Below are 57671 nucleotides of genomic sequence, written 5' to 3' on the forward strand. Positions count from 1 at the left end.
CGGGAAGAACTCGTACCACGAGCCGAACAGCGCCCGCTCCCGCTCCACGAGCAGCGGCATCGCGTCGGACGCGGTCACCAACTCCCGCAACGGATGACGGGACAACACCGCGTCCACCTCGGGCGCCAGGGCCGCCGCGAGCCGCCAGGCGGCCGGGCGGTCCTCGTCCCGCAGCGCGGCAGCGGCCGCCAGGACCACGTTCCGCTGCTCCTCGGGGACGCCGTCGGCCGCCCGCTCGTACAAGCGTGCGCCCTCCTCCAGGACCAGGCCGGTGTCGATGCCCGCCGGGATCTTGACGGAGGCGGTGTGCCGCCAGGTGCCGACCGGGTCCGACCAGGCCTCGACCGTGTAGGTCCAGCGGCCGGGCTCGTCCGGGGTGACGATGGCGCCCAGGCGGTCGGTGCCCGGGGCGAGTTCACGCATCGGGGTCCAGGGGCCCGGGCGGCCCTGGGGATCCCGCAGGACGACGTTCGCGGCGACGGCGTCGTGGCCCTCCCGGAACACGGTGGCCGACACCTCGAACGACTCACCGGCCACCGCCTTGGCGGGCCTGCGCCCGTGCTGCACCACCGGGCGCACGTCGAGGACGGGAATTCGGCCGAGAGTGGTCGGTTCCGGCGGGACGGGACGCTGCTGCCGTGGCGGGGCCGGAGCCTCCTCGAGGAGTTCCTCGGCGGGCTTTCCGGTTTTCTTGCCCGAAGTTTTCCTTCCGGCTGCCTTGCTGGGTGTCGTGGCTGCTGACGAGTGGTGCTTGGCGGGCATGACCGCTCCTGTCCGCTTCAACGTGGGTGTGGGCGGATTGCTGTGGGGAGGTGGGTCCTGCAGGTGAGACGTGGTGCTGCTGTGGGGCGTACCGGAGGAGCCTTCCCACCCTATTCGGGTGGGCAATCCGGCACTTTGTTAACTACTCACGCGTACGTCTACGCACAAGACCGGCCCCTTTTCGGGTTTCCCGCCAGGGTGGCCATTACGCCCCCGCCGCGCCCCGACACCCGCGCCTGCTACGTCCCCACCGACGCCCCGGTAACCACTAACGTCGACCCTGACGACGAGACGCACAGCGCCGTGCGTCTCACCCCGTAACGCGTCCGAGGTGGAATGTGAAGGCGATCCGTCGGTTCACCGTCCGTCCCGTTCTCCCCGAACCCCTCCGGCCGCTGAGCGACCTGGCGCGCAATCTGCGCTGGTCCTGGCATGCGGAAACGCGCGATCTGTTCCAGTCCGTCGACCCCGAACGCTGGGCCGCCGCCGGGGGCGACCCGGTGCGGCTGCTGGGCGGGGTGCGCCCGGACCGGCTCACCGAGCTGGCCGGGGACCGGCGGTTCCTGCGCCGCCTGCGCGCGGCTGTCGACGACCTCAACGACTATGTGACCGGCGACCGCTGGTACCAGCAGCAGGACGACGGGCTGCCCGCCGCCGTCGCCTACTTCTCGCCCGAGTTCGGCATCACGGCCGCGCTGCCCCAGTACTCCGGCGGCCTCGGCATCCTCGCCGGCGACCACCTCAAGGCGGCCAGCGACCTCGGGGTCCCGCTGATCGGTGTCGGCCTGCTCTACCGGCACGGGTACTTCCGCCAGACCCTGTCCCGGGACGGCTGGCAGCAGGAGCACTACCCGGTGCTCGACCCCCACGAGTTGCCCGTCAGCCTGCTGAGGGAGGCCGACGGCAGCCCCGCCCGGGTCTCCCTCGCGCTGCCCGGCGGCCGGGCGCTGCACGCCCGGATCTGGCTGGCCCAGGTCGGCCGGGTGCCGCTGCTGATGCTCGACTCGGACGTGGAGGAGAACGACCTCGGCGAACGCGGGGTGACCGACCGGCTGTACGGCGGTGGCAGCGAGCACCGGCTGCTGCAGGAGATGCTGCTGGGGATAGGGGGTGTCCGGGCCGTGCGGACGTACTGCCGGCTCACCGGGCACCCGGAGCCCGAGGTGTTCCACACCAACGAGGGACACGCCGGCTTCCTGGGGCTGGAGCGGATCGCCGAACTGTGCGACCGGGGACTCGACTTCGACTCGGCGCTGGAGGCCGTGCGCGGCGGGACCGTGTTCACCACGCACACCCCCGTCCCGGCCGGGATCGACCGGTTCGACCGGGAGCTGGTCGCCCGGCACTTCGGGGCGGACGCCGAACTCCCGCGCATCGACATGCAGCGGATCCTGGCGCTCGGCATGGAGACCTACCCGGGCGGCGAGCCGAACCTGTTCAACATGGCCGTGATGGGGCTGCGGCTGGCCCAGCGGGCGAACGGGGTCTCGCTGCTGCACGGGCAGGTCAGCCGGGAGATGTTCGCGGGGCTGTGGCCGGGATTCGACGCCGAGGAGGTGCCGATCACCTCCGTGACCAACGGGGTGCACGCCCCGACCTGGGTCGCCCCCGAGGTGCTCCGGCTCGGCGCCCGGGAGATCGGTGCCCAGCGGGCCGAGGACGCGCTGAGCGTCGGCGGCTCCGAGCGCTGGGACTCGGTCGCGGACATCGCGGACCAGGAGATCTGGGAGCTGCGCCGCACCCTGCGCGAACAGCTGGTGCTGGAGGTACGGGAGCGGCTGCGCGCCTCCTGGCGGCAGCGCGGTGCCGGGGACGCGGAGCTGGGCTGGATCGACGGCGTGCTCGACCCCGGGGTGCTGACGATCGGGTTCGCGCGGCGCGTGCCGTCGTACAAGCGGCTCACGCTGATGCTGCGCGACCGGGACCGGCTGATGGAGCTGCTGCTGCACCCGGAGCGGCCGATCCAGATCGTCGTCGCGGGCAAGGCGCACCCGGCGGACGACGGCGGCAAACGGCTGGTGCAGGAACTGGTGCGGTTCGCCGACGACCCGCGCGTGCGGCACCGGATCGTCTTCCTGCCCGACTACGGCATGGCGATGGCGCAGAAGCTCTACCCCGGCTGCGACGTCTGGCTGAACAACCCGCTGCGCCCGCTGGAGGCCTGCGGCACCTCCGGGATGAAGGCCGCGCTCAACGGCTGCCTCAACCTCTCGGTGCTGGACGGCTGGTGGGACGAGTGGTTCCAGCCGGACTTCGGCTGGGCCGTCCCGACCGCCGACGGCGTGGGCACCGACCCGGACCGCCGTGACGACATCGAGGCCGCGGCCCTGTACGACCTCCTGGAACAGCGGGTCACCCCGCGCTTCTACGAGCGCGGCCGGGGCGGGCTGCCCGACCGCTGGATCGACATGGTCCGCCAGACCCTCACCCTGCTGGGCCCGAAGGTGCTGGCGGGCCGGATGGTCCGCGAGTACGTCGACCGCCTGTACGCGCCCGCCGCCCAGTCCCACCGGGCGCTGACCGAGGACACGGCGCGTGAACTGGCCGTCTGGAAGGCCAGGGTGCGGGCCGCCTGGCCCCGGGTGAGCGTCGACCACGTGGAGACGACGGCCACGACGGCCACCGCGGAACTGGGCTCGACCGTGGGGCTGCGGGTGCGGGTGGGGCTCGGCGACCTCGGGCCGGACGACGTGGAGGTGCAGGCGGTCTCCGGCCGGGTCGACGCGCAGGACCGCATCACGGACGCCACGGTGGTCCCGCTGAAGGCGACCGGCGCCCCGGACCTGGAGGGCCGCCGCGTCTACGAGGGCCCGCTCTCCCTGGACCGCACCGGCCCCTACGGCTACACGATCCGCATCCTCCCGGCCCACCGCCTGCTCGCCTCCGGGGCTGAACTGGGCCTGGTGTCCGTGCCGTCGGAGGAGGCCATGGAGGGGGCGGGGGTGCTGATGCGGTGAGCGTCAGTCCTTGAGGTCCCGGGTGGCCAGCTCCCTCAGCACCTTGCCGCATCTGCGGGCGTAGGCGTGCTGCAGCCCGCGTGTCGCGGCCCCGCCCGCGCGGGCGTACCACTTCTGGGCGCGGCTGAAGGCGGCCACCGTCAGCCAGACGGTGCCGTCGCCGGTGCGGTCGACCACGAAGGCCTCCTCGCCGCACTCGGGGTGGCCTTCCAGGGTGCCGTAGGCCCAGCCGGCGCGGCGGGGCTCCTCGACGGTCCAGACGATGCGGCAGGGGGCCTTGATGAGGCCGGCCAGGGTGACCGTGACGTCGACGTCGGGGGCCGCGCGGTCGGCGCCGGCGTCGATGCCCACGCCCATCGCGCGGTGCATCTCCCAGGTCAGGACCGCGTCGGCGGCTCGGCGGAAGACCTCAGGGCCCTCGCCGATACGGGTGCGTTCGAGTAGCGGGTGGAAGCCGGGCGGGCAGAAGGTCAGGTCGTCGCGGGTCGCGCCGACCGGCTCGTAGGTGAAGGGCGCCGAGGACATGGGTCACAAGGGTAGGGCGGTACCCGGGACGCCTTCCGCCCGGGTACCGCCCTACCTCACGTGGTGTGTGACTAGCTGACGTTGACCGCCGACCAGGCCGCCGCCACCGTCTTGTACTCGGTGCTGCCGGAGCCGTACAGCGCGGCCGCCGCGTTCAGGGTGCCGGTGCGGGCCGCCTTGTAGTTGGTCGTCGACGTGAAGTACGTCGTCAGCGCCTTGTACCAGATCTGCAGCGCCTTGGCGCGGCCGATGCCGGTGACCGTGGAGCCGTTGGACGTCGGCGAGTTGTAGCTCACGCCGTTGATCGTCTTCGAACCGCTGCCCTCGGACAGCAGGTAGAAGAAGTGGTTGGCGACACCGGACGAGTAGTGGACGTCCAGGTCGCCGACCGAGGAGGACCAGGAGTCCGCCGAGCCGCCGTCCTTGCTGGGCTTGTCCATGTAGCGCAGCGGGGTGCCGTCGCCGTTGATGTCGATCGCCTCGCCGATGAGGTAGTCACCGGGGTCAGAGGCGTTGTTCGCGTAGAACTCCACACCCGTGCCGAAGATGTCGGAGGTGGCCTCGTTCAGACCACCGGACTCGCCCGAGTAGTCCAGGCCCGCGGTGTTCGCGGTGACGCCGTGGCTCATCTCGTGGCCGGCCACGTCCAGCGAGGTGAGCGGGTGGGTGTTGCCGTCACCGTCGCCGTAGGTCATGCAGAAGCAGCTGTCGTCCCAGAACGCGTTCACGTACGCGTTGCCGTAGTGCACGCGGGAGTAGGCGGCGACACCGTTGTTCTTGATGCCGCTGCGGCCGAAGGTGTTCTTGTAGAAGTCCCAGGTCTCCTGCGCGCCGTAGGCGGCGTCGACGGCCGCGGTCTGGTCGGCGGTGGAGCTGGAGGCCGCGCCGGTGCCCCACGTGTTGTCCGAGTCGGTGAACAGCGTGCCCGCGGACGAGGTGGTGGTGTGCTTCTTGTTGTACGTCTTGTGGCCGCCACGCGTGGTGTCGTACAGCTGGTACGTCGAACCCGACAGCGTGGTGTTCAGGCTGACCGTGCCGGAGTAGAGGCTCTTGCCGGTGCCGGTCGCGTTCTCGACGCCCTGGTACTCGAAGAGCTTCTTGCCGGTGGCGGCGTCGGTGATGACGTGCAGCTGGTTGGGGGTGCCGTCGTCCTGGAGGCCGCCGACGATCGTCTCGTAGGCGAGGACGGGCTTGCCGGAGCCGGCCCAGATCACCTTGCGCGCGCCGTCCGCGGAGGACTTCGCGGAGCCCAGGGTCTTCGCGGCGCTCACGGCCTGCTTCTCCGCCTTGGCGGCGGTGATCTGCGGCTTGAGCGAGGCCACCTTGATGGCGGACTTGTTCGCCTTGGTGATGCCCTCGGCCTTGCCCGACTTGGCGGTGTGGACGACCAGGTCGCCGCCGAGGACCGGCAGGCCCGCGTAGGTGCGCTCGTAGCGGGTGTGGACGGTGCCGTCGGCGTCCTTGACGACGTCCTTGACGACCAGCTTCTCCTTGGCGCCGAGGCCTATGTGCTGCGCGGTCTCGGTCGCGTCGGCCTGCGCCTGCTGGATCAGGGTGGTACGGGCAGCGGCGGACAGCGCGGTCGGGGCGGCGGCCAGCGGCTTGGCGGCGGCGGCCTCGGCCGGGGTCTGGGCGCTGGCACTGGTGGTCAGACCAGTGGAGAGCAGGGCTCCGGCCGCGACAGCGGTGGCGATGGCCAGAGTGGTGCGCTTGTGACGCGCGTAGAGGGGGCTCACAGAAGCTCCTTCTCGTGGGGGAGTCCGGGCAGCGTGGGGTTACTGGCCGGAGTGTGTGGCGTTGTGACGTTGCTGTGCTGCTGCGGCGGGTGGAGAGAGAGTGACATCAGGGGCGCGTACATGTCAGGACCCCTAAGTGATGTTGGCCGAAAACCGACTGTCCGGTGAACGTTTCAGGAATGTAAAACGGGCGCCGCCCGAGGGGATCGAACCCTCGGACGGCGCCCTGTTCCGGTGCTGGTGGGGTGTGGTTTACGGGAACGTCAGCTTCCAGCTGTTGATCGTGCCGACGTCCTGTGCGGCCTGGTCCTGGACCTTCAACTTCCAGGTTCCATTGGCCGATTCGGAGGAGGCGTTGACCGTGTAGGTCGCGTTGACGTTGTCCGCCGAGTCGGACGAGGAGAAGTTCTTCAGGCGGTACGAGGTGCCCGACGGACCGACCAGGTCGATCACCAGGTCACCGCGCCAGGTGTGCGTGATGTCCACGCTCACCGAGAGGTTGCTCGGCGCGTTTCCGCTCCTGCCGGAGACGGTGATGCTCGAGGTGACCGCGGGCCCGTTGTCCGGGATCGACACCGGCGAGGTGTTCTCGTACGAGGTGCCGCCGCCCCCGCCGCCGCCGGAGCGCGAACCGACCGCGACGCCGGCCCAGGCGTCCTGCACCGCCTTGTACTCGGCGCTGGTGGTGCCGTACAGCTCACCGGCCGCCGCGAGGGTGCCGGTGCGGGCGCCCGCGTAGTTGGTGGTGGAGGTCCACTTGGTGGTCAGCGCCCGGTACCAGATCTGCAGCGCCTTGTCGCGGCCGATGCCGGTGACCGGAAGGCCGTCCGCGGTGGGCGAGTTGTAGGTGACACCGTTGATGACCTTGGTGCCGCTGCCCTCGCTCAGCAGGTAGAAGAAGTGGTTCGCGGGGCCCGACGAGTAGTGCACGTCGATGCCGCCGATCCCCGAGTACCAGCTGTCCTTGGACGCGCCGTCCTTGCTGGGCTTGTCCATGTAGCGCAGCGGGGTGCCGTCGCCGTTGATGTCGATCTTCTCGCCGATGAGGTAGTCGCCGGGGTCGGAGGAGTTGTTGGCGAAGAACTCGACACCGGCGCCGCCGAGGATGTCGGAGGTCGCCTCGTTGAGGCCGCCCGACTCGCCGCTGTAGTTGAGCCCGGCCGTGTTCGAGGTGACGCCGTGGGTCATCTCATGGCCGGCCACGTCGAGGGAGGTCAGCGGGTCGGCGTTGCCGGAGCCGTCGCCGTACGTCATGCAGAAGCAGCTGTCGTCCCAGAACGCGTTCACGTACGCGTTGCCGTAGTGCACACGCGAGTAGGCGCCGACGCCGTTGTTCTTGATGCCGGAGCGGCCGAAGACGTTCTTGTAGAAGTCCCAGGTCTCCGCGGCCCCGTAGTGCGCGTCCGCGCCCGCGGTGGCCGCGTTGGACGTGGTGCCGTTGCCCCAGGTGTCGTTGGTCTGGGAGAACAGGGTGCCGGTGCCCGAGGTGCCGTGGTTGAGGTTGTACGTCTTGTGGTTGCCGCGCGCCCCGTCGTTCAGCGTGTAGTTCGAGCCCGACTGGGTGGTGGTCAGCGTCACCTGGCCGCTGTACTGGGTGTTGCCCACGCCGTTCTTGATGCCCTGGTACTCGAAGAGCTTCTTGCCGGTGGCGGCGTCGGTGACGACGTGCAGCTGGTTCGGGGTGCCGTCGTCCTGGAGCCCGCCGACGACGGTCTCGTACGCGAGAACAGGCTTGCCGCTGCCCGCCCAGATCACCTTGCGCACGCTGTCCGCGGCCGACTTGCTGCCACCGAGGGCCTTGGCGCGCTGGACGGCCTGCTTCTCGACCGAGGCCTTCGACACGGCCGGGGTGAGGTCGGTGACCTTCAGCGAGGCGTTGCTCGCCTTGATGACGGACTTCGTCGCGCCGGACTTGGCGGTGTCCACGACGAGGTCGCCGCCGAGCACCGGCAGGCCCGCGTACGTCCGCTCGTACCGGGTGTGCACAGTCCCGTCGGCGTCCTTGACGACGTCATGGACGACCAGCTTCTCCTTGGCCCCGAGGCCTATGGACCGCGCTGTGGCGGCCTTCTCGGCGTCCGCGTGCCGGATCAGCTCGGCGCGCTGCGAGGGCGTGAGCTTGAGCGCCACATGGGCGGGGTTGACCTTGCCGGCCTGCGGCTTCGCCGGGGCGGCGCTCGCGGCGCCGGACTGGACGGCGGCGGCGATCAGGGCGGCGACACCCGCGAGGGCGACGGCGGCGGTGCGGCGGTGCGCTGTGTGGGAGGTGCGTCTGCGAGAGGTGCTACTCAACACTGACTCCTTCTGCGTGACCGCGGGTCGCGCGGCCAGGGGGAGCCGGACGGTGGGTTGGGACGTCCGGGCAGAACAGGGCGTTACGCGGAACCACGTGCAGGTGCAGAGCCGGCTCACGCGAGCATGGGGAACTGTGGGGTTGCTGTGAGTCGGCCGTGGGAAGAGTGGCAGGGGATCACGGCATCTGTCAGGAGCGCGTCAGAAACTTGGCTGGAAATGGTTCGTTGACCGGATGTTCATGTTCGGTATGCGGACTGTTGGCCCTGGTTGGCCGGTCTGTCGGTCGGCCCGCGCCCGGAATAGTCGACCGGTCGTAAAATTGCCCCATGGGACGTACCAGTGATGCCCGGGAGAAGATTCTCAGCGCCGCGTGGTCTCTGATCGAGATGCGTGGTTACTCCGCCCTGGGCGTGGCCGAGATCTGCAAGGCGGCCGGCGTGCCCAAGGGGAGCTTCTACTACTTCTTCGAGTCCAAGGAAGCGCTCGCGCTGGCCGTCATCGACGAGCACTGGGCCGGCCAGAAACGCACCTGGACCGCCGCTCTCGACGGTGACGCGGAACCGCTGCACCGACTGCGCCGGCTGTTCGAGGAGACCGAGGCCGCCCAGCGTGCCGGCCAGCAGAGCTGCGGCACCGTCTCGGGCTGCCTGTTCGGGAACCTCGCCCTGGAGATGAGCAACCAGACCGAGGCGATCCGCGCCCGGCTGCAGGAGATCTTCGACGCCCAGGTCGGGATGGTCGACTCGGTCATCGCCGAGGCCCTTGAGCGGCAGGAGATCGACGTGACCGACACTCGGGAGGCCGCGCGGGCCGTGGTCGCCCAGCTCGAGGGTCAGGTGCTGTTCGCCAAGCTGTACAACAGCCCGCAAAGGCTGGACGCCCTGTGGGCCAACTGTCTTGCGCTGCTGGGCGCGCGTGCGGCGCGGGGGGCTGCGGCGGGGGTGTGAGACCCGCCCACGCGGGGCAGGGCGAGCTGAGGCTCGGGCAGCACACGGCGGTCCAGCGTGAGACCCGCCCACGCGGGGCGGGCGGTGGGGTGGGCGTCGACGAGGTCCAGCCGGTCGGGTCGGCCTGCCTTGGCTCCGCTCCGTCAGGCGTCGCCGCTGTCGGGATCCGCGGTCGCCTCCGCAGGTGCGGGCCGTCGTACCGGAGCGCTCTGCCGCACCACCACCCCGTGGTGCGGGAACCCGATGCGCAGCACGGCGGCGGCCGTGGCGGCGGTCAGGACCACGGCGGCGGCCAGGAGCAGGGCCTGGTGGTAGCCGTGGCGGAGCAGGGGGGTGACGGCCAGGGGGCCGAGGATCTGGCCGACGGAGTATCCGGCGGTCAGCAGCGCGACCGAGCGCGGGAAGCGCAGGTGGGCTCCCGCGGCGAGGGCGAGCGTGCTGACGCCGATGAAGGTGGCGCCGAACAGGAGCGCGGAGACGAGGGCGGCCGCCACCCCGCCGATCAGGGCCGGCAGAGCGATGCCGGCCGCCTGGATGACGAGCGCGACGAGCAACAGACCGGGGCGGGACCAGCGGCGCCCGAGCCGGGCCCACAGCGCGGAGGACGGTACGGCCGCCAGACCGACAAGCACCCAGGCGCCGCTGCCGATCCAGCCCGGTGAGCTCTGCTCGATCGCGGCGACGAGGAAGGTACCGGCGACGATGTAGCCGATGCCTTCCAGGGTGTAGGAGGCGAACAGGGCGCCGAACCAGCGGCGGGTGCGGAGGGTCGGCGCGCCGGCCGGTGACGCGGTGGCCGCGGGAGCCGGCTCGGGGCGCAGCCGCCACGCGGCGATGGCGAGGATCGCGGTGAGGGCGGCCGAGGCCCACCAGGCGGCCCGCCAGTCGGCGACGGAACGCAGGGTGAGGACCAGCAGGCCGGACAGGGCGATGCCGCCGCCCACCCCGCCGAAGGCCCAGCCGGACAGGTGGGCGGGGTGCTCGCGCAGATGGCTGTGGAGAGAGCTGACGGCGATCACGAAGATCACGGCGCTGGCGATGCCGGCCAGCAGCCGCAGCACGATCCACACCGCCGTGCTGTGGGTGGCGGGCATCGCGACCAGGCTGACGGTCAGCGCGATCAGGGAGGTGCGCAGGAGGGCGGGGGAGCGGACCAGCGCGGGCGCCAGGATCCCGGCGAGCGCGCCGACGAGGTAGCCGACGTAGTTGGCGGTCGCCAGATTGGCGCCCGCACCCGCGGACAGTCCAGCGCGGGCGTGCATCAGGGGGAGGATCGGGGTGTAGACGAACCGGCCGACACCCATGCCCGCGGCCAGCGCGGCGGCGGCTTGGGCGACATGGGACCAGGGGGAGCGGAGCTGAGCGCTTTCCCGGGCTGTTTCGGCCGAGGAGGCGCGCGGCGGTCGTACGGGCATGAGGAAGGCCTGGCGGTGATGCGGGTGAGGGTGGGGGGAGGGGTCGGCGGCTGTGCCGTCAGTGGCTGCCCGGGTCGTTGGGGTGGGATTCGAGCGGGGTGACGGTGACGGTCATCCACGGGCGCAGGGGCAGGGTGCCGAGCACCTTCTCGTGGAGTTCCTGTTCGTCCGCGGCCCGCCAGACGCCGATGCTGCGCAGCTCACCGACCGGGCGCCACAGCCGCGCCAGGTTGCCGGTGGCGGCCAGTTCCCTCGCCCGGACCGCCTCGGCGGCCCGCCGCCTGTCGACCTCGTCCTGGCTGGTGCCGTCGGGGACGGTGGTCGTGATCTCGACCAGGAACTCTCGCATGGTCCTGCTCCGCTTCGGTGGGGCGTACGGCCGGGCCCGCCGCGGTCACTTCACGCCGGGGCCTCCATGCCCTCATCGTCCGCCCGCCGCAGCGGGCACGCCACGACAGGCTTCCTCGCTCCTGGGAGGCGCCGCCTCTCACCGACGTAGCATGACGGGCGTGGAGCTGCGCCAACTTCGCTACTTCGTCGCGGTGGCCGAGGAACTCAACTTCGGCCGGGCCGCCAAACGGCTCCTGATCGCCGGGCCGTCCCTGTCCCAGCAGATCAAGGCGCTCGAACGCGACCTGGGGGTGCGCCTGTTCGACCGCGACCGCCGTTCGGTGGCCCTCACCCCGGCCGGCTCGGCGCTGCTCCCGCACACCCGCGCACTGCTGGAACAGGCCGACGACCTGCAGCGGCGCGCACGTGGCCTGGCGGGTTCGGAACCGGTACGGCTCGGCTACGTCAACTGGCTGCCCGCGGACCTGATCGCCCGCACCTCCGCCGTGGCCCAGGTCCACGTCGACGCATGGGTCGCCCCCTCGCACGCCCAGGCCGCCCGGGTCGCCGACGGCAGCCTGGACCTCGCGGTGTGCTGGGTGCGCACCGAGGACCTGGAGCAGCGCGACCTGTGCGCCCGGCTCATCGGCGCCGACCGGCTCTATGCCGTCGCCACCGGCAAGGACACGAGCGAGGTGACGGCCGGGGAGACCGCCGTGCTCCTGGACGACGACACCACCTCCTGGTCGTCCTGGAACGCCTACGCCGAGCAAATGGCCCGGGACACCGGGGCCCGCGCGCTGCGCATCTGCGACGGCGGCATCACCGGCCCCGCCTTCTTCGACCACGTCCGCCGCAGCGGCCGCCCCGTCATCAACTCGCCCAAGGGTCAGACGACTCCGCTCCCTCCCGACCTCGTCCGACGCCCCGTCGTCGGACCGCGGATCCACTGGACCTGGTCTCTGGTGTGGCGCCGCGACGAAGTACGTACGGCGGTCCGCGCCGTCGCCGAGGCCCTGTGCGAGGGCGTCGGCGACCTGGGCATCCACGGCCCGGACGCCTGGCTGCCCGACGGGGACCCTTACAAGCGTTAGCAACCTCCGGCAGCGATCGGGGGCGGTGCCCCGCCGACGTGCACTGGGAGCCCGAGCCTCTCAGCTGCTAGGAAGCGGGTCCCGGCCCGGGCCTTCTCGACCTTTGACTCCCTTCGGCGATCGGCCTACGGTCACATAGTCGACCGGTCGGCTAGTAACCGCTCAGGTCGCGTAATCCCCAGGTCCCAACCCACTTTGGAGAACATCCTCATGAGCACGCAGAAGGTCGCAGTCATCACCGGCGCCTCCCAGGGCATCGGCGCCGGACTCGTCGACGCCTACCGCAAGCTCGGCTACGCCGTCGTCGCCACCTCGCGCGGCATCGCCCCCTCCGGCGACCCGGAGGTCCTGACCGTCCAGGGCGACATCACCGACCCCGCCACCGCCGAACGCGTCATCGCCACCGGAGTGGAGCGGTTCGGCCGTGTCGACACCCTGGTCAACAACGCGGGAATCTTCGTCGCCAAGCCCTTCACCGACTACACCCAGGACGACTACGCCGCCGTGACCGGGGTGAACCTCGCCGGCTTCTTCCGCGTCACCCAGCTGGCCGTCGAGCAGATGCTCACCCAGGGCGGCGGTCACATCGTCAACGTCACCACCAGCCTGGTCGACCACGCGGACTCCCGCGTCCCCTCGGTACTGGCCTCGCTGACCAAGGGCGGACTGCAGTCCGCCACCAAGTCACTGGCCATCGAGTACGCCACCCGCGGCATCCGCGCCAACGCGGTCTCCCCGGGCACCATCAAGACGCCGATGCACCCGGAGGAGATCCATGAGGTGCTCGCCGGCCTGCAGCCGGTCGGGCGGATGGGCGAGCAGAGCGACATCGTGGACGCGGTGATCTACCTGGAGAACGCCCCGTTCGTCACGGGCGAGATCCTCCACGTCGACGGCGGCGTCAGCGCCGGCCGCTGAAGGAGAACCATGACCCACACCAAAGCGGACAACGAAGCGATCCTGCGCAGCGTCCTCGACCGGTGGAAGGCGGGTGTCGACGGCCACGAGCCGCGTCGGGTCGCCGCCCTCTTCACCGAGGACGCGATCTTCCAGGGGCTGCACCCCTACAGCGTCGGACGGCAGGGCGTCGCCGACTACTACGAGTCCCAGCCGCTGGGCCTGTCGGCCGCGTACCGTGTGCAGGAGAGCCGGCGCCTTGCCGACGACCTCGTGCTCGGCTACCTGGAGGTCGACTTCTCCTTCACCGACCGTCCCACGCTGACCGTCAACCTCTGTGTCCTGCTGAAGCGTTCGGACGACGACTGGCGCATCGACCACTACCAGGTCTCCCGCCTCGACTAGCGCCTGATCCGCCGGACGCGCCCTAGTCCTCGGCGGGCGCCTCCCCGTGCCACGTTCGCCACAGGGCCGCGTACGCCCCGTTCGCGGACACCAGTTCCTCGTGGGTGCCCAGTTCGGTGAGGCGGCCGTCTTCCATGACCGCCACCCGGTCCGCGTCGTGGGCCGTGTGGAGGCGGTGGGCGATGGCGATCACCGTGCGGGACTCCAGGACCGCGGCCAGGGCACGCTCGGTGTGCCGGGCCGTGGTGGGGTCGAGGAGGGCCGTGGCCTCGTCGAGGATGAGGGTGTGGGGGTCGGCCAGCACGACCCGGGCCAGGGCGAGTTGCTGGGCCTGGGAGCCGTCGGTGGGCCGGCCGTTCGGGCCGAGGGGGGTGTCCAGGGAGGAAGGGAGGGCGCGGACCCAGTCGTCTGCGCCCACTGCCTTCAGGGCCGCCCACAAGTCGGTGTCCGTGGCGGTGGGTTCCGCGATCAGGAGGTTGTCGCGGACCGTGCCGAGGAAGACGTGGTGCTCCTGGGTGACCAGCACGACCTGGCGGCGCAGGCGTTCCGGTTCCAGGGACGCGATCGGTACGCCGCCCACCGTCACCGTGCCCGCCCCGGGCGTGTCGATGCCCGCGAGGAGTCTGCTGAGCGTGGTCTTGCCGGCGCCCGACGGGCCCACCACGGCGAGGCGTTCACCGGGGCGTACCGTCAGGTCCACCCCGCGCAGCACCTCACCGCCCCGCTCGTACGCGTACCGCACCCCGCGCACGTCGATCCTGTCGTCCGCCGGCTCCGGACAGCCGCCCTCCGCCTGTGTCCGGGGCGCCTGCGCCAGCCCCTCCACCCGCGCGAACGAGGCGCCGCTGCTCTGCAGTTGCTCCACCCGCATCAGGATCTGGTCCAGCGGCTCCGTGAACTGCCGCAGGTACAGCGCCGCGGCCACCACCGCCCCGACGCCCACCGCACCCCGCTGGTGCAGCCACCCGCCCAGCAGCAGCACACCCACCACCGGGACGCTGTACGTCACCTCGACCGCGGGGAAGAACACCGACCGCAGACGGAGCGTGTAGAAGCGGGTCCGGCGGGACTTCTCCAGCGCGTCCCGGTTCGCCGTGATCCGTCGCCGCCGGAGCCGGAACGCCTCGACCGTCCGCGCCCCGGCCGCGGTCGCCGCCACGATCTCGGCGACCTCCGAGGTGGCCGCGCCCTCGGCGAGGTAACCGTCCCGCGCCCGGCGCAGATACCAGCGCAGCGCCAGCCAGACCGGGGTCAGACCCAGCACACCGAACAGCCCCAGCAGCGGGTCGAGCGCGAACACCGCGCCGAGCACGAACAGCGCCTGCACGGTGCACACCAGCAGCTCCGGTCCGACGTCCCGCAGCGTGGTGCCGACGGTCGCCACGTCGGCCGTACCGCGCGCGGTCAGATCGCCGGTGCCGGCCCGCTCCACCGCAGAGGCGGGCAGCGCCAGCACCCGGTCGACGTACTCCTCGCGCACCCGGGCCAGCGTCCGCTCCCCGAACCGGTGCCCCACGTACCGCGCCCAGCGCGCCAGCAGCAGCTGGGCCAGCGAGCAGAGCAGGATCCACAGCGCCAGCCGGTCCACCGCCCCGACCCCGTGTCCCGCCCGTACCTCGTCGATGATCCGCCCGACCAGCCACGGCCCGGCGAGCCCCGCCCCGGCCGACAGCGCGTTGAGCGCCAGCGCGCCGGTGAACGCCCGCCGGTCCGCCCGCAACAGCCGCCCGGTGGCCCGCCGCACCCCGGCCCGGTCCGCGACCGGCAGCAGCCCCGTGTCCGTCGTCGTCACCGTACGGCCTCCTCGGCAGCGTCAGCAGTGTCAGCGGCGTCATCGGTGTCTCGCGCCACCAGCGCCCGATACCCGGGCTCCACTTCGAGCAGCCGCTGATGCGGGCCGCTCGCCGTCACCTTGCCGTCGACCAGGAACAGCACCGTGTCCACCCGGTCCAGCACCAGCGGCGACGTGCTCACCACCACCGTCGTACGACCCTCCCTCGCCGCCCGCAGCCGCTCGGCGACCGTGGCCTCCGTGTGCGCGTCCAGCGCCGAGGTCGGCTCCACGGCCAGCAGCACCTCGGGGTCCGCGAGCAGCGCCCGCACCAGCCGGATCCGCTGCCGCTGCCCACCGGAGAGGCTGCGCCCCTGCCCGGTCACGGCCGAGTCCAGCCCGTCCGGCAGCCCTCGTACGACATCCTCGGCGGCGGCCGCGTACACCGCCCGGCGCAGCGCGGCCTCCTCGGCCGGGTGTTCGGCGGCCACGACCTCCCTCAGCGGTCCGGCGAACAGGTCCGCCTCGTTGTCCGCGACCAGGATCCGGTCCCGTACGTCGGCCAGCGGCACCGAGTCGAGCCGTACCCCGCCCCAGGTGGCCTCCGTGGGCCCGTACCGGCCCAGGCGGTCGACCACGGCGGCGGCGTCCGCGGGCCGGACGGCGGCCAGCGCCACCAGCCGGCCCGGCGCCACCCGCACCCCGGACGCCGGATCGCACAGCTCGGCCGGCCCGTCCGGTGCGGCCAACGTGCCCGTGTCCGGCTCGGGTTCCAGCCGCAGCAGCCGTACGACCCGGCGGGCGGCCACCACACCCCGGTTCAGCTCGTAGGCCATCTGCACGAAGAACGCCACCGGCCCGATCAGCACCGCCACATAGCCGTACACCGCCACCAACTCGCCCACGCTGATGGACTTCTCGGCCGCCAGCCGGGCCGCGAGCCAGGTCACCACGGCCAGGAACGACGTGGGCAGCCCGACGCCGAGCGCCTGCACCCAACTCGCTGCCGCACCCACCCGATAGCCCTGCGCGCGCAGCCGCTGCGAGTCCTTCCGGAAGGCGTCCGAGAACAGCCCCTTGCCGCCAAGGCCGTTGAGGACACGCAGCCCGCCCGCGAGGTCGCCGATGCGCGCCGTCAACACGCCCTGCCGCTCCCGGTACTCGCTCTCCGCGCCCTGCAGCCGCAGCGTCAGCGGCCCCGTGAGCAGCGCGATCACCGGCACCCCGAGCAGCACCACGGCGGCGAGCGGCGCCGAGATGGCCAACAGCAGCCCCGCCACCACGACATACACCACGATCGAGCCCACCCCGGGCCCGACCACCGTCAGCGCCTGCGCGAGGGTCGCCACGTCACCGACCCCGATGGTGACGACCTCCCCGGCCCCGGCCCGGCGCGACAGCACCGCCCCCAGCCGGGCCGCGTGCTCGACGACCAGCTTGACCGTACGGAAGTTGGCGTCCATCCGCACCCGGGTCATCGTGCGATGCCGCATGATGCTCAGCCAGGCGTTCAGCGCCCCGACCCCGAACATCGCGGCGGTCCACCAGGCGAGCACCCCCAACCGCCCCGGCACCAGCCCGTCGTCCACGGCCCGCGCCATCATGTACGGCTGTGTCGCCATCAGCACCATCCAGACACTGGCCAGGAACGCCCCGGCCAACGACCGCACCGGCTGACGCAACACCAGCCACCCCAGGTAGTGCCACCCGCCCCGCGTGTCGGGCGTGCCCGGATCCGCGTACGCGTCGATCATCCATCCCCCGTTCCGTACGACACCCACCGGAACAGCGGCCCTGACCGGAGACGTCGAACGTACTCAGCGTAAGGATGGTTGCTCCAACGAATAAGACCGTGGGCCGTCGCAGCCCCGACACCTGCGACCCCTGCCGGTCCGGCCAAAACTCGGTGGGCGATGTCAGTGCGGATCCGTACGCTCGCGATGATGCCCACGACACGTGCAACCACCGAGGACCGCTCCGCCGTACGCACCCTTCTGCGCCTGTGGCCGTACGTCCGCCCCGTGCGGGCCCGGCTGTTCACGGCCGCGTTCGTCGCGATCGTCGCCTCCTGCACCGGACTGGTGATCCCGCTCGTCCTGAAGTGGCTGGTCGACGGACCGGTCGCCCACCGGGATCCGGCCGGGGTGTGGCTCGGCGCGCTGTACCTGCTGCTGCTCGGCCTCGCCGAGGCCGTCCTGTTCGGCATACGGCGCTGGCTGGTGGCCCGGCCGCTGTCGCACGTCGAGGCGGAGATGCGGGCGGGCCTGTACGGCCGTCTGCAGCGGCTGCCCGTGTCCTTCCACGACCGCTGGGCGTCCGGCCAGTTGCTCTCCCGGGGCACCACCGACCTGATGCTGCTGCGTATGTTCCTCGCCTTCCCGCTGACCTTCCTGCTGGTCAACGGGGTGACGATCCTGGTCGGCGTGGTGATCATGCTGATGCAGGACTGGAGGCTCGGGCTGGTCATCCTCGGGCCGGCCGTCCCCGTCATGTGGACCTGCGTGGTCTTCGAGCGGCGCTACGCCGAGGTGGCGCGGCGCGCCCAGGACCAGGTCGGGGATCTGACGACGGTGGTCGAGGAGAGCGTGCTCGGCATCCGCATCATCAAGGGCTTCGGCCGGCACCGCAGCCAGGCGCGGGCGTTCCGGGAGCTGTCGGGCACGCTGCGCGGCACGGAGCTGCGCAAGGCACGGCTGCTGGCGACCATCTGGGGCGTCATCGTGACGCTTCCCGAGGTGGCGATCGGTGCGGCGCTGGTGCTCGGAGCGGTACGGGTGGCCGACGGGGACCTGTCCGCGGGCACGCTGGTCGCCTTTCTGAGCACGGCACTCGCGCTGCGGTGGCCGGTGGACTCGATCGGCTTCCTGCTGGCGATGAGCCAGGAGGCGGCGACGGCGACCGAGCGGTACTTCGAGGTGATGGACGAGGTGCCGGAAGACGGATCGGAAGACGGGTCGGCTGCGGGTGGCCCGCGTGACTCGGCGCCGCGAGCTGCCGCTGCGCAGGGACTGCGTTTCGAGAACGTCCGGTTCCGCTACCCTGACGCTCCCCCCGACTCCCCACCCCTCCTCGACCACATCGACCTCCACATCCGCCCCGGCGAGTCGATGGCCCTCGTCGGAGCCACCGGCAGCGGAAAGACGACCCTCACCGCCCTCATCCCCCGCCTGCACGAGCTGACCTCCGGGCACATCACCCTGGACGGTGTCGACATCACCACGATGTCCCGCGAGGAGGTGCGCGCCAAGGTCGCCGTAGCCTTCGAGGAGCCCACCCTGTTCTCGGCCAGCGTCGGCGAGAACGTGCTCATGGGGGCCGGGGACGACGCCTCGGAGGCGGACCTCGACCGCGCCCTCGCCGTGGCGCAGGCCGAGTTCGCGCACGCGCTCCCGCAGGGCACCGGCACCCAGGTCGGCGAACAGGGCCTGAGCCTGTCCGGCGGCCAGCGCCAGCGTCTCGCGCTGGCCCGCGCGGTCGTCGGGCGGCCGGAGTTCCTCGTACTGGACGACCCGCTGTCCGCCCTGGACGTGCACACGGAGGCCGCCGTGGAGGCCGCGCTGCGGCACGTCCTCGCGGACACCACCGCACTGATCGTGGCCCACCGCCCGTCCACGGTGCTGCTCGCCGACCGGGTCGCCCTGCTGTCGGGCGGCCGGATCACCGCCGTCGGCACACACCAGGAACTGCTGCGCACCAACGCCGAGTACGCACACCTGATGTCCGGCGAAGAAGGCGAACAGGGCCAAGCAGGCGAACAAGGCAGAGAAGGGGAACGAGGGGACCTCCGATGACCACCACCACGACCGCCGCCCCCGCCACGGACAACGACGACGAACTCCCCCGCCCCAAGGACACCGGTGGCGCAGGCGATCCCTTCGACCAGGACGTCCTGCCCACGCCGCCCGGGGCGACGGCCTCCCTCCTGCGCTCGCTGCTCGCGCCCATGAGGGCCCGGGTCACCCTCACCACCGTCCTCCTGCTGCTGCAGCAGGCGGCCGTGCAGGCGGGCCCGCTGCTGGTGGCGTACGCCCTCGACACCGCCGTACCGGCGTTCCGGGACCACGACCACGGTCCGCTGATCGCGGTCGCCGTCGGCTATCTGGCCTGCGCGCTGCTCTCCGGCGGGCTGCAGTTCGCGTTCATCGAGGTCTCCGCCCGGGTGAACCAGGACGTGCTGCTGGACCTGCGCGGCCGGATCTTCCGGCACGCGCAGGCGCTGAGCGTCGACTTCCACGAGCGATACACGAGCGGTCGCATGATCTCCCGCTCCACGACGGACGTCGAGTCGCTGCGCGAACTCCTCAACGAGGGGCTCCAGGAGCTGGTGACCGTCGTGCTGTCCTTCGTCTACATCTCGGCGATGCTGCTGTGGCTGGATCTCGGCCTCGGCGCGGTCGCGGTGGCCTCCTTCGTGCCGCTGTACCTGCTCGTACGGGTCTACCAGCAGCGCGCGGGGCGGGTGTACCGCGCGCGCTCCACGGCGATCGCCGCGGTGATCGTGAAGTTCGTGGAGACGATGAACGGCATCCGCCCGGTGCGCGCGTTCCGCCGGGAGGCCGCGAACGACGCCGAGTTCGCCGTCCTCAACAGGCGGCACGAGCGGACGAACGGGGACGCGCTGCTGGAGATGGCCCGGTACGTGATCGGGTCCCGCCTGGTGGCCAACACGGCGGTCGCCGCGATCGTCCTGTGGGGTGCCTACCGCGTGGCGTCCGGCTCGCTGGCGCTGGGTGTGCTGGCGGCCGCGGTGCTGTATCTGCGGCGGCTGTACGACCCGATCGACCGGCTCGGCATGTTCCTGAACTCCTACCATTCGGCGGCCGCCTCCCTGGAGAAGATCGCCGGGCTGCTGGCGCAGACGCCGTCCGTGCCGGAGCCGTCGACGCCCCGTGAACTCCCCCCGTCGAAGGGCGAGTTTCCGGGGCGCGAGGTCGTCTTCGACGGGGTCCGCTTCGCCTACCGCACCGGCGGCGAGGTGCTGCCCCGCTTCGACCTGACCCTCCCCGCCGGGCAGACCGTCGCCGTCGTCGGCTCCACCGGCGCTGGCAAGTCCACCCTGGCCAAGCTGCTCGCCCGCTTCTACGACCCCTCCGACGGCCGGGTGCTGCTGGACGGCGTCGACCTGCGCGAGCTGGCCGTGCCCGAACTGCGGCGCGGGGTGGTCATGGTGACCCAGGAGGCCTTCCTGTTCTCCGGCACGGTCGCGGACAACATCGCGATCGGCCGGCCCGACGCCACCCGCGAGGAGATCGAGCGGGCCGCGAAGGCGATCGGCGCGCACGAGTTCATCAGCGCACTGCCCGACGGGTACGACACCGACGTACGCAAGCGCGGCGGGCGCATCTCGGCCGGGCAGCGCCAACTGGTCTCCTTCGCCCGCGCGTTGCTCGCCGACCCGGCGGTCCTGATCCTGGACGAGGCCACCAGCTCCCTGGACATCCCGGGCGAACGGGCCGTCCAGCGGGCGATGTCGACGGTCCTGCGGGGCCGCACCGCCGTGGTGATCGCCCACCGCCTGTCCACCGTGGAGATCGCCGACCGCGTCCTGGTCATGGAGCACGGCCGGATCGTCGAGGACGGCCGCCCGGACGAACTCATCGCGGGCACGGGCCGCTTCGCGGACCTGCACCGGGCGTGGCGGGACAGTCTGGCGTAGCAGCGACGAAGAGGGCTCCGGGGACTAGACCCAGCGCCATTTCTGGTCCTTGTGACCGTTGCAGCTCCACTGGATTGCAGTAGACCCCTTGCCGAAGCTGCCGGACCCGGCAAGGCACATGTTTGATTTCCTGTTGATGATCTCGGCTCCGCTACCCGACTTCCAGTACCACATCTGGTCGGGGTTTCCGTTGCAGTCCCACACCGAGATGTCTGCGCCCCGCTCCTTCGAGCCGCCATAGGTGCCCAGGCACTGGCCGTTGCGGTTGATTATCTGGTAGAAGTGCCCGCGGACGTCTTCACCGACGTGATTGAAAGTCCAGATCTGATCACGGTTGCCGTTGCAGGACCACATGTATCCAACGGTGCGATCGGATCCGTTAAGGCTTCCCAGGCAATAGCCGTAACCGTTTTTCAGGCTGTGACCGCCCGCCGCCGATGCCGTCGGTGCGAGCCCAACGGCCGTCACCAGTGCGGCAGACAGGGCACTTGCCGCGATCGATGCACGCGCGAACTTGTTCACGGTAGAAATCCCTCCAGAAATTTCCATGAATGCACAGTCCCCGTTCTCGCGGACTGTCCACACCAGGGAAAAGGCCCTGAACCTGGGGGGGCGTTGCACTCGGGATGCGTGATCCGTGTCACGCACAGTTTTCGCACAGCTCTCGCACAGGCTCACGCGACCCTCAGCAGCAGCACCGCCCGGGCCGGGACCGTGATCTCCTCGCCCGCCCCGTGGACCGTTCCCGGTGCCTCGGCCTGTTCCTCCCGCGAGGTGTCGACCACGACCTCGTACCGTTCCGCCCAGGGCGCGCCCGGCAGCACGAAGCCCGTCGGCCGGTCGCCCGCGTGCAGCACCGCGAGGAAGCTGTCGTCCACGACCGGCGCGCCCCGCTCGTCCCGGCCCGGGATGTCCCGTCCGGACAGATACATGCCAAGCGTGGCGGCGGGTGCGTACCAGTCGCCCTCGGTCATCTCCTCGCCCCGGGAGGTGAACCAGGCCAGATCGCGCAGGCCGTCCGCCGAGTGGGCGCGGCCGGAGAAGAAGGCGCGGCGGCGCAGCACCGGGTGCCGGTGGCGCAGGGCGATCAGCCGGGAGGTCAGGTCGAACAGGGGGCGCCAGGCCGGGTCGTCCAGCAGGGACCAGTCCAGCCAGCTGATCTCGTTGTCCTGGCAGTAGGCGTTGTTGTTGCCGCGCTGGGTGCGGCCGAGTTCGTCGCCGGCGACCAGCATGGGCACGCCGGTGGACAGCAGCAGGGTCGTCAGCAGGTTCCTGAGCTGCCTGCGCCGCAGGGCCCGTATCCGCTCGTCGTCCGTCTCCCCCTCCGTCCCGCCGTTCCAGGACCGGTTGTCGTCGGTGCCGTCCCGGTTGTTCTCGCCGTTGGCCTCGTTGTGCTTGGTCTCGTACGACACCAGGTCGCGCAGGGTGAAACCGTCGTGCGCGGTGACGAAGTTGACCGAGGCGTACGGGCGGCGGCCGCCCCAGGCGTACAGGTCGCTGGAGCCGGACAGGCGGTAGCCCATCTCCCGCACGTCGGGCAGGGCGTGGCGCCAGAAGTCCCGTACGGCGTTGCGGTAGCGGTCGTTCCACTCCGCCCACAGCGGCGGGAACGCGCCCACCTGGTAGCCGCCCGAGCCGATGTCCCACGGCTCGGCGATGAGCTTGACCCGGCGCAGCACGGGGTCCTGGGCGATGACGGCCAGAAAGGGCGACAGCATGTCGACGTCGTGCATCGAGCGGGCCAGGGCCGCCGCCAGGTCGAAGCGGAAGCCGTCCACGCCCATCTCCGTCACCCAGTAGCGCAGCGAGTCCGTGATCAGCCGCAGCACCTGGGGCTGGACCACGTGCAGGGTGTTGCCGCAGCCGGTGTAGTCGGCGAACCGGCGGGCGTCGTCCTGGAGCCGGTAGTAGCCGCGGTTGTCGATGCCCTTCAGGGAGAGCGTGGGGCCCAGCTCGCCCGCCTCGGCGGTGTGGTTGTAGACCACGTCGAGGACGACCTCGATACCGGCCGCGTGCAGCGCGCGGACCATCCGCTTGAACTCGCCGACCTGCTGGCCCGTCGTACCGGAGGCCGCGTAGGCCGCGTGCGGGGCGAAGTAGCCGATGGAGTTGTAGCCCCAGTAGTTCGTCAGGCCGCGGCGCAGCAGGTGGTCCTCGTGGGCGAACTGGTGTACGGGGAGCAGCTCCACGGCCGTCACGCCCAGCTTCACCAGGTGCTCGATCGCGGCCGGGTGCGCCAGACCCGCGTACGTGCCGCGCAGTTCCTCGGGTATGCCGGGGTGCAGCCTGGTGAAGCCGCGCACATGCAGCTCGTAGATCACCGAGTCCGCCCAGGGTGTCTTGGGGCGGCGGTCGTCGGCCCAGTCGTCGTCATCGTGGACCACGACGCCCTTGGGGACGTACGGCGCCGAGTCCCGGTCGTCGCGCACGGTGTCGGCGACATGCTGCTCCGGCCAGTCCCGGACGTGCCCGTACACCTCGGGTGGCAACCCGAAAACGGCGTACTCGCCGTCCACCGCCCGCGCGTACGGGTCCAGCAGCAGCTTGGCCGGGTTCCAGCGGGCGCCGGTCCACGGGTCCCAGCGGCCGTCGACGCGATAGCCGTAGCGCTGCCCCGGCATCACGCCCGGGACGAAGCCGTGCCAGATCTCGTGCGTCAGTTCGGTCAGCGGGATCTGCGTCTCCCGGCCCCGCTCGTCGAACAGGCACAGCCGGACCGCCTCCGCCCCGCCCGCCCACAGCGCGAAGTTGGTGCCCGCGACCCCGTCCGGGCCCACCCGGAACCGGGCCCCCAGCGGAGTCGGCGCCCCCGGCCACGCGGGCGGGGCGGCAGGCAGGGCGCGACGGACGCCGTCCACCACGGCCGCCGGGTGCCCGCTCTCGGCGGCCCGCCCCTCGGCCAGTGCCCGCTGCTCGGCTGCGCTCGTCACCAGTCGGCCCCTCTTTCAGTGGCTCGCCCCCGGGGCGCAGTCGGCCGTGCCGAAGGGCCGGGCGTGCCCGGGACCTCTTCCGGTCCCGGGCACGCCCGGCCGCCCGCTACGGCTGCGCCCCGACGGCTCCGACGTGGGCTGGGAGTACCCCGCTGGGGGAGGCTCCCCTGTCGTCCTCCCCACTGTTCTGCCCAGCCCTGGCGTCGCACTCACGTTTCCCGGGAGCGTGCCCGGTCGTTGAGCCCCACGTGAGGCACGTACAAGGGCGCGCACGGCGCGCGGGGGCCGTGATGGCCGCCGTACTGACATGGGCCGGTCTGCTGGCCGGCTGCTCCTCGGGCAGCCACGGCGGACTGGACTTCGACCGGGTCTTCGGCAAACATCCGGCCGCCGAGGACGTCATCAGGGTCACCCCCGACGACGGCGGAACGGCCGTCAAACCCGGGGACCGGCTGCGGGTACGGGTGCCCGACGGGCGCCTGGAGAAGGTGAAGGTCGTCAAGTCCCAGGACGCGCAGGACTCCCCGGTCCCCGGGCACATCAGCGCCGACGGGCTCAGCTGGGAACCGGACGACAAACGGCTGGCGCTCGCCGCCAAGTACACCGTGGACGCGGTCGCGCTGGACGCCGAGGGCCGGCGCTCGGCCCGGCACACCACCTTCACCACCCTCGTCCCCGCGGAGCGGTTCATCAGCTACGTCACCCCCGAGAACCGCTCCACCGTCGGCACCGGAATGATCGTCTCCCTCACCTTCAGCCGGGAGATCACCCACCGCGCCGCCGTCGAACGGGCCGTACGGGTCACCGCGAAGCCGCCCGTGGAGATCCGCCCGCACTGGTTCGGGAACAACCGCCTGGACTTCCGCCCCGAGGCCTACTGGAAGCCCGGCACCGAGGTCACCGTCCACCTCGGCCTCAGGGACGTCGAAGGGTCGCCCGGCGCCTTCGGCCTGCAGGACAAGACGTTCACCTTCACCGTCGGCCGCAGCCAGGTCTCCCTGGTGGACGCGGCCGAGCACATGATGGAGGTCCGGCGCGACGGGCAGCTGCTGGCCAACGTGCCGATCACCGCGGGCGCGCCCAAGACCACCACCTACAACGGGAAGATGGTGGTGATGGAGATGCTCGAGGTCACCCGCATGAACAGCCAAACGGTCGGCTTCGGCGGCGAGTACGACATCCCCGACGTCCCGCACGCCATGAGACTCACCGAGTCCGGCACCTTCCTGCACGGCAACTACTGGTCGCCGGACGCCCCCGGCCGGGTCAACGTCAGCCACGGCTGTGTCGGGTTGAGGGATGTCAAGGGCGGCAGTTCGGACACTCCGGCGGGCTGGTTCTTCGACCGCAGCCTGGTCGGCGACGTCGTCGAGGTCGTCAACAGCAAGGACAAAACAGTCGCTCCCGACAATGGCCTCGGAGGGTGGAACATGGCGTGGAAGGAGTGGAAAGCGGGCAGCGCGGTCAAGTAACCAGATGAGGGACGGGGTTGCGAGCGAGGGCGGCCGGTTGAATTTGCGACTGAACGGTGACATTCACCTGACACCTCGCTCAAAACCCTGCGGTTAACATGCGCACACCAAGTGTGGTGGGGAGCGGGCCTGACCTGGCCCGGCGAGGGGAGAACAAGTGAACGTGCGGCCTGTTTCGGGGGCGTCGGTGGGGGGCCGGGGGAGAGGCCGTAAGGGGCTGGCACTCATAGCCGGCGCCCTGCTCGTGACCCTCACCGCATGCGGCGGCGGTGACTCGGGGTCCGGGTCCGGATCCGGCGACGGGAAGGGCAAGGACCCCGGCACGCAGCAGGGCAAGCAGTCGACGGCCGCCGTCAGCATCTCGCCCAAGTCCGGTGCCACGGGCGTCGACACCAGCGGCGCCCTGAAGGTGAACGTCAGCAAGGGCAAGCTGTCCGAGGTCACCGTCAAGGACGCCAAGGGCACGAAGGTCGACGGCACCATAGCCGCCGGCGGCGCCTCGTGGACGCCGTCGACGCATCTGGCCGCCGGCACCAAGTACACGGTGCACGCGGTCGCCAAGGACTCCGAGGGCCGCGAGGCCGCCGAGGACTCCAGCTTCACGACGCTCACTCCGCAGAGCACCTTCGTCGGCTCCTTCACCCCCGAGGACGGCTCCACCGTCGGCGTGGGCATGCCGTTCTCGGTCCGCTTCACCCGGGGCATCACCAACCCGGACGACGTCGAGAAGGCCATCAGGATCAAGACCGAGCCGGCCGTCGACGTCGAGGGTCACTGGTTCGGCAACGACCGCCTGGACTTCCGCCCCGAGAAGTACTGGAAGGCCGGCACGAAGGTCACCGTCGACCTCAACCTGGACGGCGTCGAGGGCCGCGACGGCGTCTACGGCGAGCAGCACAAGACGGTGAAGTTCACCATCGGCCGCAACCAGGTCTCCATCGTGGACGCCAAGAAGCACACGATGAAGGTCACTCAGGAGGGCAAGGTCATCAAGACCATCCCGGTGACCACCGGCAAGCCCGGCTACGACACCTGGAACGGCCAGATGGTCATGCGGGAGAAGCTCACGGTGACGCGCATGAACGGCGACACCGTGGGCTACGGCGGCGAGTACGACATCAAGGACGTCCCGCACGCCATCCGCCTGACCGACTCCGGCACCTTCATCCACGGCAACTACTGGGGCGGCGACGCCTTCGGCAACTACAACGCCAGCCACGGCTGCGTCGGCCTGCGTGACGTGCGCGGCGGCTACGACAAGAACGTGCCGGCGGCCTGGTTCTTCAACCACTCGATGAGCGGCGACGTGGTCGTCGTGAAGAACTCCCACGACCGCACGGTGGACCCGGCCAACGGCCTCAACGGCTGGAACATGTCCTGGGCCGACTGGAAGAAGTGAGCCCGCTCTGAGCTACGGGCCCGGCGCTGTGACCTACGGCACCGGGCCCGCAGTCGTTAATGCCCGTGCTGTGCCTGCCTGGGGGTAACCCCCAGACCCCCGGCCGGGTGTGATCGACCGCACCGACCCAGTTGCCGTTAGTCCCCGTGCTGTGCCTGCCTGGGGGCAACCCCCAGACCCCCGGCCGGGTGTGATCGACCGCACCGACCCAGTTGCCGTTAGTCCCCGTGCTGTGCCTGCCTGGGGGCAACCCCCAGACCCCCGGCCGGGTGTGATCGACCGCACCGACCCAGTTGCCGTTAGTCCCCGTTAACCTGCTGCGCATGACCGTGAATCTCGAAGTCGCCGAAGGTGTCGGAACGCTGCGGCTGGACCGGCCGCCGATGAACGCGCTGGACGTCGCCACGCAGGACCGGCTGAAGGAACTCGCCGAGGAGGCCACGCGCCGCGAGGACGTGCGTGCCGTGGTCATCTACGGCGGTGAGCGGGTGTTCGCGGCGGGCGCGGACATCAAGGAGATGCAGGCGATGGACCACACCGCGATGGTCCTGCGCTCACGCGCCCTGCAGGACTCCTTCACCGCTGTGGCCCGCATCCCCAAGCCCGTCGTCGCGGCCATCACCGGGTACGCGCTCGGCGGCGGCTGCGAGCTGGCCCTGTGCGCCGATTACCGCATCGCCGCCGACAACGCCAAGCTCGGTCAGCCGGAGATCCTGCTCGGTCTCATCCCGGGCGCGGGCGGCACCCAGCGGCTGCCCCGCCTCGTGGGCCCCTCCAAGGCCAAGGACCTCATCTTCACGGGCCGGATGGTGAAGGCCGACGAGGCCCTCGCGATCGGCCTGGTGGACCGGGTCGTCCCGGCCGCCGAGGTCTACGAGCAGGCGCACGCCTGGGCCGCCAAGCTGGCCCAGGGGCCGGCCATCGCGCTGCGTGCGGCGAAGGAGTCGGTCGACACCGGCCTGGAGACCGACATCGACACCGGGCTCGCCGTCGAGCGGAACTGGTTCGCGGGGCTGTTCGCCACCGAGGACCGCGAGCGGGGCATGCGCAGCTTCGTCGAGGAAGGGCCGGGCAAGGCGAAGTTCCTGTGAAGTCCACCGACGAACTTCCCCGATGAGGCTTGCAGTTGACGCCTTGTCTGATCCGGGTCCCCCGATGGGGCGGTTTATGGGAGCCTTAAGGCAACCTTAAACCTGCCCCGTCGAGGGAGTCTGTCGATTGCCCGGAAGTGAGCCGTCGCCGCAGGCCAGACAGGCTGTTCCAAGATCGGACATGTCATCGGCATATGCCGGTAGGTCGGTGCGCGGCAGGGGCGTACGGGGGGCGTATTCCCCCGGAACGGCCACGGAGACGGCTTCGGACGGCCATCATGGGGGCATGGCGGGGCTGGAGGGCATCGAACAGCCGCGGGGACACAGCCGTGCGGCCGCGGCGCGGTGGTCGCCCGCGGTCGAGGACGAACAGGCGCTCAAGGCGCTCGAACTGTTCGGCAACCCGACGGAGGCGGAGGTACCGCTGCCGTCCCGCCCGGAGTCCGCGGCCACCGCGCGCCGGCTCGCCCAGGTCGTCATACTGCGGCAGTGGGGGCTGACCCCCAAGATGACCGAGGACGCGGTCTTACTCGTCTCCGAACTCGTCGGCAACGCCGTACGGCACACCGGGGCCCGGGTCTTCGGCCTCCGGATGCGCCGCCGCCGCGGCTGGATCCGCGTCGAGGTCCGCGATCCCTCGCGCGGACTGCCCTGTCTGATGCCGGTTCAGGACCTGGACGTCAGCGGCCGTGGCCTGTTCCTGGTGGACAAGCTGTCCGACCGCTGGGGCGTCGACCTCCTGCCGCGCGGCAAGACCACCTGGTTCGAGATGCGGGTCGCCGACCGCTGAAGGCGGGTCGAGGAGACCCGGCAGCTTGCTCCCTGCGAATGAATCCTCCCCCACGTCCGAGTGCGCGGCGCCCGGTGGCGCCTGCGACCCGAAATCGCCCCTCGATCGGCGCAATCGGCCGTTTTCTTACCCAACGCCCCTTAAATGGTGCGGGTGACCACGACCAACCGACGCGGGGTGCTGCGCGCGGGTGCCGGGCTCGTCACCGGCGGCGCTTTCGCCGCCGGTTGCGGCGCGGGCCAGGACGCCCGGCCCGGCGCGACGACCGCCGCGCATCCCGGGTCCGCCCCGCCCGCCGACGCGTCCGGCCGTCCCGCGGCCACCTCCCACGCCGCCCCCGCCCCCCGTGCCTACGCCGGCCTGCCCGCCCAGATCAGCCACGGCCCGCGCACCCGCCCCCAGGTCGCTCTCACCTTCCACGGGCAGGGCGACCCCGACTTCGCCGAGTCCCTGCTCAGCACGGCCGAGCAGCACGGCGCCCGGCTGACCGTGCTCGCCGTCGGCACCTGGCTGGACCAGCACCCGGGCCTGGCCCGCCGCATCCTCGACGGCGGCCACGACCTCGGCAACCACACCCAGCGGCACATCTCCGTCAACGCCATGGCCGAGGCCGAGGCCCGCAAGGAGATCACCGACTGCGCGGACCGGCTGAAGCGGCTCACCGGATCGATCGGCACCTGGTTCCGGCCCTCCCGCTCCCCGACGGCCTCCCCGCTGGTCACCCGGCTCGCCCGCGCCGCGGGCTACCCGCACGTGCTGTCGTACGACGTCGACTCGCTCGACTACACCCGCCCCGGCGCCGACGCCGTCACCCGCAGGGTTCTCGCCGAAGTGCGGGGCGGCTCGGTGGTGAGCCTGCACTTCGGCTATCCGGACACGGTCGCCGCCCTCCCCGCCGTACTCCACGAACTCGACCGCCGCCACCTGCGCGCGGTCACCACCACGGAGCTGCTGAGCTGATGCGAACCACGAAAGCCGCCCGCCTCCTGGCCGCCGGAGCCGCCCTCACCGCCCTGGCACTGCTGTCCGCGTGCAGCGGTGGCGCCCAGCACCAGGGGCACGAGGAGAACGCAGCCCTCGGCAGCAAGGCGCCTGCCCGGCCGCAGGTGAAGAAGCAGCAGGTGGACGGGTTGCCCGGGATGCCCCCGGTGCTGGACCCGACCGACGTCTACGCGGCCGACCGGCCGAACCGGCTCTCCCCGGTCGTCAAGGATTTCCCGTCCCGGGTGTACGTCCCCAACACCAACTCCGACACCGTCACGGTCATCGACCCGGAGAGCTACCGGATCCTCGAGACCATCAAGGTCGGCCGGCAGCCCCAGCACGTGGTGCCGTCCTGGGACCTGAAGACCCTCTGGGTCAACAACGACCTCGGCAACAGCCTCACCCCCATCGACCCGAAGACCGGCAAGGCCGGCAAGCCGGTCGACGTGCACGACCCGTACAACCTGTACTTCACGCCCGACGGCAAGTACGCGATCGTCATGGCCTCCATGGACCGTCAGCTCGTCTTCCGTGACGCGCACACCATGAAGGTCGTGAAGACCGTCCCGGTCGGCTGCTACGGCGTCAACCACGCCGACTTCTCCCTGGACGGCCGCTATTTCATCGTCTCCTGCGAGTTCAGCGGCGAACTCCTCAAGGTCGACACCGCGCGAATGGAGGTCGTCGCCCACCAGAAGCTGCCGTTGCACGGCGCGATGCCGCAGGACGTCAAGGTCTCCCCGGACGGCAAGCTTTTCTACATCGCCGACATGGTGGCCGACGGCATGTGGATCGTGAACGGGGACACCTTCGACAAGCCGGAGTTCCTCGCCACCGGCAAGGGCGCCCACGGGCTGTACGTCAGCCGGGACTCCCGGGAGATGTACGTCTCCAACCGTGGCGAGGGCACCATCTCCGTCTTCGACTTCACCGAGAACCGGCTCACCAAGAAGTGGCACCTGCCCGGCGGCGGCAGCCCCGACATGGGCGGGGTCTCCTCCGACGGCAAGGTGCTGTGGCTCTCCGGGCGCTACAACTCCGAGGTGTACGCCATCGACACCCGCACCGGCACCGAACTCGCCCGCATCGGGGTCGGCAGCGGACCGCACGGCCTCGCCGTCTACCCGCAGCCGGGCCGCTACTCACTCGGTCACACCGGCATCTTCCGCTGAAGCAGCACCTCCGAGCCCACCGGAAGGTACCCGGCCGCCTGGAACGCCCGCATGCTGCGGGCGTTCCCCGCCGACACCTGGGCCCACACCGGCTCGTCGGCCAACTGCCGCGCCGCCGCCACCAGCGCCCGGCCCAGCCCCTGGTGCCGTACCGCGTCGTCCACCTCGACCGCCACCTCCAGCCGGCCCGCCACCCCGCGCCCCAGCACCAGCACCCCGCCGTCCGCTGCCCACACCCGGACCTCGTCGCGCCGCCGGCGCGAGCTGACCACCCGCGGGTGGGACGGGTCGACGATCTCCCGCAGCGCGAGCGCCGGACGGCCCGGCAGCGGGGACCCGACGACCATCACGTCGACCGTGTCCGTACGGCACCCCGTGCGGTCCATCAGCGCGGTCAGGAAGCGCGCGTTCATCGTGGCGGCCAGCGCGTCGCACTCCTCGGTCACCGCGCGCAGCGTCTCGTGCACCCAGTGCGGATCCTCGTCGGTGAACACGACCGAGTGGGCCGTGAAGGCCAGGACACCGGCGTCCCTGGGCGAGGGCTGGGGAACGACCGTCGTGCCGCCGTCCGCCGGCGGGAAGACGCCCTGCGCCGCCGCGTCGAGAATGTCCCGCAAGGTCTCCACAACCGCGCTCCCTGAGTCTCCATGGTGGTCGCCGCACTCCCTGCTCACGGCGGCCGTTAATCTGACCAGCGACAGTACGCCGGCACGGCATGAGAAACACGAACAAAAGGGGCGGATCGGTGGCGGACATCGAGGAAGCACGCAAGCAGTTCCAGCGGATCGACGCGGACGGTGACGGTGTCATCACCGCCGCCGAGTTCAAGCACGCCCTGGCGCAGGAGGGCGACTGGAACGTCACCGAGGCGGTCGCCGAGGCCATCATCAAGACCCGCGATCTGAACGGCGACAAGGTCCTGTCGTTCGACGAGTTCTGGGCCTACCTGAACAAGTGACCCACCCGAAGGGGGTGCCCGTCCCGTGGGGAGGGCGCCCCCTTCGTCATGCCACGCCCCGTCGGTACTGCCCCGGCGCCACCCCGTGCTCCCGCTTGAACGCCTTGGCGAAGGCGAACTCCGAGGTGTAGCCGGTGCGGGCGGCCACCTGGCGCAGGGACAGGTCGTCGTGGCGCAGCAGCCGTCCGGCGACCGTCATGCGCCACCACGTCAGATAGGTCAGCGGCGGCTCGCCCACCAGCGCGGTGAAGCGGCGGGCGAAGGCCGCGCGGGACAGACCGCCGGTCGCGGCGAGCTGCGCCACCGTCCAGGCCTGCGCCGGGTCACCGTGGAGCGCGCGCAGCGCCGCCGCGACCGCCGGGTCGGCCAGCGCGGACGCCCAGCCGCGCGCCCGGCCCGCTTCACGCTCGCTCTCCCACCAGGCGCGCAGGATGTACAGCAGCAGCGTGTCCAGCAGCGAGGTGACGATCGCGTCCGTCCCCGGCCGCAGTTCCTCCAGCTCCATCCCGAGCAGATCCACCGCCGCCCGCAGCGAACGGTGGCTGCCGACATGGGCGGGCAGGTGCACGACCTGAGGCAGTTCGGCCAGCAGCCGGTGGGCGCGGTCGCGGTCGAGCCGGTAGGTGCCGCACAGGGTGACCGTGTCCGCACAGCCCTCCCGCGGCTCGCCCGGCGGCGGCCCGCTCCAGGTGCCGTCCGACAGCAGCCGTACCTCCTGCAGGGGTACGTCCAACCCGCTGGCCAGCGCGTGCCCCTGGCCGTGCGCGAGGAAGACGACGTCCCCGGGCGCCAGCGCCACCGGCTCCCCGCCGTCCGGGATCAGCCAGGCCGAGCCGCGCAGCACCACATGGAAGCCGGCCCCGTCGGTGGCGCCGAAGTGGCGGCCCCAGGGCGCGTACTTGTAGTGGCGCGCGGAGTGCGGCCGGCCGATGCGCATGGCGGCGACGACGTCGCTGAGCACGTCCATGGGGCCACCGTAGCCCGGAAGCCCGACCGGGAAGACGTACGGACATGAAACCGAGACCGGAGGACATGGAGCGTCTCCCGTACGGGACCTAGCGTCGACGGCATGACAACTTCCGCACGCACAGTGCTCTTTCACGAACTCGGCGGCCCCGACGTGCTCACGGTCGAGGAGGTCGAGCTGCCCGCCCCCGGCCCGGGCGAGGTGCTGGTGAAGGTCGAGGCGCTGGGCCTCAACCGGGCCGAGGTGCTCTTCCGCGCGGGCACCTACTACTACCGGCCGACCCTGCCCGCCTCCCGCAACGGCTACGAGGCGGCGGGCGAGGTCGAAGCGGTCGGCGAGAAAGTCACCGCCTTCGCGCCGGGCGACCCGGTCCTCTCGGCCGCCAACTTCGAACTCAGCGCCCACGGCGTCTACGGCGACCGGGTGCTCCTTCCGGAGAGCGCGCTGGTCCCGCGCCCCGCCGGGGTCGACGCCGTGACGGGTGCGGCCGCCTGGCTGACGTACACGACGGCGTACGGCGCGCTGGTGGAGCGGGCCGGCCTGGTCCCGGGGCACCAGGTGCTGATCACCGGCGCGTCCAGCGGGGTCGGCACCGCGGCGATCCAGGTCGTCCGCCGGGCGGGAGCCGTCCCGATCGTCACCACCCGTACTGACGCCAAGCGGCAGGGGCTGCTCGACCTCGGCGCCGAGCACGTGATCGTCAGTGCCGACGAGGACGTGGTCAAGGAGGCCAGGCGGCTGACCGGCGGGCGGGGAGTGGACATCGTCCTCGACGCGATCGGCGGCGCCGGCTTCGCGGAGCTGGGCGGTGCGGTCGTCCAGGACGGGACCCTGGTCTCCTACGGCTGGCTGGACGAGCGGCCCATCCTGCTGCCCCGGCAGTGGCCGCTCACCGTCCACGGCTACGCCAACATCTCCCTCACAGGCACCGCCGAAGGCCGTCACCGCGCCACGCACTACCTCGCCTCGGGCCTCGCCGACGGCACCCTCCGCCCGGTCCTCGGTGAGGTCTTCGACGGCCTCGACCGGATCGGGGACGCCCACCGCCTGATGGAGTCCAACCGGCACACGGGCAAGATCGTCGTACGGGTCTGAGGACGTTCTGCGAGCGGTCATCCGCTTGCCGCAGTCACCGGAATACTCCCGTTCCCCCTGAGGTTGTCGCCGACGACCGACGCATGCACATGCATCGACCCTGGAAGGCTCTGTCATGAAGATCGGCATCATCGGCGCGGGCAACATCGGCGGCAACCTCACCCGGCGGCTCACCGCCCTCGGCCACGACGTGTCCGTGGCCAACTCCCGTGGCCCCGAGACCCTGAAGGAGCTGGCCGAGGAGACCGGCGCCACCCCGGTCCCGGCGACGGAGGCCGCCAAGGGCGCCCAGGTCGTCGTGGTCACCGTCCCCCTGCACCGGGTCCCCGACCTCCCCTCCGGACTGCTGGACGGCGCGGCCGAGGGCGTCGCCGTGATCGACACCAACAACTACTACCCGCAGCAGCGCGACGGCCGGATCGCCGGCATCGAGGACGAGGGCCTGACCGAGAGCCGCTGGACCGAACGGCACCTCGGACACCCCGTGATCAAGGCGTTCAACGGCACCTACGCCCAGGACATCCTGGACCGCCCCCGCCCGGCCGGCGACCCCGAGCGCCTGGCCCTCCCGGTGGCCGGCGACGACCAGGCCGCCAAGCAGGTCGTCCGCGACCTCATCGAAGAACTCGGCTTCGACACGGTCGACTCGGGCGGCCTCGACGACTCCTGGCGCCAGCAGCCGGGCACCCCGGTGTACGGCCTGCAGGCGGGCCTGGAAGCTGTACGGAAGGCCCTGGCGGAGGCGTCCCCGGAGCGCCCGGCGGACTTCCGCGGCTGACCCTCAGTGCCCGGCGGCCCACTCCCGCAGAGCGGCCCGGTCGGCGAACGCGGCCACGTTCTTGTCGTGCGGCTCGCTGCTGTACTGATGGAAGCGCCACTTGGCCTTGATGCGGGGGTGGCCCGCGCTCACGTAGTCGGCGATCCAAAGGCCGTCGCCGGCGTACGAGGTGACGTCCACGTTGAGCCAGTACTCCCGGTTGGCGTAGAGCAACACCTTGTTGTGCGGCCGGAGTTCCTTCACCGTCCGGATGAACAGGTCCTTCTGCGCGTTGCTGGCGTGCGTGCCGTCGCTGGTCGTCTCCCAGTCGACGGCGAGCAGGTCGCCCGCGCGCTCGGGGGCGTGCCTGACGAAGTACTCGGCCTGGGCGGCGGTGTTGCCCGGCCACAGGAAGTGGTAGAAGCCGACGACGAGTCCGGCGTCGCGGCCGTGCTTGGTCTGGGCGGCGAGTCTCGGGTTCACGTACGAACGCCCCTCCGTCGCCTTGATGAAGACGAAGGAGAGGCCGTCCGTGTCGTACGACGACGACTGGTACGCACTGACGTCAATGCCGTGCAGCATGGGGGACTCCCTTGAGTGCCAGTGGGGGGACAGGAGTTGACGTGTGTATGCCCCACCTTGGCACGGGAGATCCGCCGTTGAGTCAGAAATGTCAGCTCCGGGTCGCCAACGACCCAAGGACCGACGCCGACTTGGCCGACCAGTCCGAGGTGATGACGCTCGCGTGGTCCTTGGCCAGCAGGGCGAGCCGGGCGGCGACTTCGGCGTCCGTCGGGTCGGTGGAGGAGATCGCCGGGAAGACGCCGTACGCGTCCGTCATGATCAGGATGTAGTGGTTCGTCGAGTAGAAGGAGGAGTCGTAGGCGTTGTTCACGTACGTCGCCGCGGAACATCGGCCTCCGCCGGCCGGGGAGTCTCAGGGGGAAACGGGTGAGGGCGCGGTCAGCACTCGATGATGTTGACGGCCAGCCCGCCCCGGGCCGTCTCCTTGTACTTCACGCTCATGTCCGCCCCGGTGTCCTTCATGGTCTTGATGACCTTGTCCAGGGACACCTTGTGGGAGCCGTCGCCGCGCATCGCCATCTTCGCGGCCGTGACCGCCTTCACCGCGGCCATGCCGTTGCGCTCGATGCAGGGGATCTGGACCAGGCCGCCGACCGGGTCGCAGGTCAGGCCGAGGTTGTGCTCCATGCCGATCTCGGCGGCGTTCTCGACCTGCTCCGGGCTGCCGCCGAGGACCTCGGCGAGGGCGCCGGCCGCCATCGAGCAGGCGGAGCCGACCTCGCCCTGGCAGCCGACCTCGGCGCCGGAGATGGAGGCGTTCTCCTTGAAGAGCATGCCGATCGCACCGGCGGCCAGGAGGAAGCGGACCACGCCGTCCTCGTCGGCGCCGGGCACGAAGTTGATGTAGTAGTGCAGGACCGCCGGGATGATGCCGGCCGCGCCGTTGGTGGGGGCGGTGACCACGCGGCCGCCCGCCGCGTTCTCCTCGTTCACCGCCATCGCGTACAGCGTCAGCCACTCCATGGCGTGCGCCAGCGGGTCGCCCTCGGCACGCAGCTGGCGGGCCGTGACGGACGCGCGGCGGCGGACCTTCAGACCGCCGGGCAGGATGCCCTCGCGGGACATGCCGCGCTGCACGCACTCGCGCATCACGCGCCAGATCTCCAGCAGACCGGCCCGGATCTCCTCCTCCGTGCGCCAGGCCCGCTCGTTCTCCAGCATCAGCGAGGAGATCGACAGGCCCGTCTCCTTCGTGAGGCGGAGCAGCTCGTCGCCGGTACGGAAGGGGTACTTCAGGACGGTGTCGTCCAGCACGATGCGGTCCGCGCCGACCGCGTCCTCGTCCACGACGAAGCCGCCGCCGACCGAGTAGTACGTCTTGGAGAGCAGTTCCGTACCCGCGGCGTCGTACGCCCACAGCGTCATGCCGTTGGCGTGGTACGGGAGCGCCTTGCGGCGGTGCAGCTTCAGGTCGGCGTCGAAGTCGAACGCGATCTCGTGCTCGCCGAGCAGGCTCAGCCGCTTGGTCGCCTTGATGTCCGCCACCCGCTGGTCCGCCGTCTCCACGTCCACCGTGCGCGGCGAGGCGCCCTCCAGGCCGAGCAGCACCGCCTTGGGCGTGCCGTGGCCGTGGCCGGTCGCGCCGAGTGAGCCGTACAGCTCGGAGCGTATCGACGTGACGGACTCCAGCAGCTCCTCGTTGCGCAGCCGCAGCGCGAACATGCGCGCCGCGCGCATCGGGCCGACCGTGTGGGAGCTGGACGGGCCGATGCCGATCGAGAACAGGTCGAAGACCGAGATGGCCACGGGGAACTCCTCAATACGGGGGTGGTGCTCAGGGGGTGCGGTGCGGGGGTGGGCACCTCCCAGCACCGCGCGCGCCTTCTAGTGTCCAGTGTGCGCGGTGCCGGGGTACTTCGGACTTACTTGTTCAGAGCGGGGTACAGCGGGTGCTTGTCGGCCAGGGCCTTCACCCGGGCCTTGAGGGCCTCCGCGTCGTACGCCGGCTTCAGCGCCTCGGCGATCACGTCCGCGACCTCGGCGAAGTCCTCGGCCGTGAAGCCGCGGGTCGCCAGGGCGGGCGTGCCGATCCGCAGGCCCGACGTGACCATCGGGGGACGCGGGTCGTTCGGGACGGCGTTGCGGTTGACCGTGATCCCGACCTCGTGGAGGCGGTCCTCGGCCTGCTGGCCGTCCAGCTCGGACTCGCGCAGGTCGACCAGGATCAGGTGCACGTCCGTACCGCCGGAGAGCACGTTCACGCCGGCCTCACGGGCGTCGGCCGCGGTCAGCCGCTCGGCGAGGATCCGCGCGCCCTCCACCGTACGGCGCTGGCGCTCCTTGAAGTCCTCCGATGCGGCGACCTTGAAGGAGACCGCCTTGGCCGCGATCACGTGTTCCAGGGGGCCGCCCTGGAAGCCCGGGAAGACGGACGAGTTCAGCTTCTTCGCGAAGTCCTTCTTCGCGAGGATGATGCCGCCGCGCGGACCGCCGAGCGTCTTGTGGGTCGTGGAGGTGACCACGTCCGCGTACTCGACCGGGTTCGGGTGCAGACCCGCGGCGACCAGGCCCGCGAAGTGCGCCATGTCGACCCACAGGTAGGCCTCGACCTCGTCGGCGATCCGGCGGAACTCGGCGAAGTCCAGCTGCCGCGGGTACGCCGACCAGCCCGCGATGATCACCTTCGGGCGGTGCTCCTTGGCCAGGCGCTCGACCTCGGCCATGTCGACCAGACCGGTCTCGACGTCCACGTGGTAGGCGACCACGTTGAACTGCTTGCCGGAGAAGTTCAGCCGCATCCCGTGGGTCAGGTGGCCGCCGTGCGCCAGGTCCAGGCCGAGGATGGTGTCCCCGGGCTGGGCCAGCGCGAACAGGGCCGCCTGGTTCGCGGAGGCGCCGGAGTGGGGCTGCACGTTGGCGTACTCGGCGCCGAACAGCTCCTTGATCCGGTCGATGGCGATCTGCTCGGCGACGTCGACGTGCTCGCAGCCGCCGTAGTAGCGGCGGCCCGGGTAGCCCTCGGCGTACTTGTTGGTGAGGACCGAGCCCTGGGCCTCCATCACCGCGAGCGGCGCGAAGTTCTCGGAGGCGATCATCTCCAGGGTCGACTGCTGGCGGTTCAGCTCGGCGTCGACCGCGGCGGCGATCTCCGGGTCCAGCTCGTGCAGGGACGTGTTCAGGACAGTCATACGGCTACGACTCCTCAGCCGGCGGTGAAGGCGGTGTACTCGTCGGCGGAGAGCAGCTCGGCCGGCTCCTCCGCGATGCGTACCTTGAACAGCCAGCCGCCCTCGAAGGGGGCCGAGTTCACCAGCGACGGGTCGTCGACGACGTCCTGGTTGATCTCGGTGACCTCGCCGGTCACGGGGGAGTACAGGTCGCTGACCGACTTGGTCGACTCCAGCTCACCGCAGGACTCGCCCGCGGTCACCGTGTCCCCGACCTCGGGGAGCTGCACGAAGACGACATCGCCGAGCGCGTTGGCCGCGTGCTCCGTGATGCCGACCGCCGACACGCCGTCCTCGGCGGCCGACAGCCACTCGTGCTCCTTGCTGTAGCGCAGCTGCTGGGGGTTGCTCATGGCCTGAATTCTCCTGTACGCGCGGGAGTGCTGATGAAGGGGGGACTGCTGAACCTGCTGATGAGCAGGTGATGTGTGCGCAGGGTCACGTACCCGGTACGGACCGCGCCCAGTGTCTACTTCTGGCGCTTGTAGAACGGCAGCGCCACGACCTCGTACGGCTCGTGGCTCCCGCGGATGTCCACACCGACACCCTCGGTGCCCGGCGCCGCGTGCGCCGCGTCGACGTACGCCATGGCGATGGGCTTGCCCAGGGTGGGGGAGGGGGCGCCGGAGGTGACCTCGCCGATGACCTCGCCGCCCGCGACGACGGCGTACCCGGCGCGCGGCACCCGGCGGCCCTCGGCGATCAGACCGACGAGCACTCGCGGCGGGTTCTGCTCGGCCTTGGCGGCGGCCTCGGTGAGCGCCTCGCGGCCCACGAAGTCGCCCTCCTTCTCGAACTTCACCACGCGGCCGAGCCCGGCGTCGAACGGCGTCAGCGACGTGCTCAGCTCGTGCCCGTACAGCGGCATGCCCGCCTCCAGGCGCAGGGTGTCCCGGCAGGACAGGCCGCAGGGCACCAGGCCGACGCCCTCGCCGGCCTTGGTCAGCGCCTGCCACAGCTCCACGGCGTGCTCGGGCTTCACGAACAGCTCGAAGCCGTCCTCGCCGGTGTAGCCGGTGCGGGCGATCAGGGCGGGGACGCCGGCCACCGTGCCGGGCAGGCCCGCGTAGTACTTCAGGCCGTCCAGGTCGGCGTCCGTGAGGGACTTCAGGATGCCGGGGGACTCGGGGCCCTGGACCGCGATCAGCGCGTACGCGTCACGGTCGTCGCGCACCTCGGCGTCGAAGCCCTCGGCGCGCTCGGTCAGCGCGTCCAGCACCACCTGGGCGTTGGAGGCGTTGGCGACGACCATGTACTCGGTCTCGCCGAGGCGGTAGACGATCAGGTCGTCCAGGATGCCGCCGTCGGCCTGGCAGATCATGGTGTAGCGGGCGCGGCCGACGCCGACGGAGGCGATGTTGCCGACCAGGGCGAAGTTCAGCAGGGCCGCCGCCTCGGCGCCGGTCACGGTGATCTCGCCCATGTGGGACAGGTCGAAGAGCCCGGCCTTGGTGCGCACGGCCACGTGCTCGTCGCGCTCGGAGCCGTAGCGCAGGGGCATGTCCCAGCCCGCGAAGTCGGTCATGGTCGCACCGAGCGAGCGATGGAGGGCATCCAGCGCGGTGTGACGGAGTTCGGTACTGCTCATCGGTCGGTCGTCTCCCAAGGCATGACGGGCGAGGTCGTTCCTCCCCATCTGTCATCGGAACCTGAGAGGTTCGCCGAGACCGCCACAGGGACGATCACGGCTTGCACCTTGGGTGGAGCCACTGACACAGCGGCCCGCTTTTCAGATGTGCCTCGCCCGCGCGGTAACGGGGCCTGAGAGATTCAAGGGAGGGACTTGCTCCTTCGGCGCCCCAGCGAAGGCTGCTGGGAACTCTCCCGCGCGGATTCAAACGGCCGGTATGCAGTTGGCGGGCACATCATTGCACGCCTCACCCCCACCCGTCAGGGCCGCATCTGTAACCGACCTGTGGCAGTACGCGCACCGAACCACTGGACGCGGCGCATTACCTTCTCTTTACATGTGATGGGCAGGGGATGACCGAGCCCACAGGGGAGGACGATCACGGTGAACAGGACCACGGCCTACGCCACCACCACCGGCATCGCGGTGCCGAAGCAGCCCTCCGCCCCGGCCCGCGAGCGCTGCGCCGACCGCCCGGCCCCGGTCGTCCGCGACCTGCGCGACCGCGCGGGCCGCAGCCCGCACGCCCTGCTCTTCGGGCCCGCCGACCTGGTCGTGATCACCGGCCTGCCCGGCAGCGGCAAGTCCACGCTGATGCACCGCGCGGTCCCCGGCCACCGCATCGACTCCCAGGACACCCGCGACAGCTGGGACGCCCGCATGCCCCGCCTCCTCCCCTACGCGCTCTACCGCCCCCTGGTCCGCCTCGCGCACTACGCCGGACTGCGCCGCGCCCTGCGCACCGGCGAGGGAGTCGTCGTCCACGACTGCGGCACCCAGCCCTGGGTGCGCTCCTGGCTGTCCCGCGAGGCCCGCCGCCGCGGCGGCACCCTGCACCTGCTCCTTCTCGACGTCACCCCCGGCACGGCCCGCGAGGGCCAGCGCGAGCGCGGCCGCGGCGTGTCCCGGTACGCCTTCAGCCGCCACCGCCGTACGACCGCCCGGCTGCTGCGCGCGGTGGAGCGCGGCGAGCTGCCTGCCGGCTGCGGCTCGGCGGTGCTGCTGGACCGGGACGCGGCGGACGTCCTGCACCGCATAGCCTTCACCGGCTGATCGGACCGGTCACTGTCACAGGCACCCGCTAGCCTTTTGCTCCACAGCATGGTTCCCAGCAGGCGGTAGAGGCAGATGGACTTCCCGGCGGACACTCCCGCGGACTTCCCGGCACAGACGCACCCCCACCCGCACGGCGGTTGGCCCGGCAATGAGCTGGAGGAGGTGCTCTCGGCCTCCCTGGGCATACCCTCCGCGGGCGGCCGGATCATCGAGGTGCTGGGCCGCAGCTTCCTCTGGATCCCCCTGCCGAGCGGCGGCGGCCCGCAGAGCGGCCCCCTGGACCTGCCCACGATGGACATCGAGGGCCAGGTGTACGTCCCGGTCTTCAGCTCCGAGGAACAGCTCCGCCAGGCGACCGGCTCCCACATGTCGTACACCATCGCCCCGGCGGTGGAGTTCGCCCGCGGTCTGCCCCCGCAGGTCGGCATCGCGCTCAACCCCGACGGCGTGGTCGGCATCCCGCTGCCGCCCGAGGCGGTGGCCGAGCTGTGCCGCGTGGACCGCACCCCGCTGGACGGCCCCGGCTCGGGCGGCCGGGTCCGCCTCTTCGAGCCCGACTGGCAGGACGACCCGGTCGACTTCCTGGCCGCCGCCTCCGCCGAGTTCGCCGCGACCGGCGTGGTCCTCACCGCCCGCCGCTGCCTCGCCGCCATCGAGACGGCCGACCCCGTCATGTTCGTGGGCGTGGAACTCTCCCAGTGGGAAGGCGACCTACGAGTCCTCCCCCTGGACGCCCTCGGCAAGGCCCTCGGCAAAGTCCCGGTCAAGTGGCCCGTCAACCTGGTCCTCCTCGACGTGGCCCAGGACCCGGTGGCCGACTGGCTCAGGACAAACGTGCGCCCCTTCTACCAGTCCGGACACTAGAAGCCGACATAGGGGCAGCCAACTCAGGGGCGCGGGGAACTGCGCGAGAACCCACCACGAACCCGCACTCGCCGACGAACATGAGGCCCCGAGCTACTCGGCGCTTAAGCTGTGTCCAAACGCGGGGCAAGAATTGAAGGGGCGGTAAGACAGGTGAGCGCGAGCCCAAGCGGCAGCGTCGAGCACATGCTGCGCCAGGTCACCCCCGGGCGCTACGACGCCTACGAGGCACTGCTGCGCGCCCTCGCCACTCCCTCCTCCGGCCAGATCTGGATGCTCCTGTGGCACGGCCAGGCCGGCTCGCCCGACGCCCAGTACGGAAACATGGAGGTCGACGGCTTCAGCTACGCCCCCTGTGTGACCTCCGCCCAGGAACTCTCGGCGAGCGGCTGGAACCGCTCCTACGAGGTGGTCGACGGACTGGACGTGGCCCGGACCCTCTATCCCGACCACTTCGGCCTCTGGCTCAACCCGCACGCCCAGGGCGGCGGCGTCGGCATCCCCTGGCTGGACCTGCGCCGCATCGCCACCGGCCTGGACCGGCAGCCGGCCGGCCCCCTGCGGCTGTCCGAACCCGGCATCGAGATCCCGCAGTTCTACGCCCTGCTCGCGCAGAACGCCCACCGCACCCCGGCCCTGCGCTCCCTGCGCCGCGCCTGGGTGCAGCCCGCGCTCGGGGCGCCGTACCTGGTCATCGGCCTGGACGTGTACGACACCTCGCCGGCCGCGGTGGACTCGGTGCGCGCGATGATGCAGCAGTCGGTCGGCGCGGTCCCGGACGGGCTGCCGGTGTCCACGGTCGCGATGACCGACGACTACGACCCGGTCGTGATGTGGATGCGGGCCAACGCCCGCCCGTTCTACGACCGTGAGGCCCACGCGGCCGCCCCGCAGCCCCAGCCGCAGGCCCCGGCCGCCGGATACGGATATCCGCCCGTGCACGGCGCCTACTGAGCGGCGCCACCGCGCCCCACCAGGGCATTCCCTGTCCGCCTGGACGCCCGTCGCATGCGACGGGCGTCTTTGCGTGAGCGCCTGCGCGCCAGGTCGAGGGCGACGAGTGACTGGTCATCGGGTGTGCTGGGCGCGTTCGCCGGTCGGTTTCGGAGGTTCGGATAACGGAACCCCCATGGCCGCATCACGGTTATGCATACTTTCGCCTTGGGCTCTGGCGGGTGATCGCAGCCACGTTGAAGACTCCCCACTCAAGGCACACGAGGCGCTCACCTCGTGGTCGAGTGCAAGTCGATAAAGCCGCAAACCATCGCGGCAGACGCGGGCCGGGCAACAACCGGCTAGAGGGGTCGGGTTCACAGTGACCGCACCGATCGAGACCACCGGAGCCGAGGCTGAGACCCCGCCCGAGGCTGTGCTCGCCGGGGTCAAGAAGGCTCAGATCGAAGGGCGTTCACTCACACAGATCGCCTGGACCCGTTTCAAACGGGACAAACTGGCCGTGGCGGGCGGTGTCATCGTCATCCTGCTCGTGCTGATGGCGGTCCTCGCGAAGCCGATCGAGTGGGCTTTCGGGCTGGACCCCAACCAGTTCCACCAGGACCTCATCGACCCGGCTCTGCTGGCCCCCAAGGGCAGCTGGGGCGGTATGAGTTGGGACCACCCGCTGGGCGTGGAGCCGCAGTACGGCCGTGACATGCTCGCCCGCATCATCGAGGGCTCCTGGGTCTCGCTGCTGGTCGCCGGCGGAGCCACCCTGCTGTCCGTGATCATCGGTACCGTGCTCGGCGTCGTCGCCGGCTACTACGGCGGCTGGGTCGACAGCGTCATCAGCCGGCTGATGGACACCTTCCTGGCGTTCCCGCTGCTGCTGTTCGCCATCGCCATCTCGGCCTCTGTGCAGGACGGTTTCTTCGGGTTCAACGGGCTGTCGCTGCGCATCGGCGTGCTGATCTTCGTGATCGGCTTCTTCAGCTGGCCGTACATCGGCCGTATCGTGCGGGCCCAGACGATGAGCCTCGCCCGGCGCGAGTTCGTGGAGGCCGCCACCAGCCTGGGCGCCCGCGGCCCGTACATCCTGTTCCGCGAACTGCTCCCCAACCTCGTCGCGCCGATCCTCGTCTACTCGACGCTGATCATCCCGACGAACATCCTCTTCGAGGCCGCGCTGAGCTTCCTCGGAGTCGGTATCGCACCGCCGCAGGCTTCTTGGGGCGGAATGCTCAGCAACGCCGTGGATCTCTACACAGCGGATCCGCAGTTCATGTTCGTGCCCGGACTGGCGATCTTCATCACTGTCCTGGCATTCAACCTGCTGGGTGACGGGCTGCGTGACGCGCTCGACCCTCGCAGCAAGTGATCCACATCGATCGAGGGGGCATTCCTCACGTGAAGACGAGAAGGGTTACCGCCGCTATTGCGACGGTCCTGGCGGTCTCGCTCGGCGCTGCCGCGTGCGGCGGCGGTAAAGACAGCAACGACAACAGCGGTGGTGGCGCCGGCAAGAAGGACGCGGCGCTCAACTCCATCGTCAACGCGTCGAGCAAGAAGGGGGGGACGCTCAACCTCGAGGACTCCGACGTTCCGGACTCCCTGGACCCGGGCAACACGTACTACGGCTTCGTGCAGAACTTCTCGCGTCTGTACGCCCGTACGCTCGTCACCTTCAAGCCGGCTGCCGGCAAGGACGGCCTCACCGTCGTCCCCGACCTCGCCGACTCCCTCGGCAAGGCCAGCGCCGACGCCAAGACCTGGACGTACCACCTGCGTTCGGGCCTGAAGTTCGACGACGGCACGCCGATCACGTCCAAGGACGTCAAGTACGCGGTCGAGCGCTCCAACTTCGCGCCCGAGGCCCTGTCCAACGGTCCGACGTACTTCAAGGCGTACCTGAAGGGCGGCGACAAGTACAAGGGCCCGTACAAGGACAAGAAGGGTCTCGACTCGATCGAGACCCCGGACGACCAGACGATCGTCTTCCACCTGGCCAAGCCGTTCGCCGACTTCGACTACCTGGCGACCTTCTCCCAGACGGCCCCCGTGCCGCAGGCGAAGGACGACGGCGCGAAGTACGTCCAGCACATCGTGTCCTCCGGCCCCTACAAGTTCGCCTCGTACGAGGAGGGCGCCAGCGCCTCCCTCGTCCGCAACCCGAACTGGGACCCGAAGTCGGACCCGATCCGCAAGGCGCTGCCGGACAAGATCAACGTCAAGTTCAAGGTCAACCCGGTCACGGTCGACAACGACCTGCTCGCCGACAAGATCACGGCCGACATCACCGGCGCCGGTGTGCAGCCGCAGACCCAGCCGAAGATCCTGAACGGCAAGTACGCCAAGCAGACGGACAACTCGTACGCGGGCGCCACGGGCTACATGGCCCTGAACCTGCACGTCGCTCCGTTCGACAACGTCCACTGCCGCAAGGCCGTCCAGTGGGCCCTCGACAAGCAGTCGGTCATCGACGCCATGGGCGGCTCGCCCAAGGGCGACGTGGCCACCACGCTGCTGCCGCCGTCGGTCAACGGCTACACCAAGTTCGACAGCTACGCCACGGCGGGCCACAAGGGTGACGCGGCCAAGGCCAAGGACGAGCTGAAGCAGTGCGGCAAGCCGAGCGGCTTCTCCACCACGCTGACGGCCCGCGCCGACCGCCCCGCCGAGGTCGCGGCCGCCACGGCCATCCAGAACTCGCTCAAGGGCGTCGGCATCAAGGTCGACATCAAGCAGTTCCCCTCCGGCAAGTACTTCTCCAACTTCGCCGGTGTCCCGAGCTACGTCCACCAGCACAAGCTCGGCATGATGATGATGGCGTGGGGCGCCGACTGGCCGACCGGCTACGGCTTCCTGGACCAGATCATCGACGGTTCGGCCATCAAGCCCTCGGGCGGCAACAACCTGATGGAGCTGAACGACCCGAAGATCAACAAGGCTCTGTCCGACGCCATCTCCAACACCGACTCCGCGGCCCGCACCAAGGCCTGGGGCGACATCGACAAGATGGTCATGGACAACGCCTCGGTCGTCCCGCTGATCTACCGCAAGAACCTGCTGATCAGGCCTACGTCCGCGACCAACGTCACGGTCACGCAGGCGTACCTCGGCATGTACGACTACACGCTGCTGGGCTCCTCCAAGTAACAGCAGGCCGGATACCCCTGAAAGGCAGGTGAAGGCCCCGGGCGGCCGGGACGGACACACTCCGTCCCGGCCCCCCGGAGCCGCACAGCTGTGGCTGCGTACATCATCCGACGCGTCTTCGGCGCCTTGGTGCTGCTGCTGGTGGTCAGCGCAGTCACCTTCGCAATCTTCTTCCTGGTCCCCCGCCTGGGCGGCCAGACGGCCACCCAGCTGGCCACCCAGTACGTCGGCAAGGACGCCAACCCCGAGTCCATCGCCGCGATCAAGAAGAACCTGGGCTTCGACCAGCCCATCTACATCCAGTACTGGGACTACATCAAGGGCCTGTTCGTAGGCGCCGACTACAAGTTCGGTCCCGACGCGACGCATTGCAGCGCCCCCTGCTTCGGGTACTCCTTCAAGAATCACATCGAGGTGTGGCCGGAGCTCTCCAAGCGCATCCCGGTCTCCTTCTCGCTGGCCGTCGGCGCGGCCGTGATCTGGCTGATCTTCGGTGTGACCACCGGCGTCATCTCGGCGCTGCGCAAGGGCAAGCCCGTCGACCGCATCTCGATGTTCATCGCGCTCGCCGGCGTCTCGCTCCCGATCTTCTTCACCGGCCAGGTCATCAACGCGCTGTTCATCTACCAGTGGCCCATCTGGGACAGCACCGACTACGTGCCCTTCACCCAGAACCCGGGTGAGTGGGCCTGGCACCTGCTGCTGCCCTGGGTCAGCCTCGCGTTCCTCTTCTCCGCCACCTACGCCCGGCTCACCCGGGCGGGCATGCTGGAGACGATGAGCGAGGACTACATCCGGACGGCCCGGGCCAAGGGCCTCAAGGAGCGCACGGTCGTCACCAAGCACGGCCTGCGCGCGACCCTCACCCCGATCGTCACCATCTTCGGCATCGACTTCGGCACCCTCATCGGTACCGCGGTGCTCACCGAGACGGTCTTCTCCCTCCAGGGCGTCGGTGCGTACTCGATCAAGGCCATCCAGGAGAACGACCTGCCCATCGTGATGGCCGTGACCCTGGTCGCCGCCTTCTTCATCGTCTTCTCCAATCTGGTCGTCGACCTGGTGTACGCAGCCATCGACCCCCGCGTGAGGTACTCGTGAGCAAGCTCGAAAAGGCGGCGCTGGGCGAACCGGCCGAGGACGTCGCCGCCCCTTCCGACGCCCAAGACGCGTTCCTCTCCGTTCGCGATCTGCGCATCCACTTCAACACCGACGACGGTCTGGTCAAGTCGGTGGACGGTGTCAGCTTCGACCTGCGGCGCGGCCAGACCCTGGGCATCGTGGGCGAGTCGGGCTCCGGCAAGTCCGTGACGTCCCTCGGCCTCATGGGTCTGCACCGCGCGGCGAACGCCAAGGTCTCCGGCGAGGTGTGGCTGGACGGCCAGGAACTGATCGGCGCCGACCCGGACGAGGTGCGCCGGCTGCGCGGCCGCAAGATGGCGATGATCTTCCAGGACCCGCTGTCCGCGATGCACCCGTACTACAAGGTCGGCGACCAGATCATCGAGGCCTACCGGGTCCACAACAAGGTCAGCAAGAAGGTGGCCCGCACGCGCGCCATCGAGATGCTCGACCGGGTCGGCATCCCCGAGCCCGCCAAGCGCATCGACGGCTACCCGCACGAGTTCTCCGGCGGTATGCGCCAGCGCGCCATGATCGCGATGGCGCTGGTCAACAACCCCGAACTGCTCATCGCGGACGAGCCGACCACCGCCCTCGACGTGACCGTCCAGGCGCAGATCCTCGACCTGATCCGGGACCTGCAGAAGGAGTTCGGCTCCGCGGTCATCATGATCACGCACGATCTCGGCGTGGTCGCCGAGATCGCCGACGACGTCCTGGTGATGTACGGCGGCCGGTGCGTGGAGCGCGGACCGGTCGGGGAGATCTTCGACCAGCCGCAGCACCCCTACACCTGGGGCCTGCTCGGCTCGATGCCGCGCATCGACCGCGAGACCGCCGACCGGCTCATCCCGGTCAAGGGCCAGCCGCCGAGCCTCATCAACGTCCCCTCGGGTTGTGCCTTCCACCCGCGCTGCCCGTACGCGGACCTCCCCAAGGGGAACGTCACCCGCACGGTGCGCCCCGAGCTGCAGCAGGTGGAGGGCGGCCACTGGTCCGCCTGTCACCTCTCGGCCGAGGACCGCACGCGGATCTGGACCGAAGAGATTGCGCCGAAGCTGTGAGTGAGACGAACAAGAAAGACACCGTCGAGGACGGCGCCGGGAAGGCCACGATCCCGCAGCAGGCGTCGGCTCCCCAGGACGGTTCCGTCGAGCGTGAGGTGCTGCTCCGGGTCACGGGCCTGAAGAAGCACTTCCCGATCAAGAAGGGCCTCCTGCAGCGCCAGGTCGGCGCCGTGAAGGCGGTCGACGGCATCGACTTCGAGGTGCGCAAGGGCGAAACCCTGGGCGTCGTCGGCGAGTCGGGCTGCGGCAAGTCGACCATGGGCCGGGTCATCACCCGGCTCCAGGACCCGACCAGCGGCACGATCGAGTTCGAGGGCCGGGACATCACGCGGCTGAGCACCGGGAAGATGCGCCCGATGCGCCGCGACGTCCAGATGATCTTCCAGGACCCGTACGGCTCCCTGAACCCCCGGCACACCATCGGCTCGATCGTCTCGGCGCCCTTCCGGCTCCAGGGCGTCGAGCCCGAGGGCGGGGTGAAGAAGGAGGTCCAGCGGCTCCTGGAGCTGGTCGGCCTCAACCCCGAGCACTACAACCGCTATCCGCACGAGTTCTCCGGCGGTCAGCGCCAGCGCATCGGCATCGCCCGCGCGCTCGCCCTGAAGCCGAAGCTGGTCGTCGCCGACGAGCCGGTGTCCGCGCTGGACGTGTCGATCCAGGCTCAGGTCGTCAACCTCATGGACGACCTCCAGCAGGAACTGGGCCTGACGTACGTGATCATCGCGCACGACCTGTCCGTCGTCCGGCACGTCTCGGACCGGATCGCGGTGATGTACCTCGGCAAGATCGTCGAACTCGCCGACCGCAACTCGCTGTACGAGGCGCCGATGCACCCGTACACCAAGGCGCTGATGTCGGCCGTGCCGATTCCCGACCCGAAGCGGCGGGGCACCAAGGACGAGCGCATCCTGCTGCGCGGTGACGTCCCGTCGCCGATCGCGCCGCCCTCCGGCTGCCGTTTCCACACCCGGTGCTGGAAGGCGACGCAGATCTGCAAGACGACCGAGCCGCAGCTGCTGGAGCTGAAGCCCGGTCAGCGGGTCGCCTGCCACCACCCGGAGAACTTCGCCGACCAGGCCCCGCAGGACACGGTCCTGCTCACGGCGGCGAAGGAGGCTTCCGAGCTGGTCGGTGAAGCGGTCCTGGAGGAGTCGGCGGAGACGTCGGCGGCGGTGGCCGCCGAGGTCGCGGCGGCTGAGGAGGCCGACGCGGCTGAGGAGGCGTCGGCCGAGGCCGAGGCGTCCGAGGCTGCGCCCGAGGCGGCCGAGGAACCCGACTCGGAGGAGTCGGAGTCCCAGGAGTCAACCGACAAGTAGCGCATGACAACTGGGCAAAGTCATGTACATGCCTGAACGGGAGAGTGCAGAGTCGTCCGTGTCCGTCCACCGACAGGCACACGCTCGAAAGGGACGACCATGGCACTCTCCCGTTCGGCACGCTTAGGGGCCGTCGCCACCGCGGCGGCCTCCTTCCTGGTCATCGCCGCCGCTCCCGCCCCCACCGCGGGCGCACCCGGCATCGGCGACCCGTACTTCCCGCAGCTCGGCAACGGCGGCTTCGACGCCCGCCACTACGACCTGGACATCGCCTACGACCCGGGCACCGGCCGCCTGGACGGCCGTACGACCCTCACCGCCCGCGCCACCCAGAACCTCTCCTCCTTCGACCTCGACCTGCAGCAGCTGGACATCACGAAGGTCGAGGTCGACGGCAGGCGCGCACAGTTCACCCGCGACGGCGACGAGGTCACCGTCACCCCGCGCGGCACCCTCGCCGAGGGCCGCGAGTTCACCGTGTCCGTCACCTACGGCGGCATACCCGAGCCGCTCGGCGGCCCCATCGTCTTCGGCTCGAAGTACGGCTGGATGAAGACCGCCGACGGCGTCTTCGTCGCCTGCGAGCCCAACGCCGCCTCCACCTGGTTCCCGTCCAGCGACCATCCCGCCGACAAGGCCACCTACGACATCCGGATCAAGGCGCCCAAGGGCCTGACCGGCGTCTCCAACGGCCGGCTCGTGTCGACGTACGACTGGGGCGACTCGACGTACACGCACTGGCGCGAGAGCCGGCCCATGGCCACCTACCTCGCCACCGCCACCATCGGGAAGTTCGACGTGCGGACCGGCCGCACCCCGGGCGGCATCCCGATCTACGTCGCCATCGACCCCGTCCTGAAGAACAGCAACAACGTCGACGTGTACGCCGTCACGGCCGCCGCCACCGACTACTGGTCGCAGGTCTTCGGGCCCTACCCCTTCGAGGAGACCGGCGCGATCGTCGACGACATGCCCGAGGCCGGGTTCTCGCTGGAGGTGCAGAGCAAGCCCGCCTACTCGGCCGTGCGCAACGAGACGACCATCGTGCACGAGCTGGCCCACCAGTGGTTCGGCGACTCGGTGAGCGTGGACCGGTGGAAGGACATCTGGCTCAACGAGGGATTCGCCACCTACGCCCAGTGGCTGTGGGCGGAGCACCAGGGCACCCGCTCGGCCCACGACTCCTTCCTCGCCGCGTACAACGCGCGCCCCGCCGACGCGGCCTTCTGGCAGATCGAGGTGGCCGACCCGCAGCGCGACACGATGTTCGCCTCCGCCGTCTACCAGCGCGGCGCGATGACCCTGCAGGCGCTGCGGGAGCGGATCGGCGACGAGGCGTTCTTCCGGCTGCTGCCCCGGTGGACCCGGCTCCACCGGTACGGCAACGCGGACACGGCCGACTTCGTCCGCCTCGCCGAGCGGATCAGTGGGCAGCAGCTGGACGATCTCTTCGACACCTGGCTGTTCACGACAGGCAAGCCGACCCTCTAGGCCTGGCTTTGTAAGGTTCACACGCTCTGACAGGTAAGAATGTCAGGGTGCAGCTGCAACAACTCTTCAGTCCCTCTGTCCAGCACACGCTCGATGTCATCGGCATCTTCGTGTTCGCGATCTCCGGCGCCCTGCTGGCCGTCCGGAAGAACTTCGACGTGTTCGGCATCGCCGTGCTGGCCGAGGTCACCGCGCTGGGCGGAGGGCTGTTCCGCGACGTGATCATCGGGGCCGTGCCCCCGGCCGCCTTCACGGACCTCGGGTACTTCTTCACCCCGCTGCTCGCCGCGCTCGTGGTCTTCTTCCTGCATCCGCACGTGGAGCGCATCCAGTCGGCGGTGCTCGTCTTCGACGCGGCCGGCCTCGGCCTGTTCTCGGTCACCGGCACGACGAAGGCGTACTCCTACGGCCTCAACCTGACCGCGTCCGCGACCCTGGGCCTCGCCACCGCGGTCGGCGGCGGCGTGCTCAGGGACGTGCTCGCCAACGAGGTTCCCTCGCTGCTGCGCTGGGACCGCGACCTGTACGCGGTCCCGGCCATCGTCGGCGCCACCATGGTGGTGCTGTGCATCCACTACGACGTCCTGACCTCGTTCACCAGCGGGCTCGCGGTGGTCACCGCTTTCGCCCTGCGCCTGCTGGCGATGAGGTACCACTGGCGAGCGCCGCGCGCGTGGAACCGTCGCTCGACGGTGTCGGAGGAGTAGACCCGGCGGACCTGCCGGTCCCGGTGAGGGACCGGTCCGCGCCCCTGGCACGGTTCTGACCCATCTCCAGGGTCAGCCAGCGGAACACCGTGGTGACCTGCGGCCGCCACAGCGCCATGGTGTGCCCGCCCGCGCTGCGCGGCAGGAACACCACGTGCACGGTCGTCGGCGCCTTGGCGACGGACTCCAGTGCCACACCCGCCTGGTAGCCGTCGCCGGACTCGCCGGAGAAGTACAGCGCGATCCGGGGCGGTACGGGCGCCTTCTTGAGAAGCAGGTAAGGGTTGTTCTCGGCGCGCAGCGTGGGGTTCTGGGCGGCGAGGGAGTTGCGCTCGCCTATCGGGTCGTTGTAACCCGACATGCTCACTGCGGCCCGGTATCGGTCCGGGTGCGCCACGGCCAGCTTGACCGCGCAGTGCGCGCCCGCCGAGTACCCGGCCACCGCCCAGCCCTGCGGGGCCGGCTGGGCCCGGAAGTTGTCCATGACCATCTTCGGCACGTCGATGCTGAGCCAGCTGTCGGCGTTGACCTGGCCGGGGATGTTGGCGCAGCCGGTGTCCACGCCGGCCAGCAGGTTGGTGCGCGGGGCGACCAGGATGAAGGGCGCCACCCGGCCGCTCCTCATCAGCGACAGCAGCTGCTCGTGCGTCTTCATCGACCCGAACCAGGCCTTCGCCGAGCCGGGGTAGCCCGGCAGCAGCTCCACGACCGGGAACTTCTTGTTGCGGTAGGCCGGCTCGTTGTACTGGGGCGGCAGCCAGACGTAGACCTCGGCGTTCACGCCGGAGACCCGGCCCTTGAGCTGGGTGACGCGCACCCCGCCGGCCGCGTGCATACCGGGACCGTCGGCCTGCTCGAAGTTCTGCCTGACCTTGGGCAACCGTTTCAGCGCTATGCCGCCGGTACCGTCCCGGCCGAGGTCGGCGGCCTGCTGGACGTGGTTGCCGGTGCCGAACAGGTCGGCCCAGTTGTCGTACAGGTTGTTCTGGTTGTTGACCAGCGTGAACACCAGCGTGACGGCCGTGCCCTGGGCGAACAGCAGCATCAGCACCCGGGCGGCGGCACGCAGGGGCCTCGGCCCCCGCATCCTCGACCACAGGACGAGCGGCAATATGACGGCGACCACGGAGAGCACGATGGTCGTGTAGAGGAACGGAGTCCCGGTGAGGCTCATGTCCCGATAGAGGGGAAACGGGGGCCCGGGGTTGTGGACGTGTCGGGACACTTACCTAGAAATTGCCGGAACCTCACCCGGTGGGAGGGCCTCGCCCCATCCTGCCATCCGCCCGGTGGGATCTTGTCATCCGCCCGCAACACGCAAAGCTACCGCTTAGTAATTTCCTGTTGTACGGTTCAGTCATGCCAGAAGCAGCTTCCGCACCCTCCCCCACTCTCGGCTTCGCTCGAGCGGGGGGACCCCCATCGTCGCGGGCCGTGATCGGCGACAGCGAGTTCGACCGCGACACCGCGGTCACCCGGCGCGAGCCCGGGGTCTACGACATCGACCTCTCCGCCGGCTGGACCATCATCAACGCCGTCAACGGCGGCTATCTGCTGGCCGTGCTCGGCCGGGCCCTCGCGGACGCCCTCCCGCACCCGGACCCCTTCACCATCTCGGCGCACTACCTGACCGCGTCCCAGCCGGGCCCGGCGGTCATCCGCACCGAGCCGGTCCGCACCGGCCGCACCCTCTCGACCGGCCAGGCATCGCTCTTCCAGTACGACGAGGAGGGCAACGAGGTCGAGCGCATCCGCGTCCTCGCCTCCTACGGCGACCTCGCCGCCCTGCCCGACGACGTCCGTACGACGGCGACCCCGCCCGCGATCCCGCCGCTGGACCAGTGCTTCGGCCCGGACGACTCGCCCGCCCCGATCCCGGGCAGCTCGGCCATCACCGACCGGCTCATGCTGAAGCTCGACCCCGCCACCCTCGGCTGGGCGCTGGGCGCTCCCTCCGGCAAGGGGGAGATGCGGGCCTGGTTCGGCCTCGCCGACGGCCGCGACGCCGACCCGCTCTCCCTGCTCCTCGCGGTGGACGCCCTCCCGCCCACCGCCTTCGAGATCGGCATCAAGGGCTGGGTGCCCACGGTCGAACTCACCGTCCACGTCCGCCACCGCCCGGCCCCCGGCCCGCTGCGCGTGTCGATCACCACGCGCAACCTGGCCGGCGGCTTCCTGGAGGAGGACGCGGAGGTCTGGGACAGCGAGGACCGCCTGGTCGCCCAGTCCCGTCAGCTCGCCCGAGCCCGACTCACCTGACCGGTGCGGGCCGGTCAGGCCCGGTCCAGGGGCCGGCGGCCCATCCAGGCCGCCAGCTGCTCGTAGACGTCCGCTCCCTCGGGTGCCTGGTGGCGGGCGTCGAAGGGAGTGTCCTCGTCGCGGGGGCGGGAGTCGGGCAGCACCTGGCGGGCGGTGGCCAGTGCGAACTCGGCCAGCTCCGGGTCGAGTTCTCCGGGGTGGCCGAGGGCCTCGGAGAGGTCCCAGGTGTGGGTCACGATCTCCATGACATAACCGGAGAGTGCCGCGTGGCCGGGGACCTCGCCCCAGGGCACGCGCACCGCGCTCGTCATCCGCTCGTCGGTCTCCCAGGCCCTCAGGACGCGGACGCGCACCTCGTCGTAGGCGGCCGCCCAGCCGTCGTCCGCGATGCCCTCGGCGAACGACTGCATCGCGAGCCCGTCGCCGCCCTCGCCGACCACGGCGATCCGCCGGGTGCCGCCGACGATGTGGCTCAGCAGGGTCCGTACGTCGAACTCGATACAGGGCGTGGGGCCGTCGAGCTGTTCGGGGCGCACCGTCTTGATGAGCGCGGCCGCCTGCTCGGTGGCGCGGGTGTAGACGGGGCGCGGGTCGATGGTGTTCATGGGATGCCTCTCCGTAGGTCGGTGCAGTGAGGTTCCCTCGATAACTTGACAGTTTCCGTCAGGTTTTTCCCCGTCAGGGTTTTTCGCGCCAGAACTCTCCCCGGACGACCCGGCACCGCCGCCGTGAAATTGCTCCGGCCACCCGCTCGGCGGGATCCTGTCGGCGTGAAGTCCGACCGGCTGCTGTCGATCCTGCTGCTCCTGCAGACCCGGGGCCGCGTCCCCGCGCACGAACTCGCCGACCGGCTGGAGGTGTCGGTCCGCACCATCTACCGGGACATCGAGGCGCTGTCGGCCTCCGGCGTCCCCGTGTACGCCGAGCGCGGCCGGCACGGCGGCATCGAACTCCTCGCCGGATTCCGCACGGACGTCACCGGCCTCACCGCCGACGAGTCCCGCGCCCTGTTCATCCTCGCCGCCCAGGGCGCCCACGCCGCACTCGGCCTCGACGCGGCGCTCGGCTCGGCCCTGCGCAAGGTGATGGCGGCCCTGCCGGCCCCGCACCGGCCCGCCGCCGATGTCACCAGCCGCCGCATCCTGGTCGACGCCACCCGCTGGCGCAGCGGCCCGCAACAGGCCGTCGACCTGGAGGTGCTCCAGGAGGCGGTGTTCTCCGACCGGCGGCTCAAGCTGCGCTACCGGCACAGCGGGGAGCAGGAGCCGCGGACGTACACCGTGGACCCGTACGGCCTGGTTGCCAAGGCCGGGGTCTGGTACCTGGTCGCCGACCGGCGCGGCGCCCCCCGGCTGTTCCGTGCCGACCGGGTGCGCTCGGCACGCCTGCTGGACGACCCGGTGCGGCGCCGGACCGGTGTCGAACTCGGCGACGTCTGGGAGGTGCTGCGCCGCCAGGTGGAGGAACGCCCGGAGGACGGGATCGACGTCACGATACGGATCCGGCGCGAGCGGCTCGACATGTTCCGGCGCATGGCCACCGGGCAGCTGACCGAACTCCCCGACGACGACGGCGAGGGCGACTGGGTCACCGCCCGGCTGTCGTACCCGGTGCTGCGCGCCGTGCGCCAACTGCTCGCGTTCTCCGACCAGGTGGAGGTGCTCGACCCGCCCGAGGCGCGCGCGGAGCTGCTGCGGGCGGTCCGTTCCGTCACGGCCTTGTACCAGGGGGCGGCCCGGGTCGAGGGATGAAATCCCAGGTGAGCAGCGGTACTTGAGGCGCACTTTACCCGATCGACAGGCGACGGACAGGCCGGTCCCAAGAACGCCCTAACCGCCCTTGGTTGAGTGCCCGCCTCAGGATTCCCTCATCTTCCGCGGAGCTGACTCTCATGAAGCGTGCACGCCTCGTCCCCACCGTAGCCCTGCTGGCGCTGTCCTCGCTGCTGCTCACCGCGTGCGGCTCGGGCGACTCCTCCTCCTCGACCAGCGGCAACTCCGGCGGGCAGGCCTGCCAGGCGCCGTCCGGCATGCCGACCGGCGGCACGGGCCGCCGGCCGAGCGGGGCACCGTCCGGGGCGCCTTCGGGTGCCTCCACGGCCAAGCCGACCGGGTCGCCGTCGGCCCGGCCGAGCGGAGCACCCTCGGGCATGCCGAGCGGCGCGCCCGGCGGAGGCCAGGGTGGTCCCGGGGGCGGCCAGGGCGGTGGCTGCGGCGGTCCGGGCGGGGGACAGGGTGCAGGGCAGGGCGGGGCGCAGGCCGGGGGACAGGCTCAGCAGGGCTGATCGACGGGGTCGTACGGCGACGGGGGCGGTGCGCTCGGCGGGACGGGCGCACCGCCCCTGCGCGTGTGCCGCGGCCGGTCGGTCCAGCTCGGTCCAGCTCAGTCCAGCCAGTGCCGGCGGCCGATGCTGATGAGCCGCATCTGCCGGGTGGCTTGCTGGGCGACGCGCTCCCGCTCGTCTGCGGTTCCCTCCAGGGTCTCGAGGAAGAGCGAGGCGGTGATGAGCATCTGGTCGACGTAGAGATGCGCGAGCATCAGCACGTCGTCGTCGCTCCAGCCTTCGGCCTGCGGGTCCTTGGCCAGCTCGGCCTTCACCTCCTCGGCGAACCGGGCCAGTTGGGACTGGATGGCTTCGCGCACGGGCTGCACCCCGCCGTGCCGCTCGCGGGCGATGAAACGGACGTGGGCGGGATGGGCGTCCACGTGGTGCGCGATCAACTCGATCGCGCGCGTGATGCGCTCCTCGCTGTCGCCCGCCGTGGACACCGTCGTCCGCACCATCGGGTGCAGGCTGCCGAGAGCCTCGTCGACCAGGGCGACGCCGAGGTCGGCGGTGGAGCGGAAGTGCCGGTAGAAGGCGGTCGGGGCGACACCGACGGCGCGGGTGACCTCGCGCAGACCGAGGCTGCTCAGGCTCTGTTCCTCCAGCAGCGCGAGCGCTGCGTCCAGGAAAGCCTGCCGGGTCTTCTGCTTCTGGGCCTGCCGGATGCCGAGGGTGTGACTCATGTCATCCAGTTAACAACTGTTCTCTGGAATTTTAAAGCCGTGGGAGGCGCTAGACTCGAAGTCAGTGAACAACTGTTACTACAACTGTTCACCGAAACTTCACAGAAGCCAGACCCAAGGCATCTCGGAGGGGGGATCTGATCCCATGTTGTTCCTCGTCGTCGCACTCATGCTGCTCGGCGTCGTACTGGGCACCGTCGCTCACGTACCGCTGACCGTCACCGTCACCGCGGCCGCTTTCATCGCCGCCTGGCTCGCCGTCTTCGCGATCCGCGAGCGCCACAGCCGCCGCCGCGGCACCTCGGTCAACTGACCTTCCGGAACGACTTCCAGGAGCTGAGCACCATGCAACTCACCGCACCGGCCACCGGCCGCACCGACACCCGCTCGCAGGCGCGGGACGCCGACGGGATGGCCGTCGCGTCCTTCATCCTCGGCCTTCTCGGCCTGCTCGTCCTCAACATCTTCCTCGGCCCGATCGCCATCGCCCTGGCCGCCGTCGCCCTCTGGCGCGGCACGACCCGCCGCGGCCGCGCCTACCTGGGCCTGACCCTGGGCATCGCGGACCTGGCAGTCCTGGTGATCGCCATGGAGATGTCCCACACGGTGTCCTGGAGCCTCTGAGCCCAAGCACCACCGCCCGAAGGCACCAGGGCCCCGAGGACGACGGGGCACAGCCGCACAGCCGCAGTGCAGGCTGTCGTGCAGTCGATCGCCGTGCAGTCGACCGCCGTATCGCCGACCGCGGTGTCGGACCGCTGTGTCGCCGGTCGCAGTGCCGTCGACCGCCGTATCGCCGACCGCCGCACCGCTGTGACGCCGCACTGCCGACCGCCGCACCGCCGACCGTCGTGTGGCCGAGCGTCGTGCCGTCGACCGCCGTGGCGACACACCGCAGGCC

The 57671-nt window shown here is 70.7% G+C and carries 52 protein-coding genes and 1 riboswitch; of the genes, 31 read left to right on the forward strand and 21 right to left on the reverse strand.

The features are described from left to right. A partial coding sequence (locus tag ACFYZZ_RS29065) for a maltotransferase domain-containing protein (RefSeq protein WP_389181935.1) occupies positions 1–762 on the reverse strand: 762 nt, incomplete at its 3' end. 338 nt (positions 763–1100) lie between these two features. On the opposite strand from ACFYZZ_RS29065, the gene ACFYZZ_RS29070 reads away from it, so the two are divergent. After that, a complete protein-coding gene (locus tag ACFYZZ_RS29070; RefSeq protein ID WP_389181938.1) occupies positions 1101–3719 on the forward strand; it encodes a glycosyltransferase family 1 protein in 2619 nt (872 codons plus the stop codon). A gap of 3 nt (positions 3720–3722) precedes the next feature. Here ACFYZZ_RS29070 and ACFYZZ_RS29075 read toward each other — a convergent pair whose 3' ends face one another. The 3 genes from ACFYZZ_RS29075 to ACFYZZ_RS29085 form a co-directional block, all read right to left on the reverse strand. Beyond that, on the reverse strand, positions 3723–4244 hold the full coding sequence (locus ACFYZZ_RS29075) for a DUF1990 domain-containing protein (RefSeq protein WP_389181941.1): 522 nt from the start codon (positions 4242–4244) through the stop codon (positions 3723–3725). 71 nt (positions 4245–4315) lie between these two features. Further along, entirely contained in the window at positions 4316–5980 is a 1665-nt protein-coding gene (locus ACFYZZ_RS29080) for a M4 family metallopeptidase (RefSeq protein ID WP_389181944.1), read from the reverse strand. A 252-nt stretch (positions 5981–6232) separates the two neighbouring features. Further along, positions 6233–8275: a M4 family metallopeptidase gene (locus tag ACFYZZ_RS29085; protein ID WP_389181946.1), complete on the reverse strand. Its 2043-nt coding sequence runs from the start codon at positions 8273–8275 to the stop codon at positions 6233–6235. A gap of 326 nt (positions 8276–8601) precedes the next feature. Here ACFYZZ_RS29085 and ACFYZZ_RS29090 point away from each other — a divergent pair, with 326 nt between their 5' ends. After that, positions 8602–9222 carry a TetR/AcrR family transcriptional regulator gene (locus tag ACFYZZ_RS29090; protein WP_389181949.1) on the forward strand — a complete coding sequence of 207 codons (621 nt, stop codon included), beginning with the start codon at positions 8602–8604 and terminating at the stop codon, positions 9220–9222. Positions 9223–9365: 143 nt separating this feature from the next. Here the strand turns inward: ACFYZZ_RS29090 and ACFYZZ_RS29095 are convergent, their stop codons facing one another. Both ACFYZZ_RS29095 and ACFYZZ_RS29100 read right to left on the reverse strand, forming a co-directional pair. Beyond that, positions 9366–10526 carry a YbfB/YjiJ family MFS transporter gene (locus tag ACFYZZ_RS29095; protein ID WP_389182677.1) on the reverse strand — a complete coding sequence of 387 codons (1161 nt, stop codon included), beginning with the start codon at positions 10524–10526 and terminating at the stop codon, positions 9366–9368. Between the two features lie 169 nt (positions 10527–10695). Beyond that, positions 10696–10986, reverse strand: coding sequence for a muconolactone Delta-isomerase family protein (locus ACFYZZ_RS29100; RefSeq protein ID WP_389181952.1), 291 nt, complete (start codon positions 10984–10986; stop codon positions 10696–10698). Between the two features lie 151 nt (positions 10987–11137). Here ACFYZZ_RS29100 and ACFYZZ_RS29105 point away from each other — a divergent pair, with 151 nt between their 5' ends. From ACFYZZ_RS29105 to ACFYZZ_RS29115, 3 genes are all read left to right on the forward strand, one after another. Continuing rightward, positions 11138–12061, forward strand: coding sequence for a LysR family transcriptional regulator (locus tag ACFYZZ_RS29105; RefSeq protein ID WP_389181955.1), 924 nt, complete (start codon positions 11138–11140; stop codon positions 12059–12061). A 210-nt stretch (positions 12062–12271) separates the two neighbouring features. After that, positions 12272–12979 carry an SDR family NAD(P)-dependent oxidoreductase gene (locus ACFYZZ_RS29110; protein ID WP_389181958.1) on the forward strand — a complete coding sequence of 236 codons (708 nt, stop codon included), beginning with the start codon at positions 12272–12274 and terminating at the stop codon, positions 12977–12979. Between the two features lie 9 nt (positions 12980–12988). Further along, positions 12989–13363 carry an SgcJ/EcaC family oxidoreductase gene (locus tag ACFYZZ_RS29115; protein ID WP_389181961.1) on the forward strand — a complete coding sequence of 125 codons (375 nt, stop codon included), beginning with the start codon at positions 12989–12991 and terminating at the stop codon, positions 13361–13363. 22 nt (positions 13364–13385) lie between these two features. On the opposite strand, the gene ACFYZZ_RS29120 is transcribed toward ACFYZZ_RS29115, so the two are convergent. Further along, positions 13386–15155, reverse strand: a complete 1770-nt coding sequence (locus ACFYZZ_RS29120) for an ABC transporter ATP-binding protein (RefSeq protein WP_389181963.1) — start codon at positions 15153–15155, stop codon at positions 13386–13388. After that, entirely contained in the window at positions 15152–16888 is a 1737-nt protein-coding gene (locus tag ACFYZZ_RS29125) for an ABC transporter transmembrane domain-containing protein (protein WP_389181965.1), read from the reverse strand. The genes ACFYZZ_RS29120 and ACFYZZ_RS29125 overlap by 4 nt, the downstream gene beginning before the upstream one ends. 189 nt (positions 16889–17077) lie before the next feature. Here ACFYZZ_RS29125 and ACFYZZ_RS29130 point away from each other — a divergent pair, with 189 nt between their 5' ends. Together ACFYZZ_RS29130 and ACFYZZ_RS29135 are read left to right on the forward strand one after the other, a co-directional pair. After that, entirely contained in the window at positions 17078–18925 is a 1848-nt protein-coding gene (locus tag ACFYZZ_RS29130) for an ABC transporter ATP-binding protein (protein ID WP_389181968.1), read from the forward strand. Next, positions 18922–20790, forward strand: coding sequence for an ABC transporter ATP-binding protein (locus ACFYZZ_RS29135; protein ID WP_389181971.1), 1869 nt, complete (start codon positions 18922–18924; stop codon positions 20788–20790). Before ACFYZZ_RS29130 ends, ACFYZZ_RS29135 begins: the two co-directional genes overlap by 4 nt. A 24-nt stretch (positions 20791–20814) precedes the next feature. Here the strand turns inward: ACFYZZ_RS29135 and ACFYZZ_RS29140 are convergent, their stop codons facing one another. After that, a complete protein-coding gene (locus tag ACFYZZ_RS29140) occupies positions 20815–21312 on the reverse strand; it encodes an RICIN domain-containing protein (protein ID WP_389181974.1) in 498 nt (165 codons plus the stop codon). A gap of 152 nt (positions 21313–21464) precedes the next feature. Then, the gene (glgX, locus tag ACFYZZ_RS29145) at positions 21465–23720 is read right to left on the reverse strand and encodes a glycogen debranching protein GlgX (RefSeq protein WP_389181976.1); all 2256 of its coding nucleotides are present in this window, start codon (positions 23718–23720) and stop codon (positions 21465–21467) included. A gap of 248 nt (positions 23721–23968) precedes the next feature. Between glgX and ACFYZZ_RS29150 the strand changes: the two genes are divergently transcribed. The 6 genes from ACFYZZ_RS29150 to ACFYZZ_RS29175 all read left to right on the forward strand — a co-directional run bounded on the left by ACFYZZ_RS29150 (position 23969) and on the right by ACFYZZ_RS29175 (position 30628). Beyond that, positions 23969–25192, forward strand: a complete 1224-nt coding sequence (locus ACFYZZ_RS29150; RefSeq protein ID WP_389181979.1) for an Ig-like domain-containing protein — start codon at positions 23969–23971, stop codon at positions 25190–25192. A gap of 157 nt (positions 25193–25349) precedes the next feature. Continuing rightward, on the forward strand, positions 25350–26591 hold the full coding sequence (locus ACFYZZ_RS29155; protein WP_389181982.1) for an Ig-like domain-containing protein: 1242 nt from the start codon (positions 25350–25352) through the stop codon (positions 26589–26591). Between the two features lie 323 nt (positions 26592–26914). Beyond that, positions 26915–27682 carry an enoyl-CoA hydratase/isomerase family protein gene (locus ACFYZZ_RS29160; RefSeq protein WP_389181985.1) on the forward strand — a complete coding sequence of 256 codons (768 nt, stop codon included), beginning with the start codon at positions 26915–26917 and terminating at the stop codon, positions 27680–27682. A gap of 286 nt (positions 27683–27968) precedes the next feature. Then, a complete protein-coding gene (locus ACFYZZ_RS29165; protein WP_389181988.1) occupies positions 27969–28472 on the forward strand; it encodes an ATP-binding protein in 504 nt (167 codons plus the stop codon). 144 nt (positions 28473–28616) lie between these two features. Then, entirely contained in the window at positions 28617–29432 is an 816-nt protein-coding gene (locus ACFYZZ_RS29170; protein ID WP_389181991.1) for a polysaccharide deacetylase family protein, read from the forward strand. Beyond that, on the forward strand, positions 29432–30628 hold the full coding sequence (locus ACFYZZ_RS29175) for a YncE family protein (protein WP_389181994.1): 1197 nt from the start codon (positions 29432–29434) through the stop codon (positions 30626–30628). The genes ACFYZZ_RS29170 and ACFYZZ_RS29175 overlap by 1 nt, the downstream gene beginning before the upstream one ends. On the opposite strand, the gene ACFYZZ_RS29180 is transcribed toward ACFYZZ_RS29175, so the two are convergent. Further along, entirely contained in the window at positions 30607–31254 is a 648-nt protein-coding gene (locus ACFYZZ_RS29180; RefSeq protein ID WP_389181997.1) for a GNAT family N-acetyltransferase, read from the reverse strand. The genes ACFYZZ_RS29175 and ACFYZZ_RS29180 overlap by 22 nt on opposite strands. A gap of 119 nt (positions 31255–31373) precedes the next feature. On the opposite strand from ACFYZZ_RS29180, the gene ACFYZZ_RS29185 reads away from it, so the two are divergent. Beyond that, a complete protein-coding gene (locus ACFYZZ_RS29185) occupies positions 31374–31586 on the forward strand; it encodes an EF-hand domain-containing protein (protein WP_389182000.1) in 213 nt (70 codons plus the stop codon). A 46-nt stretch (positions 31587–31632) separates the two neighbouring features. On the opposite strand, the gene ACFYZZ_RS29190 is transcribed toward ACFYZZ_RS29185, so the two are convergent. After that, on the reverse strand, positions 31633–32553 hold the full coding sequence (locus tag ACFYZZ_RS29190) for an AraC family transcriptional regulator (RefSeq protein WP_389182003.1): 921 nt from the start codon (positions 32551–32553) through the stop codon (positions 31633–31635). A gap of 102 nt (positions 32554–32655) precedes the next feature. On the opposite strand from ACFYZZ_RS29190, the gene ACFYZZ_RS29195 reads away from it, so the two are divergent. Together ACFYZZ_RS29195 and ACFYZZ_RS29200 are read left to right on the forward strand one after the other, a co-directional pair. Then, positions 32656–33648 carry a zinc-dependent alcohol dehydrogenase family protein gene (locus ACFYZZ_RS29195; protein ID WP_389182006.1) on the forward strand — a complete coding sequence of 331 codons (993 nt, stop codon included), beginning with the start codon at positions 32656–32658 and terminating at the stop codon, positions 33646–33648. A 100-nt stretch (positions 33649–33748) separates the two neighbouring features. After that, the gene (locus ACFYZZ_RS29200) at positions 33749–34426 is read left to right on the forward strand and encodes an NADPH-dependent F420 reductase (protein ID WP_389182680.1); all 678 of its coding nucleotides are present in this window, start codon (positions 33749–33751) and stop codon (positions 34424–34426) included. A 3-nt stretch (positions 34427–34429) separates the two neighbouring features. Here ACFYZZ_RS29200 and ACFYZZ_RS29205 read toward each other — a convergent pair whose 3' ends face one another. From ACFYZZ_RS29205 to gcvT, 6 genes are all read right to left on the reverse strand, one after another. After that, positions 34430–34987, reverse strand: a complete 558-nt coding sequence (locus ACFYZZ_RS29205) for a GH25 family lysozyme (protein WP_386576633.1) — start codon at positions 34985–34987, stop codon at positions 34430–34432. 91 nt (positions 34988–35078) lie between these two features. Next, the gene (locus tag ACFYZZ_RS29210) at positions 35079–35300 is read right to left on the reverse strand and encodes a hypothetical protein (protein WP_389182009.1); all 222 of its coding nucleotides are present in this window, start codon (positions 35298–35300) and stop codon (positions 35079–35081) included. Positions 35301–35368: 68 nt separating this feature from the next. Beyond that, positions 35369–36736, reverse strand: a complete 1368-nt coding sequence (locus ACFYZZ_RS29215) for an L-serine ammonia-lyase (protein WP_389182012.1) — start codon at positions 36734–36736, stop codon at positions 35369–35371. 116 nt (positions 36737–36852) lie between these two features. After that, on the reverse strand, positions 36853–38118 hold the full coding sequence (glyA, locus tag ACFYZZ_RS29220; protein WP_386576630.1) for a serine hydroxymethyltransferase: 1266 nt from the start codon (positions 38116–38118) through the stop codon (positions 36853–36855). A 14-nt stretch (positions 38119–38132) separates the two neighbouring features. Then, positions 38133–38510, reverse strand: coding sequence for a glycine cleavage system protein GcvH (gene gcvH, locus ACFYZZ_RS29225; protein ID WP_389182016.1), 378 nt, complete (start codon positions 38508–38510; stop codon positions 38133–38135). A gap of 116 nt (positions 38511–38626) precedes the next feature. Beyond that, complete coding sequence (gene gcvT, locus ACFYZZ_RS29230; protein ID WP_389182019.1) at positions 38627–39745, reverse strand: glycine cleavage system aminomethyltransferase GcvT; 1119 nt, start codon at positions 39743–39745, stop codon at positions 38627–38629. Positions 39746–39896: 151 nt separating this feature from the next. Further along, positions 39897–39994: riboswitch (glycine riboswitch) on the reverse strand. A 177-nt stretch (positions 39995–40171) separates the two neighbouring features. Between gcvT and ACFYZZ_RS29235 the strand changes: the two genes are divergently transcribed. From ACFYZZ_RS29235 to ACFYZZ_RS29280, 10 genes are all read left to right on the forward strand, one after another. Next, positions 40172–40840, forward strand: a complete 669-nt coding sequence (locus tag ACFYZZ_RS29235; protein ID WP_389182022.1) for an AAA family ATPase — start codon at positions 40172–40174, stop codon at positions 40838–40840. Between the two features lie 75 nt (positions 40841–40915). Next, on the forward strand, positions 40916–41707 hold the full coding sequence (locus ACFYZZ_RS29240; RefSeq protein ID WP_389182025.1) for an enhanced serine sensitivity protein SseB: 792 nt from the start codon (positions 40916–40918) through the stop codon (positions 41705–41707). A 186-nt stretch (positions 41708–41893) separates the two neighbouring features. Next, a complete protein-coding gene (locus ACFYZZ_RS29245; RefSeq protein WP_389182683.1) occupies positions 41894–42661 on the forward strand; it encodes an enhanced serine sensitivity protein SseB C-terminal domain-containing protein in 768 nt (255 codons plus the stop codon). Between the two features lie 361 nt (positions 42662–43022). Continuing rightward, positions 43023–44021, forward strand: a complete 999-nt coding sequence (locus ACFYZZ_RS29250; RefSeq protein ID WP_389182027.1) for an ABC transporter permease — start codon at positions 43023–43025, stop codon at positions 44019–44021. A 29-nt stretch (positions 44022–44050) separates the two neighbouring features. Further along, a complete protein-coding gene (locus tag ACFYZZ_RS29255; RefSeq protein WP_389182030.1) occupies positions 44051–45799 on the forward strand; it encodes an ABC transporter substrate-binding protein in 1749 nt (582 codons plus the stop codon). 90 nt (positions 45800–45889) lie between these two features. Next, positions 45890–46900, forward strand: a complete 1011-nt coding sequence (locus ACFYZZ_RS29260) for an ABC transporter permease (RefSeq protein ID WP_389182033.1) — start codon at positions 45890–45892, stop codon at positions 46898–46900. Continuing rightward, the gene (locus ACFYZZ_RS29265; RefSeq protein WP_389182036.1) at positions 46897–47985 is read left to right on the forward strand and encodes an ABC transporter ATP-binding protein; all 1089 of its coding nucleotides are present in this window, start codon (positions 46897–46899) and stop codon (positions 47983–47985) included. Before ACFYZZ_RS29260 ends, ACFYZZ_RS29265 begins: the two co-directional genes overlap by 4 nt. Next, positions 47982–49304 carry an ABC transporter ATP-binding protein gene (locus tag ACFYZZ_RS29270; protein WP_389182039.1) on the forward strand — a complete coding sequence of 441 codons (1323 nt, stop codon included), beginning with the start codon at positions 47982–47984 and terminating at the stop codon, positions 49302–49304. Before ACFYZZ_RS29265 ends, ACFYZZ_RS29270 begins: the two co-directional genes overlap by 4 nt. A 99-nt stretch (positions 49305–49403) precedes the next feature. After that, entirely contained in the window at positions 49404–50795 is a 1392-nt protein-coding gene (locus ACFYZZ_RS29275) for a M1 family metallopeptidase (protein WP_389182042.1), read from the forward strand. Positions 50796–50842: 47 nt separating this feature from the next. Then, on the forward strand, positions 50843–51502 hold the full coding sequence (locus tag ACFYZZ_RS29280; RefSeq protein ID WP_389182045.1) for a trimeric intracellular cation channel family protein: 660 nt from the start codon (positions 50843–50845) through the stop codon (positions 51500–51502). On the opposite strand, the gene ACFYZZ_RS29285 is transcribed toward ACFYZZ_RS29280, so the two are convergent. Next, positions 51411–52676, reverse strand: coding sequence for an alpha/beta hydrolase (locus ACFYZZ_RS29285; protein WP_389182048.1), 1266 nt, complete (start codon positions 52674–52676; stop codon positions 51411–51413). The genes ACFYZZ_RS29280 and ACFYZZ_RS29285 overlap by 92 nt on opposite strands. A gap of 185 nt (positions 52677–52861) precedes the next feature. On the opposite strand from ACFYZZ_RS29285, the gene ACFYZZ_RS29290 reads away from it, so the two are divergent. Next, entirely contained in the window at positions 52862–53761 is a 900-nt protein-coding gene (locus ACFYZZ_RS29290) for a thioesterase family protein (RefSeq protein WP_389182051.1), read from the forward strand. Positions 53762–53775: 14 nt separating this feature from the next. On the opposite strand, the gene ACFYZZ_RS29295 is transcribed toward ACFYZZ_RS29290, so the two are convergent. Further along, complete coding sequence (locus ACFYZZ_RS29295) at positions 53776–54366, reverse strand: TIGR03086 family metal-binding protein (protein ID WP_389182054.1); 591 nt, start codon at positions 54364–54366, stop codon at positions 53776–53778. Between the two features lie 165 nt (positions 54367–54531). On the opposite strand from ACFYZZ_RS29295, the gene ACFYZZ_RS29300 reads away from it, so the two are divergent. Then, positions 54532–55512: a helix-turn-helix transcriptional regulator gene (locus ACFYZZ_RS29300; RefSeq protein WP_389182057.1), complete on the forward strand. Its 981-nt coding sequence runs from the start codon at positions 54532–54534 to the stop codon at positions 55510–55512. A gap of 140 nt (positions 55513–55652) precedes the next feature. Further along, positions 55653–56045 carry a hypothetical protein gene (locus tag ACFYZZ_RS29305; RefSeq protein WP_389182060.1) on the forward strand — a complete coding sequence of 131 codons (393 nt, stop codon included), beginning with the start codon at positions 55653–55655 and terminating at the stop codon, positions 56043–56045. A 98-nt stretch (positions 56046–56143) separates the two neighbouring features. On the opposite strand, the gene ACFYZZ_RS29310 is transcribed toward ACFYZZ_RS29305, so the two are convergent. Next, the gene (locus ACFYZZ_RS29310) at positions 56144–56770 is read right to left on the reverse strand and encodes a TetR family transcriptional regulator (RefSeq protein ID WP_389182062.1); all 627 of its coding nucleotides are present in this window, start codon (positions 56768–56770) and stop codon (positions 56144–56146) included. A gap of 145 nt (positions 56771–56915) precedes the next feature. Between ACFYZZ_RS29310 and ACFYZZ_RS29315 the strand changes: the two genes are divergently transcribed. Further along, positions 56916–57083: a hypothetical protein gene (locus ACFYZZ_RS29315; protein WP_386576612.1), complete on the forward strand. Its 168-nt coding sequence runs from the start codon at positions 56916–56918 to the stop codon at positions 57081–57083. 32 nt (positions 57084–57115) lie between these two features. After that, entirely contained in the window at positions 57116–57394 is a 279-nt protein-coding gene (locus ACFYZZ_RS29320; RefSeq protein ID WP_386576611.1) for a DUF4190 domain-containing protein, read from the forward strand. Positions 57395–57671 lie beyond the last annotated feature (277 nt).

This window comes from Streptomyces sp. NPDC001816, from assembly GCF_042892235.1.
GTDB lineage: Bacteria > Actinomycetota > Actinomycetes > Streptomycetales > Streptomycetaceae > Streptomyces.

Excerpts from the sequence above, each read along its gene's own strand:
- ACFYZZ_RS29290 (WP_389182051.1), top strand. The coding sequence starts at position 52,862 with ATGCCAGAAGCAGCTTCCGCACCCTCCCCCACTCTCGGCTTCGCTCGA.
- ACFYZZ_RS29315 (WP_386576612.1), top strand. The coding sequence starts at position 56,916 with ATGTTGTTCCTCGTCGTCGCACTCATGCTGCTCGGCGTCGTACTGGGC.
- ACFYZZ_RS29100 (WP_389181952.1), bottom strand. The coding sequence starts at position 10,986 with ATGCGAGAGTTCCTGGTCGAGATCACGACCACCGTCCCCGACGGCACC.
- ACFYZZ_RS29240 (WP_389182025.1), top strand. The coding sequence starts at position 40,916 with ATGGACTTCCCGGCGGACACTCCCGCGGACTTCCCGGCACAGACGCAC.
- ACFYZZ_RS29105 (WP_389181955.1), top strand. The coding sequence starts at position 11,138 with ATGACGGGCGTGGAGCTGCGCCAACTTCGCTACTTCGTCGCGGTGGCC.
- ACFYZZ_RS29175 (WP_389181994.1), top strand. The coding sequence starts at position 29,432 with ATGCGAACCACGAAAGCCGCCCGCCTCCTGGCCGCCGGAGCCGCCCTC.
- ACFYZZ_RS29170 (WP_389181991.1), top strand. The coding sequence starts at position 28,617 with ATGGTGCGGGTGACCACGACCAACCGACGCGGGGTGCTGCGCGCGGGT.
- ACFYZZ_RS29165 (WP_389181988.1), top strand. The coding sequence starts at position 27,969 with ATGGCGGGGCTGGAGGGCATCGAACAGCCGCGGGGACACAGCCGTGCG.
- ACFYZZ_RS29075 (WP_389181941.1), bottom strand. The coding sequence starts at position 4,244 with ATGTCCTCGGCGCCCTTCACCTACGAGCCGGTCGGCGCGACCCGCGAC.
- ACFYZZ_RS29135 (WP_389181971.1), top strand. The coding sequence starts at position 18,922 with ATGACCACCACCACGACCGCCGCCCCCGCCACGGACAACGACGACGAA.
- ACFYZZ_RS29090 (WP_389181949.1), top strand. The coding sequence starts at position 8,602 with ATGGGACGTACCAGTGATGCCCGGGAGAAGATTCTCAGCGCCGCGTGG.
- gcvH (WP_389182016.1), bottom strand. The coding sequence starts at position 38,510 with ATGAGCAACCCCCAGCAGCTGCGCTACAGCAAGGAGCACGAGTGGCTG.
- ACFYZZ_RS29275 (WP_389182042.1), top strand. The coding sequence starts at position 49,404 with ATGGCACTCTCCCGTTCGGCACGCTTAGGGGCCGTCGCCACCGCGGCG.
- ACFYZZ_RS29245 (WP_389182683.1), top strand. The coding sequence starts at position 41,894 with ATGCTGCGCCAGGTCACCCCCGGGCGCTACGACGCCTACGAGGCACTG.
- ACFYZZ_RS29305 (WP_389182060.1), top strand. The coding sequence starts at position 55,653 with ATGAAGCGTGCACGCCTCGTCCCCACCGTAGCCCTGCTGGCGCTGTCC.
- ACFYZZ_RS29310 (WP_389182062.1), bottom strand. The coding sequence starts at position 56,770 with ATGAGTCACACCCTCGGCATCCGGCAGGCCCAGAAGCAGAAGACCCGG.
- ACFYZZ_RS29205 (WP_386576633.1), bottom strand. The coding sequence starts at position 34,987 with ATGCTGCACGGCATTGACGTCAGTGCGTACCAGTCGTCGTCGTACGAC.
- ACFYZZ_RS29190 (WP_389182003.1), bottom strand. The coding sequence starts at position 32,553 with ATGGACGTGCTCAGCGACGTCGTCGCCGCCATGCGCATCGGCCGGCCG.
- ACFYZZ_RS29160 (WP_389181985.1), top strand. The coding sequence starts at position 26,915 with ATGACCGTGAATCTCGAAGTCGCCGAAGGTGTCGGAACGCTGCGGCTG.
- ACFYZZ_RS29110 (WP_389181958.1), top strand. The coding sequence starts at position 12,272 with ATGAGCACGCAGAAGGTCGCAGTCATCACCGGCGCCTCCCAGGGCATC.
- ACFYZZ_RS29195 (WP_389182006.1), top strand. The coding sequence starts at position 32,656 with ATGACAACTTCCGCACGCACAGTGCTCTTTCACGAACTCGGCGGCCCC.
- ACFYZZ_RS29125 (WP_389181965.1), bottom strand. The coding sequence starts at position 16,888 with ATGATCGACGCGTACGCGGATCCGGGCACGCCCGACACGCGGGGCGGG.
- ACFYZZ_RS29130 (WP_389181968.1), top strand. The coding sequence starts at position 17,078 with ATGCCCACGACACGTGCAACCACCGAGGACCGCTCCGCCGTACGCACC.
- ACFYZZ_RS29320 (WP_386576611.1), top strand. The coding sequence starts at position 57,116 with ATGCAACTCACCGCACCGGCCACCGGCCGCACCGACACCCGCTCGCAG.
- ACFYZZ_RS29095 (WP_389182677.1), bottom strand. The coding sequence starts at position 10,526 with ATGGGTGTCGGCCGGTTCGTCTACACCCCGATCCTCCCCCTGATGCAC.
- gcvT (WP_389182019.1), bottom strand. The coding sequence starts at position 39,745 with ATGAGCAGTACCGAACTCCGTCACACCGCGCTGGATGCCCTCCATCGC.
- ACFYZZ_RS29295 (WP_389182054.1), bottom strand. The coding sequence starts at position 54,366 with ATGAACACCATCGACCCGCGCCCCGTCTACACCCGCGCCACCGAGCAG.
- ACFYZZ_RS29115 (WP_389181961.1), top strand. The coding sequence starts at position 12,989 with ATGACCCACACCAAAGCGGACAACGAAGCGATCCTGCGCAGCGTCCTC.
- ACFYZZ_RS29285 (WP_389182048.1), bottom strand. The coding sequence starts at position 52,676 with ATGAGCCTCACCGGGACTCCGTTCCTCTACACGACCATCGTGCTCTCC.
- glyA (WP_386576630.1), bottom strand. The coding sequence starts at position 38,118 with ATGACTGTCCTGAACACGTCCCTGCACGAGCTGGACCCGGAGATCGCC.